General features: G+C 68.4%; 52 protein-coding genes and 2 pseudogenes (1 of these 54 cut by a window edge). 20 read left to right on the forward strand and 34 right to left on the reverse strand.

Translation table 11 applies throughout. The features are described 5' to 3' along the window. Nucleotides 1-32 precede the first annotated feature (32 nt). From ACFVAV_RS07760 to ACFVAV_RS07795, 8 genes are all read right to left on the reverse strand, one after another. Nucleotides 33-1,253 (reverse strand): cytochrome P450, encoded by a 1,221-nt coding sequence (locus tag ACFVAV_RS07760; protein WP_379031615.1) that lies wholly within the window; start codon nt 1,251-1,253, stop codon nt 33-35. A 65-nt stretch (nt 1,254-1,318) separates the two neighbouring features. Next, nucleotides 1,319-2,569 (reverse strand): cytochrome P450, encoded by a 1,251-nt coding sequence (locus ACFVAV_RS07765; RefSeq protein ID WP_379031617.1) that lies wholly within the window; start codon nt 2,567-2,569, stop codon nt 1,319-1,321. Continuing rightward, on the reverse strand, nt 2,566-3,180 hold the full coding sequence (locus ACFVAV_RS07770) for an ATP/GTP-binding protein (RefSeq protein WP_379031620.1): 615 nt from the start codon (nt 3,178-3,180) through the stop codon (nt 2,566-2,568). Before ACFVAV_RS07770 ends, ACFVAV_RS07765 begins: the two co-directional genes overlap by 4 nt. Next, entirely contained in the window at nt 3,161-3,505 is a 345-nt protein-coding gene (locus tag ACFVAV_RS07775) for a DUF742 domain-containing protein (RefSeq protein WP_379031622.1), read from the reverse strand. Before ACFVAV_RS07775 ends, ACFVAV_RS07770 begins: the two co-directional genes overlap by 20 nt. Then, complete coding sequence (locus ACFVAV_RS07780; protein WP_379031626.1) at nt 3,502-3,912, reverse strand: roadblock/LC7 domain-containing protein; 411 nt, start codon at nt 3,910-3,912, stop codon at nt 3,502-3,504. The genes ACFVAV_RS07775 and ACFVAV_RS07780 overlap by 4 nt, the downstream gene beginning before the upstream one ends. Next, nucleotides 3,909-5,363 (reverse strand): sensor histidine kinase, encoded by a 1,455-nt coding sequence (locus ACFVAV_RS07785; RefSeq protein WP_379031629.1) that lies wholly within the window; start codon nt 5,361-5,363, stop codon nt 3,909-3,911. Before ACFVAV_RS07785 ends, ACFVAV_RS07780 begins: the two co-directional genes overlap by 4 nt. Nucleotides 5,364-5,573: 210 nt before the next feature. Further along, nucleotides 5,574-6,818, reverse strand: a complete 1,245-nt coding sequence (locus ACFVAV_RS07790; RefSeq protein ID WP_379031632.1) for an SGNH/GDSL hydrolase family protein — start codon at nt 6,816-6,818, stop codon at nt 5,574-5,576. Continuing rightward, complete coding sequence (locus tag ACFVAV_RS07795; protein ID WP_379031635.1) at nt 6,815-7,813, reverse strand: saccharopine dehydrogenase NADP-binding domain-containing protein; 999 nt, start codon at nt 7,811-7,813, stop codon at nt 6,815-6,817. The genes ACFVAV_RS07790 and ACFVAV_RS07795 overlap by 4 nt, the downstream gene beginning before the upstream one ends. Before the next feature lie 117 nt (nt 7,814-7,930). Here ACFVAV_RS07795 and ACFVAV_RS07800 point away from each other — a divergent pair, with 117 nt between their 5' ends. After that, nucleotides 7,931-8,845, forward strand: coding sequence for an AraC family transcriptional regulator (locus ACFVAV_RS07800; RefSeq protein WP_379031638.1), 915 nt, complete (start codon nt 7,931-7,933; stop codon nt 8,843-8,845). Nucleotides 8,846-8,850: 5 nt separating this feature from the next. Here ACFVAV_RS07800 and ACFVAV_RS07805 read toward each other — a convergent pair whose 3' ends face one another. After that, entirely contained in the window at nt 8,851-9,258 is a 408-nt protein-coding gene (locus tag ACFVAV_RS07805) for a RidA family protein (protein WP_379031640.1), read from the reverse strand. A gap of 61 nt (nt 9,259-9,319) precedes the next feature. Between ACFVAV_RS07805 and ACFVAV_RS07810 the strand changes: the two genes are divergently transcribed. Further along, entirely contained in the window at nt 9,320-9,928 is a 609-nt protein-coding gene (locus ACFVAV_RS07810; protein ID WP_379031644.1) for a TetR/AcrR family transcriptional regulator, read from the forward strand. Here ACFVAV_RS07810 and bla read toward each other — a convergent pair. Beyond that, nucleotides 9,921-10,813: pseudogene (bla, locus tag ACFVAV_RS07815) on the reverse strand (class A beta-lactamase). The gene ACFVAV_RS07810 and the pseudogene bla overlap by 8 nt on opposite strands. Nucleotides 10,814-10,984: 171 nt before the next feature. Between bla and ACFVAV_RS07820 the strand changes: the two are divergent. From ACFVAV_RS07820 to ACFVAV_RS07835, 4 genes and pseudogenes are all read left to right on the forward strand, one after another. Beyond that, nucleotides 10,985-11,860 carry a LysR family transcriptional regulator gene (locus ACFVAV_RS07820; RefSeq protein ID WP_379031647.1) on the forward strand — a complete coding sequence of 292 codons (876 nt, stop codon included), beginning with the start codon at nt 10,985-10,987 and terminating at the stop codon, nt 11,858-11,860. Continuing rightward, complete coding sequence (locus ACFVAV_RS07825; RefSeq protein WP_379031650.1) at nt 11,857-12,747, forward strand: serine hydrolase; 891 nt, start codon at nt 11,857-11,859, stop codon at nt 12,745-12,747. Before ACFVAV_RS07820 ends, ACFVAV_RS07825 begins: the two co-directional genes overlap by 4 nt. A 75-nt stretch (nt 12,748-12,822) precedes the next feature. Beyond that, a pseudogene (locus ACFVAV_RS07830) lies at nt 12,823-13,167 on the forward strand (arabinosyltransferase); the annotation flags it as partial. A 348-nt stretch (nt 13,168-13,515) separates the two neighbouring features. Beyond that, nucleotides 13,516-16,923, forward strand: a complete 3,408-nt coding sequence (locus ACFVAV_RS07835; RefSeq protein WP_379031843.1) for an arabinosyltransferase domain-containing protein — start codon at nt 13,516-13,518, stop codon at nt 16,921-16,923. Between the two features lie 65 nt (nt 16,924-16,988). On the opposite strand, the gene ACFVAV_RS07840 is transcribed toward ACFVAV_RS07835, so the two are convergent. The 3 genes from ACFVAV_RS07840 to ACFVAV_RS07850 form a co-directional block, all read right to left on the reverse strand. Continuing rightward, nucleotides 16,989-18,098 (reverse strand): alpha/beta hydrolase, encoded by a 1,110-nt coding sequence (locus tag ACFVAV_RS07840; protein WP_379031651.1) that lies wholly within the window; start codon nt 18,096-18,098, stop codon nt 16,989-16,991. A 234-nt stretch (nt 18,099-18,332) separates the two neighbouring features. Beyond that, a complete protein-coding gene (locus ACFVAV_RS07845; protein WP_379031654.1) occupies nt 18,333-20,003 on the reverse strand; it encodes a protein kinase in 1,671 nt (556 codons plus the stop codon). 94 nt (nt 20,004-20,097) lie between these two features. After that, nucleotides 20,098-21,006 (reverse strand): alpha/beta hydrolase family esterase, encoded by a 909-nt coding sequence (locus tag ACFVAV_RS07850; protein ID WP_379031846.1) that lies wholly within the window; start codon nt 21,004-21,006, stop codon nt 20,098-20,100. A 194-nt stretch (nt 21,007-21,200) separates the two neighbouring features. Here ACFVAV_RS07850 and ACFVAV_RS07855 point away from each other — a divergent pair, with 194 nt between their 5' ends. Continuing rightward, nucleotides 21,201-22,334, forward strand: coding sequence for a metallophosphoesterase (locus tag ACFVAV_RS07855; protein WP_379031657.1), 1,134 nt, complete (start codon nt 21,201-21,203; stop codon nt 22,332-22,334). Here ACFVAV_RS07855 and ACFVAV_RS07860 read toward each other — a convergent pair. Both ACFVAV_RS07860 and ACFVAV_RS07865 read right to left on the reverse strand, forming a co-directional pair. Beyond that, nucleotides 22,303-22,953, reverse strand: coding sequence for a TetR/AcrR family transcriptional regulator (locus ACFVAV_RS07860; RefSeq protein ID WP_379031660.1), 651 nt, complete (start codon nt 22,951-22,953; stop codon nt 22,303-22,305). The two genes, ACFVAV_RS07855 and ACFVAV_RS07860, sit on opposite strands and share 32 nt — an antisense overlap. Before the next feature lie 49 nt (nt 22,954-23,002). Next, nucleotides 23,003-23,707 (reverse strand): LppP/LprE family lipoprotein, encoded by a 705-nt coding sequence (locus ACFVAV_RS07865; RefSeq protein ID WP_379031663.1) that lies wholly within the window; start codon nt 23,705-23,707, stop codon nt 23,003-23,005. Nucleotides 23,708-23,945: 238 nt separating this feature from the next. Here ACFVAV_RS07865 and ACFVAV_RS07870 point away from each other — a divergent pair, with 238 nt between their 5' ends. Both ACFVAV_RS07870 and ACFVAV_RS07875 read left to right on the forward strand, forming a co-directional pair. Continuing rightward, entirely contained in the window at nt 23,946-24,308 is a 363-nt protein-coding gene (locus tag ACFVAV_RS07870; protein WP_379031665.1) for a PadR family transcriptional regulator, read from the forward strand. Next, the gene (locus tag ACFVAV_RS07875; RefSeq protein ID WP_379031849.1) at nt 24,308-25,654 is read left to right on the forward strand and encodes a permease prefix domain 1-containing protein; all 1,347 of its coding nucleotides are present in this window, start codon (nt 24,308-24,310) and stop codon (nt 25,652-25,654) included. Before ACFVAV_RS07870 ends, ACFVAV_RS07875 begins: the two co-directional genes overlap by 1 nt. 35 nt (nt 25,655-25,689) lie before the next feature. On the opposite strand, the gene ACFVAV_RS07880 is transcribed toward ACFVAV_RS07875, so the two are convergent. Next, the gene (locus ACFVAV_RS07880) at nt 25,690-26,073 is read right to left on the reverse strand and encodes a DUF1304 domain-containing protein (RefSeq protein ID WP_379031668.1); all 384 of its coding nucleotides are present in this window, start codon (nt 26,071-26,073) and stop codon (nt 25,690-25,692) included. 126 nt (nt 26,074-26,199) lie between these two features. Between ACFVAV_RS07880 and ACFVAV_RS07885 the strand changes: the two genes are divergently transcribed. Together ACFVAV_RS07885 and ACFVAV_RS07890 are read left to right on the forward strand one after the other, a co-directional pair. Further along, entirely contained in the window at nt 26,200-27,600 is a 1,401-nt protein-coding gene (locus ACFVAV_RS07885; protein ID WP_379031671.1) for a 3' terminal RNA ribose 2'-O-methyltransferase Hen1, read from the forward strand. Between the two features lie 3 nt (nt 27,601-27,603). Beyond that, nucleotides 27,604-30,129: a polynucleotide kinase-phosphatase gene (locus tag ACFVAV_RS07890; protein ID WP_379031673.1), complete on the forward strand. Its 2,526-nt coding sequence runs from the start codon at nt 27,604-27,606 to the stop codon at nt 30,127-30,129. Nucleotides 30,130-30,172: 43 nt separating this feature from the next. Here ACFVAV_RS07890 and ACFVAV_RS07895 read toward each other — a convergent pair whose 3' ends face one another. From ACFVAV_RS07895 to ACFVAV_RS07925, 7 genes are all read right to left on the reverse strand, one after another. After that, nucleotides 30,173-31,255, reverse strand: a complete 1,083-nt coding sequence (locus ACFVAV_RS07895) for a fatty acid desaturase family protein (RefSeq protein ID WP_379031676.1) — start codon at nt 31,253-31,255, stop codon at nt 30,173-30,175. A 17-nt stretch (nt 31,256-31,272) separates the two neighbouring features. Then, nucleotides 31,273-32,817, reverse strand: coding sequence for an MFS transporter (locus ACFVAV_RS07900; protein ID WP_379031852.1), 1,545 nt, complete (start codon nt 32,815-32,817; stop codon nt 31,273-31,275). A gap of 76 nt (nt 32,818-32,893) precedes the next feature. Beyond that, nucleotides 32,894-33,601: a class I SAM-dependent methyltransferase gene (locus ACFVAV_RS07905; RefSeq protein WP_379031680.1), complete on the reverse strand. Its 708-nt coding sequence runs from the start codon at nt 33,599-33,601 to the stop codon at nt 32,894-32,896. A gap of 184 nt (nt 33,602-33,785) precedes the next feature. After that, nucleotides 33,786-34,478, reverse strand: a complete 693-nt coding sequence (locus tag ACFVAV_RS07910) for a TIGR02206 family membrane protein (protein ID WP_379031683.1) — start codon at nt 34,476-34,478, stop codon at nt 33,786-33,788. A 76-nt stretch (nt 34,479-34,554) separates the two neighbouring features. Then, nucleotides 34,555-35,154, reverse strand: coding sequence for a Uma2 family endonuclease (locus ACFVAV_RS07915; protein ID WP_379031686.1), 600 nt, complete (start codon nt 35,152-35,154; stop codon nt 34,555-34,557). A gap of 110 nt (nt 35,155-35,264) precedes the next feature. Then, nucleotides 35,265-37,571 carry an ATP-binding protein gene (locus ACFVAV_RS07920; protein ID WP_379031689.1) on the reverse strand — a complete coding sequence of 769 codons (2,307 nt, stop codon included), beginning with the start codon at nt 37,569-37,571 and terminating at the stop codon, nt 35,265-35,267. Between the two features lie 124 nt (nt 37,572-37,695). Beyond that, nucleotides 37,696-37,974, reverse strand: coding sequence for a hypothetical protein (locus ACFVAV_RS07925; RefSeq protein ID WP_379031866.1), 279 nt, complete (start codon nt 37,972-37,974; stop codon nt 37,696-37,698). Here ACFVAV_RS07925 and ACFVAV_RS07930 point away from each other — a divergent pair. Then, a complete protein-coding gene (locus ACFVAV_RS07930) occupies nt 37,922-38,179 on the forward strand; it encodes an OB-fold domain-containing protein (RefSeq protein ID WP_379031855.1) in 258 nt (85 codons plus the stop codon). The two genes, ACFVAV_RS07925 and ACFVAV_RS07930, sit on opposite strands and share 53 nt — an antisense overlap. A 37-nt stretch (nt 38,180-38,216) precedes the next feature. Here ACFVAV_RS07930 and ACFVAV_RS07935 read toward each other — a convergent pair whose 3' ends face one another. Next, nucleotides 38,217-39,818, reverse strand: coding sequence for a 4-coumarate--CoA ligase family protein (locus ACFVAV_RS07935; protein WP_379031692.1), 1,602 nt, complete (start codon nt 39,816-39,818; stop codon nt 38,217-38,219). Between the two features lie 378 nt (nt 39,819-40,196). On the opposite strand from ACFVAV_RS07935, the gene ACFVAV_RS07940 reads away from it, so the two are divergent. The 3 genes from ACFVAV_RS07940 (at nt 40,197) to ACFVAV_RS07950 (ending at nt 42,003) form a co-directional block, all read left to right on the forward strand. Next, entirely contained in the window at nt 40,197-40,769 is a 573-nt protein-coding gene (locus ACFVAV_RS07940; RefSeq protein WP_379031858.1) for a TetR/AcrR family transcriptional regulator, read from the forward strand. 198 nt (nt 40,770-40,967) lie between these two features. Beyond that, nucleotides 40,968-41,462, forward strand: coding sequence for a hypothetical protein (locus tag ACFVAV_RS07945; protein WP_379031695.1), 495 nt, complete (start codon nt 40,968-40,970; stop codon nt 41,460-41,462). Nucleotides 41,463-41,466: 4 nt separating this feature from the next. Continuing rightward, nucleotides 41,467-42,003 carry a hypothetical protein gene (locus ACFVAV_RS07950; RefSeq protein WP_379031698.1) on the forward strand — a complete coding sequence of 179 codons (537 nt, stop codon included), beginning with the start codon at nt 41,467-41,469 and terminating at the stop codon, nt 42,001-42,003. A 166-nt stretch (nt 42,004-42,169) separates the two neighbouring features. Here the strand turns inward: ACFVAV_RS07950 and ACFVAV_RS07955 are convergent, their stop codons facing one another. From ACFVAV_RS07955 to ACFVAV_RS07965, 3 genes are all read right to left on the reverse strand, one after another. Then, the gene (locus tag ACFVAV_RS07955) at nt 42,170-42,814 is read right to left on the reverse strand and encodes an SDR family NAD(P)-dependent oxidoreductase (protein WP_379031861.1); all 645 of its coding nucleotides are present in this window, start codon (nt 42,812-42,814) and stop codon (nt 42,170-42,172) included. A gap of 28 nt (nt 42,815-42,842) precedes the next feature. Further along, a complete protein-coding gene (locus ACFVAV_RS07960; protein ID WP_379031701.1) occupies nt 42,843-44,057 on the reverse strand; it encodes an acyl-CoA dehydrogenase family protein in 1,215 nt (404 codons plus the stop codon). Nucleotides 44,058-44,167: 110 nt separating this feature from the next. Next, entirely contained in the window at nt 44,168-44,755 is a 588-nt protein-coding gene (locus ACFVAV_RS07965; RefSeq protein WP_379031704.1) for a TetR/AcrR family transcriptional regulator, read from the reverse strand. 160 nt (nt 44,756-44,915) lie between these two features. Between ACFVAV_RS07965 and ACFVAV_RS07970 the strand changes: the two genes are divergently transcribed. Then, a complete protein-coding gene (locus ACFVAV_RS07970; protein WP_379031707.1) occupies nt 44,916-45,854 on the forward strand; it encodes an acetoacetate decarboxylase family protein in 939 nt (312 codons plus the stop codon). Between the two features lie 124 nt (nt 45,855-45,978). Here the strand turns inward: ACFVAV_RS07970 and ACFVAV_RS07975 are convergent, their stop codons facing one another. The 4 genes from ACFVAV_RS07975 to ACFVAV_RS07990 all read right to left on the reverse strand — a co-directional run bounded on the left by ACFVAV_RS07975 (nt 45,979) and on the right by ACFVAV_RS07990 (nt 50,074). Beyond that, complete coding sequence (locus tag ACFVAV_RS07975; RefSeq protein WP_379031710.1) at nt 45,979-47,448, reverse strand: hypothetical protein; 1,470 nt, start codon at nt 47,446-47,448, stop codon at nt 45,979-45,981. A gap of 87 nt (nt 47,449-47,535) precedes the next feature. Further along, nucleotides 47,536-48,375, reverse strand: coding sequence for an alpha/beta fold hydrolase (locus ACFVAV_RS07980; protein ID WP_379031713.1), 840 nt, complete (start codon nt 48,373-48,375; stop codon nt 47,536-47,538). A 140-nt stretch (nt 48,376-48,515) separates the two neighbouring features. After that, entirely contained in the window at nt 48,516-49,562 is a 1,047-nt protein-coding gene (locus ACFVAV_RS07985; protein WP_379031716.1) for an LLM class flavin-dependent oxidoreductase, read from the reverse strand. Next, entirely contained in the window at nt 49,562-50,074 is a 513-nt protein-coding gene (locus ACFVAV_RS07990; RefSeq protein ID WP_379031719.1) for an SRPBCC family protein, read from the reverse strand. Before ACFVAV_RS07990 ends, ACFVAV_RS07985 begins: the two co-directional genes overlap by 1 nt. Nucleotides 50,075-50,193: 119 nt before the next feature. Here ACFVAV_RS07990 and ACFVAV_RS07995 point away from each other — a divergent pair, with 119 nt between their 5' ends. Next, nucleotides 50,194-50,724, forward strand: coding sequence for a winged helix-turn-helix transcriptional regulator (locus ACFVAV_RS07995; RefSeq protein WP_379031721.1), 531 nt, complete (start codon nt 50,194-50,196; stop codon nt 50,722-50,724). 227 nt (nt 50,725-50,951) lie between these two features. Here the strand turns inward: ACFVAV_RS07995 and ACFVAV_RS08000 are convergent, their stop codons facing one another. Continuing rightward, on the reverse strand, nt 50,952-51,905 hold the full coding sequence (locus ACFVAV_RS08000; RefSeq protein WP_379031724.1) for a zinc-binding alcohol dehydrogenase family protein: 954 nt from the start codon (nt 51,903-51,905) through the stop codon (nt 50,952-50,954). A 66-nt stretch (nt 51,906-51,971) separates the two neighbouring features. Between ACFVAV_RS08000 and ACFVAV_RS08005 the strand changes: the two genes are divergently transcribed. After that, nucleotides 51,972-52,604, forward strand: coding sequence for a TetR/AcrR family transcriptional regulator C-terminal domain-containing protein (locus tag ACFVAV_RS08005; protein WP_379031727.1), 633 nt, complete (start codon nt 51,972-51,974; stop codon nt 52,602-52,604). Nucleotides 52,605-52,614: 10 nt separating this feature from the next. Here ACFVAV_RS08005 and ACFVAV_RS08010 read toward each other — a convergent pair whose 3' ends face one another. Next, nucleotides 52,615-53,061, reverse strand: a complete 447-nt coding sequence (locus ACFVAV_RS08010; RefSeq protein WP_379031730.1) for a nuclear transport factor 2 family protein — start codon at nt 53,059-53,061, stop codon at nt 52,615-52,617. A gap of 176 nt (nt 53,062-53,237) precedes the next feature. Between ACFVAV_RS08010 and ACFVAV_RS08015 the strand changes: the two genes are divergently transcribed. Then, complete coding sequence (locus tag ACFVAV_RS08015; RefSeq protein ID WP_379031733.1) at nt 53,238-54,167, forward strand: helix-turn-helix transcriptional regulator; 930 nt, start codon at nt 53,238-53,240, stop codon at nt 54,165-54,167. 79 nt (nt 54,168-54,246) lie between these two features. Here the strand turns inward: ACFVAV_RS08015 and ACFVAV_RS08020 are convergent, their stop codons facing one another. Beyond that, nucleotides 54,247-54,459: a hypothetical protein gene (locus tag ACFVAV_RS08020; protein WP_379031735.1), complete on the reverse strand. Its 213-nt coding sequence runs from the start codon at nt 54,457-54,459 to the stop codon at nt 54,247-54,249. 1,150 nt (nt 54,460-55,609) lie between these two features. On the opposite strand from ACFVAV_RS08020, the gene ACFVAV_RS08025 reads away from it, so the two are divergent. Further along, a protein-coding gene (locus ACFVAV_RS08025) for a hypothetical protein (RefSeq protein ID WP_379031737.1) crosses the window boundary here: on the forward strand, nt 55,610-56,344 show its 5' portion. 1,218 nt of this gene lie beyond the right edge of the window; 735 of the gene's 1,953 nt are visible here — the first part of the coding sequence; it begins with the start codon at nt 55,610-55,612; its stop codon lies off the right edge, out of view.

Consider the following 56,344-nt stretch of genomic DNA (forward strand, 5'->3'; position numbering starts at 1 on the left):
GCGCAAGACCACCGGGCGCGACGCGACGCCGGTCAGTTCAGGATGATCGGCAACGCGGCCAGATCGTTCTGCGTGAGCACCGGCAGGTTGCCGAGCTCGCTGTCGGGCACGGCCAGGCGCAGGTCCGGGAAGCGGGCGAACAGCGCGGGCAGCGCGATCGCGGCCTCCAGCCGGGACAGGGCGGCGCCGGGGCAGATGTGCGGGCCGTAGCCGAAGGCCAGGTGGCGGTTGGCGGTCGGGCGGGTCACGTCGAACTCGTCGGCGGTCTCGCCGTGCACGGCGGTGTCGCGGCCGATGGCGCGGTAGGACATCACCACGCCCTCGCCCTTGGCGATCACGGTGTCGCCGACGGTGATGTCCTCGGTGGCGAAGCGCATCAGCAGGTGCGAGACCGGGCCGTCCCAGCGCAGCGACTCCTCGATGACCTGCTTCCAGTCCACATCGCCCGCAAGGACTTTCGCCAGCTGCTCGGGTTCACCCAGCAGCGCGCGCACGGTGTTGACGATCAGGCTCACGGTGGTCTCGTGCCCGGCGGCGACGAGGGCCTTGATGTTGCCGATCGCCTCTTCCTCGGTGAGCGGCTCGCCGCCCTCGTCGGCCACGACGAACGCCGAGGTGAGGTCGTCGCCCGGGTTGGCGATCTTCTGCTTGACCTGGTCGGTGAAGTACACGTCGAGCTCGCCGATCACGCGCAGCCGCTCGTCCTGCGGGGTCATCACCGAGAAGAACTTCTTGTACCACTCGAGCAGCTGCGGGTGGTCGGCGCGCTCGACACCCATCAGCTCGCCGACGACGCGCATCGGCAGCGGGTAGGCGAAGACCGACTTGAGGTCGACCGGCGCGCCCTCGGCGCCCGCGGCCGCGAGATCGTCGAGCAGCTCGGCGGTGAGCCGCTCGATCACCGGGCGCAGTTCCTCGAGCCGGCGCGGCGCCAGCGCCTGCGCGGTCTTGAGCCGCAACCTGCGGTGCTCGGCGCCGTCGACGGTGAACATCGACCGGCCCGCGTCGACCATGCCGATCAGCGGCCACTGGTCGGTCACCACGCCGTCGGCGTACAGCGACCACGCGTTGATGTCCTTGACCAGGCGGGCATCGGTCGTCAGCTGACGCGCGATCGCATGGTCGGTGACGGTCCAGGCGGGCACACCGAGCAGCTCGATGCGGGTGATCTGGCCTTGGGCGCGTAGTCGGGCGGTCTCTCCGTTGAGGTCGCCGACCATGGGGTCGATGGCGAAAGGGCACTGGGAACTCACGACGAACCTCCGACGGGTCTGACTGGTGTGAAATGTCACTGCCGGGCAGTGCGGTCTCTCGACACTTAGCCGAGAGGTCTAACTGGTGTGAAACGTACGGGCAGTGCGGTCATGCCCCGAAGGAAAGCCGAAGGTCGCCGGGTGAGTTCGTCGGCGGGGACGGCCAGGTCGACATCGGGGAGCCGGTCGAGCAGCACCTCGATCCCGGTCCTGGCGATGATCTCGGCGATCTGCTGCGCCGGGAAGGGGCAGCGGTATTCGCCGTAGCTGAACGCGAAGTGCGCGTTGTTGCCGGTCGGCACCGTGTCACCGTCGGTGAACGACTGGCGGATGTGCGGGTCGAGATTGGCCGCAGCCAGGCCGAGCAGCAGCATGTCGCCCGCCCGGATGGTCTGATCGGCCAGGCGGGTGTCGCGCGCGGCCCACCGCCCGGACAGGATCGAGGTCGGGCCCTCTTCCCAGAGCACCTCGTTCATGGCCTGACCGACGCTGCGCCTGCCGCCGCCGAGCGCCGCCGCGAACCGGTCGTCGACGAGCATCAGCCGCATGGCGCTGCCGATCCAGTCCGCGGTCGGCAGCTGGCCCGCGGCCATGATAGCCATCAGGTCCATCATGTATTCCTCGTCGGTGAACGGCTCGGGGTCGGCCAGCATCAACGACACCAGATCACCTGCGGGGCGGGCCTTCTTGGTCGCGACCAGGCGCGCCATATGTTCGGCGAACCGCGCGTACCCGGTCTGCGCGTCCGCGCCGCCGTCGGCGAGCGCCTTCATGACGTGGACGAGGTCGGCGGCATCGGTGTCGACCAGGCCGAGGACCCGGCTGAGCGCGAGGACCGGCAACGCTTCGGCGAACTCGGCGACCAGGTCGGCGGTCCCGCGGCCGCAGAACCGGTCGATCAGCCCGTCCGCGAGTTCCTCACACGCACGGCGCAATTCGTAATGGTCCACCGCGTCCAGCGCGGGCTCCACCATCGCGAGGTGCCTGCGATGCTCGGCGCCGGCGGTGAAGTAGATCGACGGCATCGGCCGCCCGACCATCGGCAGCAGCGGCCAGTCCTCGGGCACCCGGCCCCACTGGTTCCACAGCGACACATCGCGCGGGAACAGCAGCGGATCGCTGGTCACCTGATGCAGTTCGCGGTAGCCGATGATCAGCCAGGCGGGGAAACCGCCGGGCAGTTCGACCGCGACCACCGGGCCGTGGTCACGCCGCATCCGGCGGTAGACCTCGTGCGGTTCGATGTGGAACTCGGGACCGCTCAGCGGCACCGCGCCGGTGATCGGGCAGGCGCCGGTGCCGGTGGGTGTGCTCATGAGACCGTCTCCCCGTGCGGAACAGCGGAATACAGGTGCTCGACCAGGGCGATCAGCACCTGCTTGCTCGATTCGCGCGAGCGCGCGTCACACATCAGCAGCGGCACCGCGGGATCGAGGTCGAGCGCGTCGCGCACCTCCTGCGGTGCGTGCGAGTCACCGAAGTCGTTGCAGGCCACCATGAACGGGGTGCCCTGGTGTTCGAGCCGGTCGATCGCGTACCAGGAGTCACTGATCCGGCGCTGGTCGACCAGCACGATCGCGCCGAGCGCACCGGTGAACAGCCGGTCCCACAGGAACCAGAACCGTTGCTGCCCCGGCGCGCCGAACAGATACAGCACATGTTCGTCGTCGAGGGTGATCCGGCCGAAGTCGAAGGCGACGGTGGTGGTGGACTTGCCCGGCACGCCGGTGGCGTCGTCGATCCCGGCACCGACGTCGGTCATCGTCGCCTCGGTGTCCAGCGGCCGGATCTCGCTGACCGACTGCACCAATGTCGTTTTGCCGACACCGAATCCACCGATGACGACGATCTTCAACCCGTGCTTGGCCGTGCTGTGCAGCGGCGCCCGGGATCGCTCGGGCGCGATATCAGAGCTTGCGAAGTCCAACGAGCACCTTCTCGAGAGTGGAGGCATCCAGCGACATCGCCGCCGACAGCGGTGGACGAACGGTGATCTTGCCCGCGTGCAGCAGATCGGCCAGCAGAACCGTGGCGACCCCGACCGGCAGGCGCAGTTCCGCCGCGATCTCCACGACCGCGGTCGGCGCCCGGCACATGTCCAGGATCGCGACCTGCTCCGATGTCATGCCCGCCGACGGCGCCGATTCGCTGACCACCAGGGTCACCAGGTCGAAATCCTCGGTGGCCGGGGCGCGCCCGCCGGTCAGCGTGTAGAACCGGTCGGGATCATCGTCGCGGCCGACCCTGGTCAATTCGGCGCTCCGCGTCTCGGCTGGGCAGCCATATGCTCGCCGAGCTGTTCGACCAGCTCGTGCATGGTGTGCCCGACCAGCCCCGCGTCGGCGTCCTCGGCGGCGACGACCGCTAAGTGCGCGCCGCTGCCCGCCTCGACCACGAACAGGATGCCGCCGTAGAACTCGGTCATCGACTGGCGGACACCGCCACGCCCGTCACCGAACTCGACGGATGCCCCGTGCGACAGGCTCTGGAAGCCGGCGGCGATCGCGGCCAGCTGATCGGCGCGGTCCACATCGAGTTCCGAGGTGTGGCAGATCTTCAGGCCGTCGCCGGACAGCAGCAGTGCGTGCCGGGTTCGTGGGGTGCGGGCGAGCAGCTTCTCGAGCAGCCAGCCGAGGTTCGCTGCGGCGGTGGTGGTCATCGGTCCTCCATGGGGTCGGGAGCAGTGGCGGCGCTGCCTGGTTGGTGGCCTGACTGGTGCGGCCCGCGGCCCGGCGCGGATCGCTGGAACGCGCCGAGAGCGGCCGGTTTTGCCGGTGCGGCGTCGGCGACCGGGGCGGTGGCCAGGCCCTCGGGGTGGACTTTGGCCAGGGTGTCGCCCCTGCGCCGTTTGGGCAGCGCGGGCGAGGTCGACACCGCGGGCGCCGGAGCGTCGGCGCCGGCCTGGCGGGCGTGCTGACCGATGGTTTCGGGCCGGCCGAGCTCGGTGGACTCGGTGGTCCGCGCGTGCTGCGGACGTGGCGTCGGGGTGTCGAACTGCCCCAGGGTGCCGAGCTGGCTGTCGGCGCGACGCGGGGTCGGCGCGGACAGCGGGGTGGCACCACGGCTGCGGCGTTCGGCGCGGGCGGTGAGTTCGCGCGGGACAACCACGACGACCGCGGTGCCGCCGATCGCCGACGGCCGGTACGACACGGTGAGTTCGTGTTTGCGCGCCAGGTGACCGACCACCGCGAGGCCGAGCCGGGTGCCCGACAGCGAGGCCAGGTCGGCGCCCTTGCCCTGGTGCGAGCGGCCGCTGACGGCGGCTTCGGCGCGACGCAGTGCGGAGTCGCTCATCACGAGTCCGCTGTCCTCGATCGTGATCACCACGCCCGCGGGCACTTCCGCGGCGTAGACGTGCACCTCGGTGGTGGGCGGGGAGAAGTTACAGGCGTTGTCGAGCAGTTCGGCGAGGCTGTGCATGACGCCTTCGGCGGCGTGACCGGCGATGCCGACCTCGGCGACGGCCCGCAGCCGCACGCGCTGGTAGCCGGCCACCCGGCCCATCGCGCCGCGCAGGATCGATTCCATCGCAATCGGTTTCGCCCACCGGCGGCCGGTGCGGGCGCCGCTGAGCACCGCGATGCTGTCGGCGAGTCTGCCCGTCTGCGCGGTGCGGTGGTCGATGTGGAGCAGGTCGGTGAGCACCCGCGGGTCGGCGTGGCGGTGTTCCATCTCGCGCAGTTCGGCCAGCATGCTGGTGGTCATGGCCTGGATGCGGCCCGCGGCGCCGGCGAAGGCGGACAGCGCGGCCGCGCCACGGCGCCCGTTCTCCTGGGCTTCCCAGGCGTAGTGCGTGGCGTGTTCCTCGGCCTGCGCGATCCGCTGACTCGCCTCCGCGACGGTCGCGGCGAGCTGCTGTTCAGACCGCTGAGCGAGGTCCTTCGCCGCCTGCGCTCTGGCCCGCTCCCGCAGCGCCACGAACACTGCGGGACAGGCGATCAGCGCCACTGCGAGCGCGGCGGCGAGTACCGGGAAACCGACGGCGGGTGGCGCGAAAATCGCGGTCACGACGCTGCCGGCCGCCACCACCACTCCGGCGCCGAGTACCACGTAACCGGCAGGCCCCGCGGTCGCCCCGCGCCCGGTATTCTCCCCCGGCGACGCAGCCATCGGCTGCACCATCGGCCTGACTTCCGCAGTACTCACCGGCCCCCAACCATCAATCGTCAAACCAAACACGCAGCACAGCAGCCCGTTTCGATATCGGAGGCGAGCATATCGAGCCCTCGCGCCGACTGCCACTCGTGCGACGAGGGTTCATCACCTGTTCGATTTCGATTCGTTACCGAATTGCAAAGTCCACCATCCCGCGACCTGCGGTTATGTCAGGATCACCGCACCGATCGCCGCCGCCATCGCCGCGTAGCCGGAGTCGTTGGGGTGCAGATGATCACCACTGTCGTAGGTGTCGGCGAGCCGGGTGGGGTCGGTGGGAGCGGCCATCGCGCGGTCGAGATCTACCACCGCGTCGAAGGCGCCCGCCGACCTGATCCAGCCGTTGACCTCCATCCGGACGCGATCCTTGTCGGCCGAGTAGTAGGGCGACCCCGCGAACGGCAGCAGCGTCGCGCCGATGACCCGCACCCCCGCCGCCCGCGCCTCGGCGATCAGCTCGCGGTACCCGGCGACGACCTGTTCGGCCGAAACCTTCGGGGAGAGCAGACCGTCCGGGCCGGTCATGCCGGCGAGACCGATGTCGTTGATGCCGATCAGGACGACCGCCGTGCCCACCCCCGGCTGGCCGAGGACATCGCGGCGAAAGCGGGTGAGCGCGCTGTCGCCGAGGACGGTCGAATCGGTGAGCAGCCGGTTGCCGCTGATCCCCGCGTTCACGACCGCCCCGGGACGCCCCCCGGCGGTGAGCTGACGGGTGAGGTGGTCGGGGTAGCGCTGGTCGGCGTCGATCCCGGAGCGGTAGCCGTCGGTGATCGAATCACCGAATGCGACAGTGACATTGCGGACCCGGCCGGGGCCGACCGTATCGATGCCCGCAAGGTAGTACCAGGACTGAGAGGACTCGGTGAAGGCCGCGGCGTCCGATGCGGCGGTGTGGTCACCGGTCGCGCGGTAGCTCGTCGCGGCGGCCTGGGCGTGCTGGGTGGCGGGGCCGGTGGGCCTGGCGAAGTACAGCGTCACCGTGATCGACTCCCCCGCCGCGAGCGGTGTGGTCGCGCGATCGCTGGAAATCTCGGTGCCCGGCGCGATCTCGAACGCCTCGGCCCCGCCGACGGTCAACCGGCGCACCGTCTCCGGGATCACGGCGGCGCCGCCCGCGCTGCGGGCGACCGTCGCGCCGGCGACCGCGAGCGGTGCCGTGCCATATCTGTTCGACAACCGGACCCTGACCTGCGGTCCGCCGTCGGCCAGCCGAACCACTTGGCGGACAGACTGATCGGCGAATCCTCCGGCCGACCAGTTCGGCGTCACCGCGGTGGCCGGGTGCTGGACCGCGGCCGCCCACGCGCCCGACCATTCCGGTGCTGCGGCTTCGGCACCGCACGCCACCAGGGCAAGCGTGCTGAGGCCCGCGACAGCCAGCGACGCGCGCCTGGCGAGCGCGATCATGCGAGGGTCCACGTCATGCCGAATTCGCGCAGCGCATCGAGGAATTCGACCGGCTCGAACAGCTCGGCCGGTGACTGCGCACCCGGCTTGCCCGCGCCCGCGGCGATCCGGGTGGCGACCTCGACCGCGAGCTGGGCGCTGTTGCGGTAGGCGTCGGGCCCGCTGCCGATGCCGCGCAGCGTCTGCCCGTCGTGGCGGATATCGACGACCATCGAGTACGCGGCGGGTGCCGACGGCGTTTCCGGCGCGGCGGCCAGATGCGCCTCGGTGACGGTGCCGACGACCTCGAAGATCGACTTCGCCAGCACACCTTCCACCGATCCCGCCGTCGTGTGCCGCGGGATCGTCACCACCGACGGCTGCGGAAACTTCAGCACGGCAATGGGTTCGGTGCTGCCGGGCAGCAGGAAGGTATCGCGGCGCGGTTGCGTGCCGGTGTGGAATCCGCCGTCGGACCAGGACAGTCCGCCGCTGGTGAAGACGTCGAGGTTCCGCAGGACCGTGCGCATGCTGCCGCGCGATCCCTCCCCGCCCGGTGCCGCGACATGACTGAGGACGATCTCGTCGGCGCCGCCGAGGCGTTGCGCGCCGAGGTGGGCGAGCAGGTCGCCGAAGATGCCCGCTTCGGTGGTGGCGGTGGCGAGGGTGACGCCCGCGGCGGCGGCGAGCGGCCCGTACTCGGTGAACACCTTCTGGACGAAGAGCTGCTCGCCCGCGACGTCGACGTAGTGGGCGCCCGCGGCGATCGCGGCGCGCAGCACGCCCTCGCCGGTGCCGGTGAAGTCGGGCAGTGTGCTGATCACGATGTCGATGCCGGTGAACGCGGTGACGAGGGCGTCGTGGTCGTCCGCGGCGGCGACCCGGACCTCGGCGCCGGTGTCGGCGAGCCGTGCGGCGTTCCGGCCGACGACCACCGTGTCGATGCCGCGGCCACGCAGTTCCGCCGTGGCGAACCGGCCGACGTGTCCACTGGCTCCGTAGACGGCGATCTTCATGTCGTTCTCCTTGTTCATCGGGATGATGAACTCAGCCTATGAGCCAGACATGAGACAGGAAATCATCCATAATCTCTCTCAGATATCCAATCGTCTCTCATGAGTATTGTTTCTGATATGGATCTCCTCAGCGACGTTCTAGCCACCGCGCGTACCGGTCGTCCCGCCTCCGGCATGTTCGTGCGGCACGCGCCGTGGGGCCGGGCGTATCCGCGCATAGCCGGTGCCGGATTCCATGTGGTTCTCCAGGGCTCGTGCTGGTTGACGCGGCCCGATGCGGACCCGATCGCGCTGGGCGCGGGCGATGCGGTGTTCATGCCGCGCGGTGTCGCCCACGATCTGCTCGACCAGCTCGACAGCCGGATCACCGAGACGGCCGGACCCGGCGACATCCGGTTCGTCGACGGTCCCGGCGCTCCCGCGACGCTGCTGTGCGGCTCCTACCAGCTGGCTGCCGACCGCACCCACCCGCTGCTGGCGGAACTGCCCGAGGTGGTGCACATTCCGGCCCGGCTCGGCACCCATCCGTCGCTGCGCGCCGCCGTCGACCTGCTCGCCGACGAACTCACCGACACCCATCCCGGCGCCGACGCCGCGATTCCCCCGCTGCTGGATCTGCTGCTGCTCTATCTGCTGCGCGCCCGGCTCGCGGAGACCCGGGAGTCGTCGGGATGGGCCGCCGCTGTCGCCGACGCCGACATCTCCCGATCCTTGCGCGCCATCCACGACGACCCCGCGCACGGCTGGACCGTCGAATCCCTGGGCGCCCGAGCCGGTCTCAGCCGCGCCGCCTTCGCCCGGCGGTTCACCGGTCTCGTCGGCGAACCGCCGCTGACCTACCTCACCCGCTGGCGCATGCTCACCGCCGCTCGCCTGCTCCGCGACACCGACCAGCCGCTGGCCACGGTGGCCCGGCACAGCGGTTACGGCTCCGAGTACGCCTTCGGCAAAGCGTTCAAGCGTGAATTCGGCACGGCCCCAGGCCGTTATCGCACGACCGGCGCGGAGGTTCTGGTCGCCGGCGCGAGATGAGCGCCTCAGGCGAGGACCGCGGTGGCCTCGACTTCGACCATGAGGTCGGGTTCGCCGAGCGCGGCGACACCGAGGAGGGTGATCGGCTTGACCGGGTCGACGCCGAGCTTGGCGGCGGCGCGGGCGACGCCTTCGCCCAGGAGCGGGAACTTGTCGGGGCCCCAGTCCACGACGTAGATGGTCAGCTTCGCGACATCGTCGAAACTGCCGCCGATCTCGGCCAGCGCGGTGCCGATATTGAGGTAGGCCTGCTCGACCTGGGCGGCGAAATCACCGGCGCCGACCGGGTTTCCGTCGGCGTCACGAGCGACCTGGCCTGCCAGGAACACGAGCCGCGAGCCGGTCGCGATCGACAGCTGCCGATATACCTCGGACTTGGGCAGCCCCTCCGGATTCACCAGTTCCACAGCCATGATTTCTCCCGCTCGCAGGGTTGACGCTTCATAACATAGCATTGATATGTAATCTGGCGCCATGGCCAGGACGAAGAATCCCGCGGTGCGGTCGATGCTGATCGAGCGGGCGGCGCAGCTGCTGCGCGAACGACAGCCGGTCACGCTGCGCGGACTCGTCGCGGGAACGGCGGTCTCGACGATGGCCGTCTATACGTATTTCGACGGGATGGACGGACTGTGGCGCGCGGTCCGGCAGGAGGGGTTCACCCGGCTGGCCGCGCGACTGTCCGAGGTGCCCGACACCGACGACCCGGTGCACGATCTGGCCGCACTCGGCAGCGCCTACCTGGCCAACGCGCTCGCCAATCCCGATCTCTACCGGGTGATGTTCGACGCCGGGTTCGCGCTCGAGGACGCCCCGGCCGCCGACGCCACCTTGGAACGTCTCGTGGTCGCGGTCGAATCAGCCAGGGCGACACATCGTTTCCGGCACGATGTCGACCCGCTGGATCTGGCCACGCAGAGCTGGACCATCGGACACGGGCTGGCCGGCCTGGTCGCGACCGGCCCGCTGCCACCGGCCGCCCTCGGCTACGGCATCCCCCTGCTCACCGCGTTGTTCGTGGCGGCCGGTGATGATCCCGAGCGGTGTGCGCGATCGGTGGCGTCGGGATGGAGTGTCAGTTGAGCTCGCCCACAGCCGCTTTCGTCGCTTCCGCCACGAGTTCGTTCGACGGTTCGGCGTTCTGCTCCGGCTTGGTGGACAGGACCGCGAGCACGAGCGGCGCGCGGCCCGGGGGCCAGGCCACGGCGACATCGAGCGCCGAACCGTAGGCCGGGGTACCGGTCTTGTCGCCGACGACCCAGTCCGCGGGCAAGCCCGCCTTGATCCGCTTGGCGCCGGTGACACTGGCTTTCAGCCACGCGGCGAGCTGGGCGCGTTCGGGTTCGTGCAGTGCGGTATCGACGACGAGGGCGCGATAGTCGGCGACCAATGCGGCGGCGGTGGTGGTGTCGCGTTCGTCGCCCGGAATCGCGGTGTTGAGTTCGGGCTCCCAGCGATCCAGGCGGGACACGGTGTCGCCGAGGGTACGCAGGAAAGCGGTGAATCCAGCGGGGCCGCCGAGCAATCGGAGCAGCATATTGCCCGCGGTGTGTCGGACTGGGTGATCGCGGCATCGCAGAGCGCGGCGACGGTCATGCCCATGTCGACATGCTTGGCCGTCTCCGGTGAGTTCACGACGATATCGGCGGCGGTGTAGTGGATCACCTGGTCGAAGTAGCCGGTCGACAGCGGATGGGCTTGCAGGAGACCGCCGCAGGCCAGGCCTTTGAAGGTCGAGGCCATCGGAAAGCGTTCGTCCGCCCGGTAGGTGACGGTGCGGCCGGAACCGGTGTCGACCACCGACAGGCCGAGGCGGGCGCCGTAGGTCATTTCCAGGGCGGCGAACGTGGGCGTCGCCGGCGACGTCTCGGGGGTGGTGGCACCGGTGCTGTTCGAACAGGCGGTGAGGGCGACGGCGGACAGTGCCACCGCGACGGCGGTGAGGCGCCTGCGGAGGGTGGTGGTCACGGAGGGAGTCACCGCTGCACCCCATCACCGCAGGCACCGCCGGGGCCAATACCGCAGGCCCGTGAGCCCTAGTCGCCTTCGATATCGGCGCAGGTCGCCGACGGGACAAGGGCGAGAACGGTTGTCCGCCCGTGGCCGATCGGGGGTGGTCGCCGGGTCCGCGCTGGTTCAATGGCCGACATGGATCTGCTGCGTCATCTCCGGTTCTTCGTCGCGATCGCCGACGAGGGCCACTTCGGGCGGGCCGCCGCCGCATTGGAGATGACGCAACCGCCGCTGTCCCAGGGACTGCGGCGGCTGGAACAGCATCTCGACCTCGAGCTGATCCACCGCACCAGTCAGGGCGCGATGCTCACCGCCGCGGGCAGGCAGCTGCTGCCGCGGGCCCGGCTGCTCGTCGGCGACGCCGACCGGCTGCTCGCCGAATCGCAGCGGATCGCCCAGCGCAGCGGGACAGTGCGATTCGCGGCCACGGCGGCGCTGCCCGACCGGCTGGTCGCCGCGTGCGTCACCGCGCTGCGCACCTGCGGCGGCACGGTCTCCACCGCGCTCGGCCCGACCGTCGACCTCGTGACGGAGGTACGGGCCGGGGTGTGCGATGTCGCGGTGATCGAGCATCCGGCGCTGGTCGACGGCATCGACGCGGGGCCGGTCGTGAAGCTGCCGCGCTGGCTGGTCGTGCCCGCCGAACACCGCACCACCACCGCCGAGCGCCCCATCTTCCCGATGCTCGCCGGTCTGCATTTCGCGCACCCGGCCCGCGCCGCCAACCCGCCCGCCTTCGACACCGTGCTCGACCTGCTGCGCGAACGCGGACTGGACGCGACCACCCTGACCGCCCCCGACGACCGGGCGGTACTGGCCGCGGTCGCCGCGGGCACGAGTTTCGGCCTCACCGCCACCCCGCCGACGCCGACACCCGGTGTCGCCTGGCTGACGCTCGCCCCACAGTCGGTTGCCTTGCGGGTCAGGATCATTCGCCGGGCCGATGCCGCCGCGCATGCCGACGTACTGGATCGGGTGCTCTACCGGGAACGACTGCGATGAGCTCGGCGGCCGAGCGGATCCGAGCCGTCTTCGCCGACGCGGGCTGCACCGGGTGGCTCCACGCCCGCCGCTGTGACAGCTCCCCCGCCGAGGTGTCGGTCGGCGGTAGCGAGCGGGTGGTCACCGCGTCGGTGTACAAGCTGCTGCTGTTCGTGGCGTTCTGCCGGCAGGTCGACGAGGGCCGGATCGACCCGGTCGCCCGGATCACCGTCGACCCCGCCGACTGCACGCCCGGCCCCACCGGACTGGCGACCCTGCACGATCCGGTCACCCTGAGCCGGCGCGACCTGGCGACCTCGATGATGACGGTGTCCGACAACGCCGCCGCCGATGTGCTGCTCGGCGACATCGGCCTCGCCGCGGTGACGGACCTCGTCGACGAACTCGGCCTCACCGAGACCCGCGTCATCGGCGGCACCGCCGACCAGCACCGCAGCCTGGTCCGCGACACCGACACCCACACCACCGCGGAAGCCTTCGCCGCGCTCGCCGACAACGACGACGCCTGGACCGTGTCGGCCTACGACCCCGCCTACGCCAGCGCGACCACACCGGAGGAGATGACCCGTTTCCTGCGGCTGCTGTGGGGCGGTGCCGTGTTGTCCACGGCGAGCACCGGATTCGTGCGCACCGTGATGGGCAGCCAGATCTGGCCGCATCGGATCGCGGCGGCCTTCCCGCATCGCGGCGTCCTCGTCGCGGGGAAGACCGGCACCATCGGCGTGATCCGCAACGAGGTGGCGGTGATCGAATTCCCGGACGAAACCCCGGTCGCCGTCGCGGTTTTCACCCGCGCCGCCCGCGCCGACCCGACCCTGCCCGTCGTCGACGCGGCCATCGGTGAAGCCGCCCGCATCGCCGTCACCGAACTGCGCCGCCCCCGCTGAGCCACCACGCCCAGGCGGTGATGGCTAGCATCAGCGTTCGTGGGTGGAGATTCTTCCGGCTTCGGCCGGGTTCAGATGGCTGGGATCGTGGCGGGGGTCGTCGGGGTGGCGCTGGCGGTGTCGGCTCCGTTACTGCCCGTTCGGCAGGAGCGCGCGAGCCTGGATTGGCCGCAGCCGCAGTCGATGCAACTCAGCGCGCCGCTGGTGGACTACGTGCCGCTGTCGCTCGATGTGAGCATTCCGTGCACGGCCTTGCGGGACATGACCGGCGCGACGGTGTTGTCGACGGTTCCGCCGCAGGCGCCGCGGGCGGGGTCGAAGGGTCTGGTCGCGCGGATCGAGGATCGCCCGGAGACGGGGCGGACACTCGCCGTCGTGTTGCGGGATCGGTTGCTGCTCAGCGCGTCGCTGGCCGATATCGCCGGTGCGCCGGGGGATGCGCCAGCTAGTGGTGTGCCGGGTTCGGCGCCGGGTGGGGGTCAACCGTCCGGCACCGAGCCAGGAGCGCCGTCCACGGACAATGCCGCGCCTGACGGCAGTCGGCAGATAGCTGGACCGCCGCCGGGCGCGCCGCCCTCCGGCGCGACACCCCCGCCTGGGGCCGCAGCGCAGGGGCCCGGAACATCCCCTTCAGCGACGAATCCGCCGCCCGGGGCCGCGCCGACAGCACCTGGAGCGCCACCTCAGGGAACCAACCCGCCCACCGGAACCGCGTCGGCAGCACCCGGAGCACCGCCCCCGGTAACCAGCCCGCCGACCGGTTCCGCTCTGTCGGCGCCGGGAGGTCCACCGTCAGCGGCCAATCCGCCGACGGGCGCGCCAACGGGCAACCGACCCCCGGGTGCCGATGCACCGCCGGGCGGTGGAACACCTGGTGCCGCAACGGAGAACGGGCAGGCTGCCCGATGCACGGCATTGACTATCACGTCGACAGCGACGAGTACGACTGCCGAACTCACCGGCATGACCAAGGCCGACGGCTCGCCGATGCGGACGACCGTGGATTCCGATGTGCGTCCGCAGATAGTCGGCGTCTACACCGAGCTGGATCGGGGGCGGATGGGTGATGCCCGTCTGCATGCCGAGATCGATGCGCGGTTCTCGTCGAGTCCGAGCGGGTGGAAGCTGGCGGCGATCGTCGGCGCCGTGCTCTGCGCGTTGCTCGCGCTGATCTGCTTGCATCGCACCGATATTCGCGATGGGCGCAGGTCCCGGCGCATCCTGCCCGCCCGCTGGTGGCGGTTCACCGGTCTCGACGCGACGGTCGCGGGCACACTGCTCCTCTGGCACGTGATCGGCGCGAACAGTTCCGACGACGGCTACATCCTGACGATGGCGCGGGCGTCGCGGGAAGCCGGATACACGGCCAACTACTACCGCTGGTTCCAGGTCGCCGAGGCGCCGTTCGGCTGGCCGTACGAAGTGCTCGCGCAGATGACCCGGATCAGCGATGCCGGCTTGTGGATGCGGCTGCCCGCGCTGCTCGCCGGGCTGGTGTGCTGGCTGGTGCTCAGCCGGGAAGTGTTGCCGCGCCTGGGTTCCCGGGCCGCCGCGAGCACACCGGCGCGCTGGACCGCGGCCCTGGTGTTCCTGTCGATGTGGTTGCCCTACAACAACGGCCTGCGCCCGGAACCGCTGATCGCAGTCGGCGCGCTCCTCACCTGGTGCTCGATGGAACGGGCGATCGCGACCCGCCGCCTGCTGCCCGCCGCCGTCGCGGTCCTGATCGCCGCGTTCTCCCTGGCCGCAGGTCCGACGGGGCTGATCTGCCTGGCGGCGCTGCTGGCCGGTTCACGACCGGTCCTCCGGACGCTCATCACCCGTGCCACAACAGGTTCGGGGCCCGCGTTGCTGCGCTATGCGGCCTTGCTGGCGCCGATCGCCGCCGCGGGCACCCTGGTCCTGGTCGTCGTCTTCGCCGACCAGACCTTCTCGACCGTGCTGGAGGCAACCAGGGTCCGCCAGCTCGTCGGCCCCGACATGTCCTGGTTCGAGGAACGCACCCGCTGGGATTCGCTGCTGTCGGTGAACCCCGACGGTTCCCTGGCCCGGCGATTCGGCGTCTTCGCCATGCTCCTGTGCCTGGCCGTCGGCATCCTGGTGACCCTCCGCCGCGGCGGCCGCATCCCCGCGACCGCCCGCGGCCCCGTCACCCGCATCCTCGCCGTCACCTTCATGGCGCTGCTGCTGATGATGTTCACCCCCACCAAGTGGACCCACCACTTCGGCGTCTACGCGGGCCTGGCCGGCGCCCTCGCCGCCGTCACCGCGGTAGCACTGAGCCGCGCCTTCCTGCGTCCCCACCTCCGCACCCTGTTCGCCGCAGCGGTGCTGTTCCTGCTGGCCGTCTGCTTCACCGGCTCCAACGGCTACTGGTACGTCTCCGGCTACGGCGTCCCCTGGCCCGACCGCGCCCCGAGCCTCGGCGGAATCGAGGTCTCGACCATCCTCCTCGCCGCCACCACGCTGACCCTGCTCATCGCCCTCTGGCAGTACTACCGAACCCCCGACGAGAACTCCCGGCCACTCGAAACATCGACTCGCAGCGAGGCATCCGGCCGCCGCGCCGTCGGCACGATCGATCGAAAAGCCGTCGCCGATGACACCTCGAACGCTGCAAGCGCTGCGACTGCGGACGCCACCAGCACGGCGGATGCTCGCGGGGCCGAGAGTTCCGCTGGGGCGATCGGTGCTGTCGGATCCAGCGGCACGGTCAACCGCACAGCTACACGGCATTTCAGGTTCCCGGTAGTTGCGCCGCTCACGGTGGCCACCGCCGCGATGGTGCTGTTCGACGTGGGATCGCTGGCCACAGCTGCTGTCTCGCAGTACCCCGCGTATTCGGTCGGGTTGTCGAACCTGCGCACGCTGACCGGCGATCAATGCGCCATGGCCGGTGATGTGCTGGTCGAGACCAATACCGCAGACTCGCTCCTCACGCCGTACACGGGCACCGTCGCCGACGGGCTCGCTGCCGAGAACACCGGCTTCACCCCGAACGGAATCGGCAGCCTCGCGCCCGACCCCGGCCCGGGCCAATCCTCCGCGCCCCCATCAGGTTCGGGGCCCGCACCCGGCGGACCAGGAGGCGCAGGCCCAGGAGGCAGCGGCCCTGGTGGCCCCGGCCCGAGCGGTCCGGGCGGCGGTGGACCGGGCGGGCCCGGCGGATCGGCTCCCGGTGGCGCCGGAGGCTCGAGCCCCGGTGGATCGGCTCCGAGTGGCCCGGGCGGTTCGGCTCCCGGCGGCACCGGAGGATCAGCCCCGGCCGCCCCCGGCGGTCCGGGTGGTTCGGCCGCAGGCAACGGCGCCCCCAACGGCACAGCACCGGGTGGACCGGGCGCTGCACAGGGAGTCAACGGCAGCACAGTGGCACTCCCCTTCGGCCTCGTCCCGGAGCGCACCCCCGTACTCGGCAGCTACTCCACCGGCGCACCTCAGCGCACCCAGCTGACCACCCAGTGGTACCGACTGGATCTGACTGCCGCACAGCAGGATCCCGCGTATCGAGTGCTGATCCTGACGGTCGCCGGGCGCATCGAGTCCGTCGCACCGGACGGCTCACGCCTGCCCGGTCAGCGATTGCGGCTGGAGTTCGCCCAGCGTGCGGACGACGGAACCGTCACGCCCCTGGGCGAATCGACGCCGCCGACGGTCGGCGGTGCGCCGGGATGGCGCAACCTGCCGATCGACCTGGACCAGGTGCCCGCGGGAACCACGGCGGTCCGTCTCGTCGCCGAGGCCGGTGAACCCGATCCGATGCAGTGGCTGGCGGTCACCCCGCCGCGTCTGCCGAAACTGTCGTCGCTGAACACGGTGGTCGGCAGCACCGATCCGGTGCTCGCGGATTGGCATGTGGGGCTGGCGTTCCCGTGTCAGCGGCCGTTCGATCACCGCACGGGTGTCGCCGAGATGCCGCTGTGGCGGATCCAGCCGGACAAGCTCAACGCGCAGGTCTCCGAGACCTGGCAGGGCGACACCGGCGGCGGCCCGCTCGGCTGGACCGGCATGCTCATGCAGTCGCGCACCATCCCGGCCTACCTCGCCGACGACTGGACCAGGGACTGGGGCGAACTCCAGCGCCTCACCCGCCTGGTCGCCGCACCACCGGCCGAGATCACCGTCCGCGACGACACCGCGTGGGGCTGGACGAACGAAAGCCCCATCAGGACAGGCTGATCCGCGACAAACAGAAACCGCCGTCGCCTCCATGGAAGCAACGGCGGTTTCTCGTACGGGACCGACTACTTCCCTGGCTCACCCGCAGGCGGCTGACCACCGGCGGGCGGCTGACCACCCGGCGCACCGGCAGGCGGCTCACCACCGGCGGGCGGCGCACCGGCGGGCAGCGGCTTACCGATATTGCGCGCCATATCGGGCATCAGCCGAATGGCGACCTGCTCCCAGGTACCCCAGTTGTGGATACCGATATCGGGGAAGTCGTAGCTGACGTTCGTGTAGCCCAGTGCGGTGATGCGCTTTTCGAACGATCGCGTGTTGGCCAGCGCGATCGCCTCGAGCGGCATGCCCTGGGTGATCGCGTCGACCGAGGACAGGTCCTGGTCGGCAGGCTTGGCGCTACCCGCCGAGATGTAGAGGCGGGTGTTGTTGGCGATCAGCTTCTCGGCGAACCCGTACGGGTCCATCCGCCGCCACTTCTCGCTGCCCGCGGGCGCCATCGCCTCGATGTTGTAGCCACCGCTGGCGATCATCGCCGCGCCGAGCGCCTCCCGCATGCCCGGCGTCGACATGTGCAGGTAGCCCGACAGCGAACCGGCATAGGTGAACTGCTCCGGGTGGTAGGCCGCCATCAACAGCGCCGCGCTGCCACCGCTGGACAGGCCGACCACACCGTTGCGGGTCGAGCTGAAGCCCAGCTTGCTCTTCAGCGCGTCGGGCAGGGTCTTGGTGATGAAGGTTTCCCACTGATAGGCGTTGACCTTGCCGTTGGTGTCCTCCCAGCCGCCGATGGCCGACCCGGAGTCCGCGCTCGGCAGCGCCGAACCGTCGGGGTTGACGCCGAAGAAGTTGCTCGGCTGGTCCCAGTCGGCGTAGAAGCTGGACTGGCCGCCGACCGGCATCACCACATTGATGTTGAACTTCGCCATCTGCGCCGGGATGGAGGTGTGCTTCTCCCACCCGTTCAGGTCGTCCTCGGCGCGCTCACCGTCGAGCAGGTAGACCACCCGGTCGGTGTTGCCGTCGGCGGCCCGGATGATGCGGGTGTTGATGGTGCCCATCGAGGAATCGACCCGGAAGTCGATCGCCGACGGGTCGGCATCCGCTGCCGCGGGACCCACCGCGGCCACCGATGCCCCGAGCGGCAGCAGCGCGGTCGCGACAGCACCGGCCATGGTGCGCCGGAGCCTGCTGGTTCTGGGTCGGCGCTCCTGCGCCCCTCCCACAGTTACGCCAAGCATGATCGGAGTACAGACCTTTCCGTTGTGCGGCACCGCCGCTCCCCACTCCACCCGGCCGCGACACGACACGACAGTCTGCGGGCGGATCCTGCCGGGCAGCATAGCGCGCCCCCGATCCGGGGGGCACATCGAAAACCGATGTGACGCAGTTCTCTTCGCTGCGGAAGCTCAACCTGCCGGGTCGATGCGGGAGATGCAGAATCCGTTCGCGGCTTGGTCGAGGGTGAGGTCGACCGCGGTCGTCACACCGTCGGTGCTGGTCACCGGCGCGCTGACCGTCACGGCCGAACCTGCCGTGCCACGGACCGTGAGCGCCTTGTCGTCGAAGCGCCGGATCCCGGACAGCGCACTGCCCGGCTGAGCGCCGGTGCACAGCAGCGGGTAGTCCGGTTCCACGTCGGCCGGGTTCACCGGATAACCGACGACCCGGCTCAGATAGCGCTCGGCGGTGTAGCGGGCCTGCTCGTCGGTGAGCCGTGTCGCCGCCCTGTCGCTGACGATCGGGCAACCGTAGGTGGACCGTAACTCGCTGGGGCGCAAGCTCACCTGGAGCACATCGTTCTGCCAATAAGGGCCGAATCGGCCGAGGATCCCCGGGCGGCGCACCGCGTCGGTGATCTGCTGGACGTCGCCGTACATCCGGGGGATCTCGGCGGGCGACTGGGTCCAGCACTTGCGGATCAGCGCGCTCATGTCACCGGCGAGGACGTCGTCGAGCCAGGGACGCAGGGCCGTCGCCGCGGTCGGGCTGTCCGGCACCGCCCCGATCTGCGCGACCGCTGAGGTAGTCGGCCCGCCGGAGTTACCGGTCATCGCACGGTCTTTGGCGGTCAGCACGGCGAACGCGGTCACCCCGGCTACCACCGCCGCGGCGCCGACTCCGACCAGGACTCTCCGCATCCGCGACCTGCCTTGCGGCGATGCGGGATCACGGGAGAACCGTGGCTGCGACGCCTGTGTTTCTCGCGGCAGCACAGCGGTATCCCCCGTCACCGGACTGCCGGTGAGCGCCGCGACCGCCGCGTCGGCGAGCGCACCGCAGCTGGCGAACCGATCGGCCGGGTTCTTCGCCATGCCGCGCGCGATCACCGCGTCCAGGGCGAGCGGCAACGTCGGATTGCCTGCCGACGGACGCGGTGGCGGTTCGATCAGGTGCGCGCTGATCAACGCGGCCGGGCTCTCCCGCTGGAACGGGACGAAACCGGTGAGCAGCTCGTAGAGGGTGCCGCCGAGGGCGTACACATCGGTGCGCACGTCGAGCGGATCGCCCTCGAGCTGTTCGGGCGCCGCGTACGCGAGGGTGCCGAGCACCGAGCCCGCCGAGGTGAGGCTGGTCGTCTCCCCCATGCTGCGGGCGATCCCGAAGTCGGTGACCAGCACCTCGTCGGTGCCGTCCTCGGCGCGCGCGATCAGCAGGTTGGCCGGTTTGATGTCGCGATGCAGCAGGCCCTGCCGGTGCGCGTAGTCCAGGCCCTTGGCCGCCTCGGCGACGATGCGTACCGCCCGCTCGGGCGTGAGCACCGACAGACCCTGGCGCAGCAGCTGCGCCGCGTCGAGGCCGTCGACGAACTGCATCGCGATCCACAGCCGGTCACCGTCGACGCCACGGTCGAAGATCTGCACGACGTTCGGGTGCCGCAACCGGGCGGCCAGGTCGGCCTCGCGCTCGAATCGCGCCCGGAACGTCGGTTCCACCGCGAGCCGCGCGTCGAGCACCTTCACCGCGTCCCGGCGCGGCAGCCGTGGATGTTGGGCCAGATAGACCGCGCCCATTCCCCCGCCGCCGAGCCTGCGTTCGATGCGGTATCCCGCAAGGATCGCCCCTGGCCCGAACTCCATCACTGCTCCTTCGCATCACGACCACCCACGTGACTGCGATCAGGCTATCCGCCGCGACGCACCGCCGCGGGAGGCCGGATTCGCCTGTGCCGGTTCAGCGGTGGTGCACGGCGAAGAAATCCCAGATCAGCCTGGTCGCGTCTATCGCATCGGACGGGCGGTCCGCACCGAGCCGCTCGAGCGGGGACAGCTCGGCGCCCGGCCACCGGTGTCCGGCACCCGCCACCGTGACGAGGTCGACCGCACGCCCGTCACGGCAGCTCGCCCGCATGGTCGTGACGCGATCATCGGTCGACGACACCGGCGGCGCGCAGTCGTCGACCGCCCGCCAGAAACCGTTCAGCTCCGGCACCGACGGTCCGTCAATCCGGGCGACACCGCTGCCGGGCGCACCGTCGTAGCGGACGTTCTCGTCGTCGGTGCCGTGCACGTGGATCACCGAGGTCGGCGACGGGTGCGGGCAGTCGCCGAGCTGGGTGCCCGCGACGGCACCGACGGCGGCGGCGATCGAGGTCCGGCAGGCCATCGTGTACGCCATCATCGCGCCGTTGCTCATGCCGGTGAGGTAGATCCGGTCGCGGTCGATCGGCATGCTGCGGGCGAGCTCGTCGATCATCGCGGTCAGGAACCCCACGTCGTCGACGCCGGTGCGGCCCGGATTGCCGCAGCAGCCGCCGCCTGCGTTCCAGGCACGGTCGACGCCGTCGGGATAGGCGACGACGAACCCGCCCGCATCGGCCCGCGCATCCCACCCATACGCGCGCTGCGCCTGCTCACCGGTGCCGAGGCCGCCGTGCAACACCACCACCAGCGGCGCCCGCGTCAGCAGCGTGGCAGGCCGGTAGACGCGGTAGCTGCGGGTACGGCCGTCGTGCTCGAGTACCTGCTCGGTCGTCCCCGCGACAACGGGATCAGCGGCCCCGGGGTCATGACGGACGACGACGATGCCGACGACGACAAGCACGACCGTGACGGCCGCGGCAGCGAGCAGGGCGATCCGCATGCGATCAGTCACCCGGCCCGCACACAGCCGGGCGACGAGCCGGTCGATCCGGCGGCGAGCAGGGCGATCCGCATGCCACCAGTCAACCGGCCCGCACGCTGCCGGGCAATGGGCCGGGCGATCCGGCAGCGCTAGGCTGGATGATCTAGTCGTGGCCGCGACCCTCCGGGCGGCCCTGCGCAGGACGGGACCCCGTGAGACTCGCTGTACGCCTGATGTTGATGTTGCTGATTCCGGCGGTGCTGTTCGCCCTGCCCTGGTGGACCCTGGTGGCGGCGCCTTCCGGCGGCACCGGACCGCTGTTCTGGATCGGGACCGTGGTCTGCGTGCTGGGTTACCTGTGCCTGCCCGCCGCGATGTTCTTCGGTCACGGACCCGCCCAATCCGATCCGGCGGTCATTGTCGGCGACAGCATGCTCGGCGTGCTGTGGGTCGTGTTCTCGTGGTCGGTGATCGGTGTGTTCGCCCGGGGCGCGCTGGCGGTCGCCGGGGTCGACGGCGCGCAGGCGGCGCGGATCGTGGCGCTCGGCGTGCTGGCGGTCTCGGTGACGCTGGTCGCCTACGGCGTGTACGAGGCGCGCCGGGTGCCGCGGGTCCGCACCGTCGACGTCGCGATCCGGGGCCTCGCCGAGGGGCTGGACGGACTGCGCGTCGTGGTCGTCACCGACACCCACTTCGCCGCGCTCGACCGGCAGCAGTGGTCGGAGCGGGTGGTCGACGTGGTCAACGCCCAGCGGCCCGACATCGCCTGCCACGCCGGCGATCTCGCCGACGGCTCGGTGGTGAAGCGGAGCGCCCAGGTCGACCCGCTCGCCCGCGTCGAAGCCCCGCTCGGCCGGTTCTACATCACCGGCAACCACGAGTACTTCGGCGACGCGCAGGGCTGGATCGACCACATGGCCTCGATCGGCTGGCAGCCGCTGCACAACGCGCACCGGACCGTCGACCGCGACGGTGACCGGCTGATCGTCGCCGGTATCGACGACCCCACCGGCGCGGGCCTGCCCGGCCACGGTCCCGATCTGCCCGCCGCGCTCGCGGGCACCGACCCGGACCTGCCGGTCGTCCTGCTGGCCCATCAGCCCAAGCAGATCGCCGACAGCTCCGCGGCCGGTGTCGCCCTGCAGATCTCGGGGCACACCCACGGCGGCCAGATCTGGCCGTTCCACTACCTGGTCCGGCTCGACCAGCCGGTCGTCGCCGGCCTGAGCAGGCACGCGAACAACACCCAGCTCTACACCAGCCGCGGCACCGGCTACTGGGGCCCGCCACTGCGGGTCTTCGCACCCAGCGAGATCACCGTCCTGGTACTGCATCCGGAGCGGTGACGGGCGTCGACCAGGTCTCGGTCGGCAGCAGGTTCGCGGTGAGCGCGTTGGTGGCCACGGTGGCGACGAGGTGGGCGAGTTCCGTTGCGCGCGCAGAGTCTTCGTCGAGCACGATCAGCCAGGCGAACAGCGGACCCAGCAGCAATGCCTGGACGAGCGCCGCGTCCGGCCGGTGGGTCAGTTCGCCGCGGGTGATCGCGCGGTCGAGCAAGGTCGTGATGATGCCGCGTTCCACGGCCAGGAAGGTCTCCGCGAAGCGGGTGCGCAGCTCGGGGTCGGCGCGGATATCGGCGAGCAGGCCGGTCAGGGTGCCGGCGCCGGGGCCGCGCAGCTGCTCGGCGATCTGCTCGGTCAGCGCGCTCAGATCGCCGTGCAGTGTCCCGGTGTCGGCGGGCGATTCCTCGCGCAGGTCGTGCAGCAGGACCGCGAAGGTCATCTCCTGTTTGGTGGCATAGCGGCGGTAGATCGAGGCCTTGCCGACTCCGGCGGTCGCCGCCACCGCGTCGACGGTCAGCCCCGCGTAACCGCTCTCCCCGATCACGGCGCGCACCGCCGCCGCGATCGCGGTGTCCACCCGTTGCTCGCGGGGGCGTCCCCCCGCGTGTTTCGACGTCGCCATGGCGGGATCATACGAAACCATCAGTTTCGATACCGCCCCGTCCCGGCGTCTAGCGGTGCGGCTGGGTCACTTCCGTCGGCAGCGGCGCACTCATCGTGAGCTTGGAGCCGGTCCAGGTGTAGGTGATCGTCGCCGGGCCGCCCTGCGGCGCGGCGAACGGCTCGTCGGCGACCAGCCACTTGTAGTCGACGGTGACCGCGTTGCCGCTCGCACCGGTGACGTAGGTGAAGGCGTAGGCCTCGGAAGTGGCTGTGCCCAACCACTTTCCGCCGCTGAAGAACAGGATGTGGATCGGCGCGCCCGCCGAGTTGCCACCCACCGCTCGCACCCATAGCAGCTCTCCACAGTTGCCCGGCCGGTCGGCCGAGGCCTGCGAGGCGACCCAGCTGCCGCCCAGGCGGGACAGAGCGTTCTGCACGCCGGTGGAGGCGGGATCGATGCAGCGGCCGGGTCCGCTGATGTCGTCGGCGGGCGCCGGATTCGGGGCGGTGGTGCCCGGCGCCGAGGTCCCCGCGGGCGCCTCGGTCACCGGGGCAGGCGCTTCGGTGGCCGGGGCAGGCGCCTCGGTCGCCTGCGTCGCGCCGGGAGCCTGGGTGGCCGGCGGCTGCTGACCGGCCGACGGCTGAGCGGCGGTAGCCGAGGCCTTGCCGGTGGTGGTCGACGTGGTTGTCCCCGAACCGTTTTCCGCACTGCAGCCTGCCACCGTCGCCGCGGCAATGGCGATCAGCGCACCCATCCGAACTGCGTTCTTCATGATTCCTCGATTCGTGTCCCCGCCGCGCCGATCGCGCGTACTGCTGACTCCATCGGGACCCTGAACAGCCCTGTTAGGCGATATCCGGCGATCCTCACCCTAGGGTGCGAAATCATCACCCCCGGCACCGAATTCGGCCGAGGGCACGCACCCTCGGCCGATTCGTTCGCGGGCACGCAGCGCCTGGATACCTAGATCTGCTAGGTTATGACCTAGCGGTTCTACGTATAGGAGTCCGATGCGGATCGACAAAGACCTGGTGGCGGCGTCGGCGACGCCGTTGGTGCTCGGAATTCTCGCCGAGGGCGAGTCCTACGGGTACGCGATTCTCGAGCAGGTGAACGAGCTGTCCCGAGGGCGGATGCAGTGGACCGACGGGATGCTCTATCCCCTGCTGCACCGGCTCGAGCGGCTGGGGCACGTGACCTCGGCATGGCGCATCTCCGACAGTGGGCGGCGGCGCAAGCACTACCTGATCACCGACTCGGGCCGGGCGGCGCTCGCGGAGCGGCGCGCACAGTGGACCGTTGTCGCCGAGGCGCTGGACCAGGTGTGGCGCAGCACCACGCTGCCGCCGAGCGTGGCGAAGGGATGGGCATGATGGATACCGAGGCGCAGCTACAGGCCCATATCGCGCAGTGGCGCGGCTACGTGCAGCGCCACCGCGCGATCTCCGTCGCCGATGTCGACGAGATGGAAGACCATCTGCGCGAACAGGTCTCGACCTTGCAGGACGCGGGCCTCGCGGGCGACGAAGCGTTCCTGGTCGCGGTCAAGCGGATGGGCAGTCTCGACGCGATATCCCGCGAGTTCGCCCGCGAGCATTCCGAAAGACTGTGGAAGCAGCTCGTTCTGCTGCCCAGCGAGTCCGAAGATGCCGAGCGGCAGGGCAATCGGGAGCTGGTGGTAGTGCTAGCGCTCGCCGTCGGCGCGGCGCTGTCGCTGAAGGCCGGGTTCGCCCGGCTCCAGGACTCGGCCATCGCCGTGAATGTCAGTTTGCTCGTGTTGCCTTTCCTCGCAGGCTATTTCGCGTGGAAGCGGCAGGTCACGGCGAAGGTCGCCGCGGCGCTGGTCCTGCCGTTCGGGCTCGCCGCGCTGGTGCTCAACCTCTATCCCTTCGAGCGTGGCGGGACCACGGAGATCATCGCCGCGATCCACGCACCGATCGCGCTGTGGTTCGTCGTCGGCCTCGCCTATGTCGGCGGCGATTGGCGTTGCGACCGCCGCCGGATGGACTTCATCCGGTTCACCGGCGAATGGTTCGTCTACCTCACGCTGCTCGCGCTGGGCGGCGGCGTCCTCATCGGCCTCACGGTCGGCGCGTTCGCGACGCTGGATCTGGATATCGAGCCGGTCATCGAGGACTGGGTGCTGCCGTTCGGCGCCGCGGGCGCGGTGATCGTCGCCGCCTGGCTGGTCGAGGCGAAACAGAACGTCGTGGAGAACATCGCACCGGTGCTCACCCGGGTGTTCACGCCGCTCACCATCGCGATGCTGCTGGCCCTGCTCGCGGCGTTCGCGACGACCCGCAGCGTGATCGACGTCGACCGCACCCTGCTGATCCTGATGGACCTGATCCTGGTCCTGGTCCTGGGTCTGCTGCTGTACTCGATCTCCGCCCGCGACCCACTGGCCCCGCCCGGCCTCTTCGACCGCCTCCAGCTGGTCCTGGTGATCAGCGCCCTCGCCGTCGACGTGGTCATGCTGGCCGCCATGCTCACCCGCATCGCCGAATTCGGCTCCACCCCGAACAAGGTCGTCGCGCTCGGCATGAATGTGGTGCTCCTGGTCAACCTGGCATGGTCGGTCCGCCTCGGCATCGGATTCTCACGCGGCAGAAAGGGATTCGCCGATCTCGAACGCTGGCAAACCCACTACCTCCCCGTGTACGGCATCTGGGCCGCCGCCGTGATCGTCGCCGTTCCGCCCACCTTCGACTTCGCCTGAGGGGATGCGACCGGGTACGCCTGTCGCGCCGGTGATCAGAGCCGGGCGAGCACCAGCGCGACACAACCGATCAACGGCGGAACCAACTGGATCAGCGCGGCGCGCGCCTTGTCCGGCGACGAAACCAGCAGCACCACACCGGCGGCGACCATCGACCCTGCCCCGGCCAGCACCAGCGCCACCCCGATCCCGGCGTCGCCGAACGCGGTGAACCCCATGCCCGTCGCGGCGACGATCGCGAGAAACAGGTTGTAGAACCCCTGGTTGAACGCCATCTCCCGGGTGGCTTCGGCCTGCTCCGCCGTGATCCCGAACGTCGCCCGGGTCCGCGGCCGCGTCCACTGCAACGACTCCATGACGAAGATGTACCCGTGCAACAGCACGGCGATCCCGACGAAGACCAACGAGACCGCCACCATCACGCCACCTTCCGAAAGGCCCGGCGATTACCGGGCGTGCGCCGCGATTATCTCCCGCCGCCCCCACAGTCGAGACCGCGACGCGCACGCCGGAAATTCACTGGCACGCCATGACAGGATCGGTCTGTGCTGTTGACGATCTCCACCACCCATACCCCGGCGACCGATCTCGGGTATCTGCTGGTCAAACACCCCGACCGGGTGCAGTCCTTCGCGACGACAGGTGGAGCGGCACACGTCTTCTACCCCCAGGCCGATACCGACCGCTGCACGGTAGCGCTGCTGCTCGAGGTGGATCCGGTGGAGCTGGCCCGGCCCGCGAAGGGGCACAACGGCGCCGCGCTGGGCCGCTACGTCAACGACCGGCCGTATGTGGCGTCGAGCCTGCTGTCGGTGGCGCTGGGGAAGGTGTTCCGGTCCGCGCTCAACGGGGCGAGCCGGGATCGCGCCGAGCTGGCTGCCACCGCGATTCCGTTGGAGATCGAACTGCCTGCCGTGCCGTGCCGGGGCGGGACCGAGCTCGTCGCGCGCTTGTTCGCGCCGCTGGGCTGGACCGTGTCCGCCACGACGGAACCGCTGGACCCCGAGTTCCCGAACTGGGGCGATTCCCCGTACACCCACCTGCGGCTGACCGGCACGCTGCGCCTGTCCGAAGCCTTGAACCACCTGTACGTGCTGCTGCCGGTGCTCGATGACACCAAACACTATTGGGTCTCCGAGGACGAGGTCGACAAGCTGCTGCGCGCCGGCGACGGCTGGCTCGGCAGCCACCCCGACCGCGAACTCATCGCCCGCCGCTACCTGGCCGGGCGACGAACGCTGACCCAGTCCGCCCTCGAACGCCTGCGCTCCGCGGACGACCAGGTCGACGACGCGGAGCCCGAAAACCCCGGCGCCGCCGTCGAACGCATCGAAGCGGCCGAGCGCCGCACGCCCCTCGTGCAACTGCGCAGGGAGGCGGTGCTGGCCGCCCTGGCGGAGACCGGAGCAACTCGCGTGCTCGATCTCGGTTGCGGCCCCGGCACATTGCTGCTCGCGCTGGAGGCCGACCACCGTTTCACCGAGATCGTCGGTGCCGACGTGTCGAGCGCCGCGCTGGCGATCGCGGAGCGGCGGTTGCGGTTCGACCGGATGTCGGACCGGCAGCGTGCCCGGATCACGGTGATCCAGTCCGCACTGACCTACCACGACAACCGCCTGCGCGGTTTCGACGCGGCGGTCCTGATGGAGGTGATCGAGCACGTCGACGAGGCCCGGCTGCCCGCGCTCGAACGCGCCGTCTTCGGCCACGCCGCACCCGGCGCGGTGATCGTGACGACACCGAACGTCGAGTACAACGTGCACTACGAGACCCTCGACGGGCACCGCCACGACGATCACCGATTCGAATGGAGCCGTGCGGAATTCGCCGCCTGGGCCGCCCGCGTCGGCACATCCTTCGGCTACACCGTCGACATCCGCCCCGTCGGCGACAACGACCCCGACGTCGGCTCCCCCACTCAGCTCGCGCTCTTCCGGAAGGCCTGATCCATGAACCTCGACCTTCCCGAACTGTCCCTCGTCGCGCTGATCGGTATCTCCGGATCCGGCAAGTCCACCTTCGCGCGCGAGCACTTCAAGCACACCGAGGTGCTGTCGTCGGACTTCTTCCGCGGCTTGGTCGCCGACGACGAGAACGACCAGTCCGCGACCACGGACGCCTTCGACGCCCTCCGCCACATCGCCGGACTCCGGCTGCGCGCCGGGAGGCGGGTCGTCGTCGACGCCACCAATGTGCAGAAGCACGCGCGAGCCGAACTCGTCGCGCTCGCACGGTCTTTCGATGTGCTGCCGGTCGCGATCGTCCTCGATACGCCCGAAGCCGTCGCCTGGGAGCGGACCAAGGATCGCGACGACCGCGAGTTCGGCCGCCAGGTGCTGCGGCGGCAGAGCCAGGATCTGCGCCGTTCGCTGCGCGACCTCGGCCGCGAGGGGTTCCGCAAGGTGCACGTCGTCACCGATCCCGCCGACGTCACCATCACCTACGAACGCGCGTGGAACGACCGGCGCGAACTCACCGGGCCGTTCGACATCATCGGCGACGTGCACGGCTGCCGGTCCGAATTGGAAAGCCTGCTGGGCGAACTCGGCTGGCAGCTGATCAGGGACGCGGCAGGGCGGGCGGTCGACGCCACACATCCGGCGGGACGCCAGGCGGTGTTCGTCGGTGACCTCGTCGACCGTGGTCCCGATTCACCGGGCGTGCTGCGGCTGGTGATGGGGATGACCGCCAGCGGTGCCGCGCTGTGCGTGCCGGGCAACCACGAGCAGAAGCTGCTACGGAAACTGCGCGGGCGCAAGGTAACCGTGTCGCACGGGCTGGCGGAGACGCTGGAACAGCTGACGGACGAGCCACCGGAGTTCGTCGAGTCCGCGGCGCGATGGATCGACAAGCTGGTCAGCCACCTGCGCCTGGACGACGGACGCTTGGTGGTGGCGCACGCCGGGCTGAAGGAGGCGTACCACGGGCGAGCCTCCGGCAGGGTCCGTGACTTCTGCCTGTACGGCGAATCTACCGGGGAGACGGACGAATACGGCTTGCCAGTGCGGTACCCATGGGCACGTGACTATCGCGGTTCGGCGATGGTCGTATACGGGCACGTGCCGACGCCGAAGGTGGAGTGGGTCAACAACACCGTCTGCCTGGACACCGGTGTGGTCTTCGGCGGTGAGCTGACCGCGCTGCGTTATCCGGAGAAGACGTTCGTGTCGGTGCCCGCCGAACGGATGCACTACGCGCCGGTCAAGCCGCTCGGCGACGCCGAATCCGCCCGCGACGCCGAAACACTCGACCTCGCCGACGTCACCGGTCGCAGGCATCTGCGCACCGACTACGGCACCGTGCTGGTCGAAGCCGAGAACGCCGCTGCCGCACTGGAAGTGATGAGCCGGTTCGCGATCGATCCGCGGCTGCTGCTGTGGCTGCCACCGACCATGTCGCCGCCGTCGACGTCGACGGTCGAGGGCTATCTCGAGTATCCCACCGAGGCGTTCGCCGACTATCGCGCGGCGGGCGTGGAGCGGGTCGTGTGCGAGGAGAAGCACATGGGCTCGCGGGCCGTTGTCCTCGTCTGCCGCGACGAGGCCACCGCCGCGGACCGATTCGGGATGCCCGATGGCCGCTCCGGTGCGATCTATACCCGCACCGGACGATCGTTCTTCACCGATGCGGCGCTGACAGAGACCCTGCTGGGTCGTGTCCGTGCCGCTGCCGCACCGCTGTTCGACGAACTGGACACCGGCTGGCTGCTCCTGGACTGCGAACTGCTGCCGTGGTCGGCCAAGGCGGGCGGATTGATCCGCACGCAGTACGCGGCCATGGGTGCGGCCGCGCGGTCGGCCCTGCCGCCCGCTGTCGCCGCCCTGGACGCCGGACTCGCACGCGGTCTCGACCTCGGTGACCTCCGCGCTCGCACCGCGTCCCGCGCCGACAACGCGACGGGCTTCACCACCGCCTACCGGCGATACTGCTGGCCGACAACGGATCTAGACGGTATCCAGATCGCTCCGTTCGCGGTCCTGGCGGCCGAGGGCGCGAGTTATGCGGGGCGCGACCATGGTTGGCACCTCGACCTCTGTGACCGTCTCGTCGCAGCTGATCCGCAGATGTTCCGGCGCACGGAGCGTCGTGTCGTCGAGCTGGCCGATCCGGTCGCCGAGGCCGAGGCGACCGCCTGGTGGCTCGAGCTCACGGAGGCAGGCGGCGAGGGCATGGTCATCAAACCCTATGCCGGATTGACACACCGCGCGAAGGGCAAACTCGTCCAGCCGGGCATCAAATGCCGTGGGCGCGAATACCTGCGGATCATCTACGGGCCTGACTACACCGCACCGGAACACCTTGCACGCCTGCGTGATCGGACTCTGAGCCGCAAACGTGGTCTCGCGATGCGGGAACACGGCCTCGGCTTGGCGGCGCTCGACGCCGTCGCCGCCGGGGAGCCACTGTGGCGGGTGCACGAGCTCGTGTTCGCCATCCTGGCAATGGAATCGGTGCCGACGGACCCGCGGCTCTGACCGAGGCCCGCCCGCACCGAACAGTGCGGGCGGGTCGTGGTGGTTAGTCGACCAGTTGCGGTGACGTCCGAGTCTGGCGGCCGACCTCGTCGAGGTGACTCAGCGCTTGAACGTAGGACTCCACGAGACCGGTCTCGCAGTACGGCACACCGATTTCGGCACAGTACCCGGCGACGATCGGCTGGGCCCGGCCCAGATTGGCGCGCGGCATCGATGGGAACAGATGGTGTTCGATCTGATAGTTCAGCCCGCCCAGGGCGGTATCGACGAGGAAGCCGCCGCGGACATTGCGGGAGGTGAGCACCTGCCGGCGCAGGAAGTCGGTGTTGTCACCTTCCGGCAGCACCTCCATCCCCTTGTGGTTGGGCGCGAACGTGCAGCCCATGTAGAGCCCGAACAGACCCTGCTGAACAGCGATGAACACCAGCGCTTTTCCGGGCGGGAGCACCAGGAAGACCGCGGACAGGTAACCGACGCCGTGCGCGGCGAGCAGCGCGCCCTCCCACAGCCGATTCGGGATGGGCCAGCGGAACACCGCCCGCACACTCGCGTAATGCAGGCTGCCGCCTTCGAGCAACAGCATCGGGAAGAACAGCCACGCCTGGTAACGGAAGATCAGCCGGCGGATCCCTGTGCCCGCCCGGGCGCGATCACCGGAGAAAGCGAGAATTCCCATCACATCGGGATCCGCGCCCTCGGTGTTGGGGTGGGCGTGGTGCCGGTTGTGATTGCTGGTCCACCAGCCGATACTCAGCCCGATGGCGAGGTTGCCCGCGATCAGGCCGTACAGGTAGTTGGCCCGCCGGGACGCGAAGATCTGCTTGTGCCCGGCGTCGTGCCCCAGGAACGCGATCTGCGAGAACACCGCGGCCAGGAACACCCCGACGCCCAGCTGCCACCACGAGTCACCGAGGACGAAGAACGCCGCCCACCCGGCGACGAACGCCGTCGCGGTGATCGCGCTCTTCCACCCGTAGTACCGCAGATTCCGGTCCAACAGGCCCGCCGCCCGGATCCGGCGCAACAAGATCGAATATTCACTGCCGCGCACCGGGACGACATCAGAGACAACTACCACCGCACCAGCATGACGGATGGAGACCACCACCAGGTGAACTCGGCCCATCTACGCGACAATCGCGGCTACTTCGAGTCTGTCCTGCTGCGTTCGGTATCGAGCGCCGTGAACACCGCCGCGGCGAGGATCATCACCGCCGAGACCAGCAGGGCCACATCCAGCCCGTGATGGAAGGCGACCTTTCCGGTGTTGAGCACCTCGTTCACCTTCGACAGGTATTGCAGATACGGGCCGATGTCGACGCCTTCGGGGATGCGGCCGCGTTCCACGGCTTGGATGGCGTCGGGCTGCAACGTGGTCGGCAGACCCAATTCGGTCATCCGCGCCCGCAGGTCCGCGGAGAGGAACGAGCTCACCAGGACACCGAGCACCGCGACACCGAACGCCGAACCGACCTGGCGCATCGTATTGGTCACCGCGGCGGCCATCCCCGAGTGCTCCGCCGGGACACCCGACATCACCGCCGACGTCAACGGCACCACCGCGATCCCGAAACCGAACCCGGCCACCGCCATCGCCGCCGCCAGCCACGGATCGTGCAGGGTCCCGGACAGCTCGTGGCGGGTCAGCAAAATCCCGCCCGCACCGAGTACACAACCGACGATCATGGGAATACGCGCGCCACGACGCGCCACCCAATAGCCCGCGGCCAACGACCCGATCACGATGGCGACGGCCATCGGCACGAAGACCGCGGCGGTGCGCGCAGCCGAATACGACTGCATCACTTGCAGATACAACGCGGTGAAGAAGAAGATCGAGAAGATGCCGAAATAGACGGCGAAGGCGACCACCAGCGCCCCGCGCACGGCCCGCAGGCGCAGGTAGCGGAAATCGAGCATCGGTGCGCGCGCCCGCTTTTCCACGACCACGAACCCCGCGAACGCGATGCCGCCGAGCGTGAACAGCCCCAGCACCGACGGCGCCGTGTAACCCCGATCCTGACCGACGGTCGCGGCGTAGATCACGGACCCGAAAGCCGTTGCGCCAAGAACCGCTCCGGCCCAGTCGACCGGCTCCTGACGAGGATCCGAGCTCTCCGGGATCGACCACAGCGCGGCGACGAGCGCCACCGCCCCGATCACCAGGTTGAACCAGAAGATCGAGCGCCACCCGTAGGCGTGAACCAGCACGCCACCCAAGACCGGACCCGCCGCCAGCGCCAGTCCGGACACCGCCGCCCACACCCCGACCGCCTTGGCCCGCGCCTGCTCACCCGGGAAGATGTGGCGCAGCACCGACAGGGTCCCCGGCTCCGAGGCCGCGGCACCCAGTCCCATGATCGCGCGACCGGCGATGAGCATCGCGACGCTGCTCGCGAGCGCGGAAACCACCGATCCGGCGCAGAAGATCACCAGACCGATGATCATCACCCGCTTGCGCCCCCACCGGTCACCGAGCGACCCACCCGCCAGCATCAGCCCGGCGAAGACCACGGTGTAGGAGTTGACCACCCACTGCAGCAACGTCACATCGGTACTCAACTCACGCCGGATATCGCCGAGCGCAACACTGACCACGGTGGTGTCCAAGAAGGTCACGAACACCACGGCGACAACTGCTGCCAGAGCGACTCCCGGCCGCGCCGGGGTACCCGGCGCCGTGCCCATCGGTCTCACGGGCTCAGGCTACCGGCGAGTTCGACCGCCCGCTGACCGAAAGGTCATCGCACCCCGACGCACGACGTCACCAGGCGTAATACGACCTGACCGACGGCTGTCCGGTGTAGCCGGGGCCGGCGGTGTCATCGGCACCCAGATAGGTCGCGGGGAATCGGGGCGATCGTGGGCCCTGTCCCCGCAAGTGCCGCTTTCGCCGGTCATAGGTCATGCCGCTCGCGCGCAACGCATCGATGACGACAGTGCCTGCCGGTGCACCATCGGCGGTCAGGATCTCATCGGGGTCGAAGTCGGCGGCGAACAGCCCGCCCGGCGCGATCCAGCCCGCCATGGCCGAGACCGCGGCCAGTTTGTCGCCGATGTAGTGCAGGCCATGAACACAGGTGACCAGGTCGGCGGGCCGGTCCGGTGTCCAGGTGGTAGCTGATGCGGTGATCAACCACAGGCGAGGGGTGCGTGGCCGGGCGAGAAAGAAGTCGACGAGGTCGATGCCGATCAGGGTGACCTCGGCCTTCGGAAACTCCTGCGCGAAACGGGCTTCCGCTTCGAGCAGGGCGCGGCCGGACCCGCAGCACACGTCGATCCAGGTGACCGCGGCGCGGGAATCGCCCCGCACCCGATCGACCAGTCGCTCATACGGATCGAAACCGAGTTCCCGCGCGTAGCTGTTGACACCCGCGAGCCCGCGTCCGCGATTCATCGCATTGTTCGCGACCACCGACGACAGTTCCAGGGTGACGTCGTCGAGCAGGCGAGGCACGGAATCCGATGGCACCACACCATTCTCGTCGCTGCCGACCTGCTGAGGCGAGCCGGCCTCTGTCACGTCACCCGTTCTCGACGCGGCAGAGGCGAACAGCCCAGTGGCTGAGGGTCACTCGTCGGTCACCTTTTATCCCTTCGAGCTCGCGGAAACGGCGAACGAGCACTGTGCCCAGACCGCCCGGGAGCGTACGGAGTCACTGGTCACGGACCCACGGCCAGGTCATCAATGCCCAGACGGTGATCAGTAGAAGGGCCACTGTGCCCAGGTACCAGGGCCAAGGGCCGAGTACGTCGAGCAGCGACGCCGTCGCGGGTTTCGCGTTGACGAATCCGTAGTTGGTACCGGCCACCGTATTGAACGCGAATGTCAGCGCGGCCCACACCGCGGTGACTCCCACGGCGATTCGATAGCTCCGCCAATCCGGATGCATGCCGATACCCCAGGTGAGATAGATCGCGGCCCACACCACGGCCAGGTGGATCGCCCAGAAGGCGAGGAACTCCTTGCTCGGGAAGTCCTGGCTCTGCAGAGCCGGTGATATCAGCGCCTGCGTGCTCAAGGTGAGGCACCAGTAGTAGGTCAGCGCGTACGCCCAGCGTCGGTGTGACCACAATGCGTATCCGGCGACCACGGTGGCAAGATCGGTCAGCCGCAAGGGGACGGAGCGCTCGATGGTCGGAGGGATCATGGTGTAGAGATAGATCGCCGCATAGATCGCCAGCGTCAAGACACCGAATGCTCGGCTGAATCGTCGTGCGGCGGCGGCACTTCGGTGCGTGCGCCCGATCCAGACCATGAGGATCGCCCCCACCACGAATATCGCCAGGACAATCCAGTGCGACAGTCCGTAGCCGGTGAATTCCCGCTGCGCCGAGAGCGCGTCCACACTGTCCCAGTGTAGTGATCACGAGCGTCGAACTCGCCTCATGCCACGGGCGAGCCACCATTCGGCTCGGCCGCGGTCAGGCTTGCTCGAGGATGTCGAACGGGATGGTCACCTCGACCGGTTCGTCGAGAAGGAGAACCCTGCGGTGCACGGTGTGCGCCCGGTACCGGCGACCGGACCAATCGAGGCGGTACTCCTCGATCTCCTCGATCCGTTCCTCCTTCTGATCCAGCCTGACGATGAGGTAGCGCGGAATCCCCGCGGCCGCATACTGGATCCGTTTGTCGGTGATGTCGGCGTCGATCGTCGATTCCGAGGTCACCTCGACGACCAGCAACAGGTGGTCCCGCACCGAGTTGACGTCGTACGGTTCGCAATCGCGAATCCACACATCGGGGTAGCGGATGTTCAACCGCCGATCGGCCGCCGTCGATTCGGCATCGGAGAATCGAGCCGCGACGTCGGAATCCACGACCATGCAAGGGCCGCCGTCGCGCCGTCCCGCCTCGAGCAACCCCGCAAGTCGCCGAACCACCCGGCTGTGCAGCGGGCTCTGCGCCATCACCTGCACGACCCGGCCGTCGACGATCTCGATGTCACCCAGCTCGTCCGCCGCGCCATCCATGAACTCTTCAGCGGTCAGTCGCTGTTCACGATGCTGGTCGGGGGTGCTCATACCGCACATCATTGCAGGTGGGCGACAAAGTGTAGAAACGGAACAGGTTGATGTAGCGCTTGATCTCACGGGGAGTCGTCGCGGCAAGACTCGGTAGCTACCTCGAGTTACTACTTCTGGTTCTGGGCGACCACCCAGGCGGCGACCTGGGCGCGGGTGGTGAAGTGCAGCTTGCTCAGGATGTGCTCGACATGCCCTGCTGCCGTGCGCTGTGAGATGACGAGTTTCTCGGCGATGGCCCGGTTGGTCAGGCCCTGCGCGACGAGTTCGGCGATCTGCTTCTCGCGGCGGGTCAGTGCGGCCATCGCGGCGGGCAGCTCCGCCGCCGCGGCCGGATTCTCCTCGAGTGCGTAGGCGAGCGCCCCCTCGATACCGAGCTCGTGGCCCCGGCGCAGCGCCGCATCGAAAGCGCGCTGCCCGAGCGCACGCGTGGCGGACTGCTGCGCCTGCTGGTGATGGCCGAACATCTCGAGAAGCTTGACCGACTGGCTGCCCACGGATTCGGCGACCGACATGGCGGCGCCGACCAGCACCGCGGCCCGCTGCGCCTGACGCTGCTCGGCCATGACGAAGGCCAGGACCGCCAGACCGCTCGCGACGCCCGACAAGTCGTCGATTGTCCGGGAGTATCGCAGACTCTCCTGCACGAGCACTGCCCCGCGTTCGAGATCGCCGCGCTCGACCGTCGTAGAGGCGAGCTGGGACAGTGCGTAGGACCGATAGACCGAGTCGCCACGCGCTGTAGTGATTGCCAGCGCCTGCTCCTGGTAACCCATGGCGCGGTCCGTGTCCTGCAGCAGACCGCAGGCGGCGCCGAGTGCCAGCAGGATCGACACCTGATGCAAGACGTCACCGGCGGCTTCGAACACCGGCAGCGCCTGTTCGCAGTGCGTCACCGCACCGGCGAAGTCGCCGGAAAACAGGGACAGCAGTCCACGCGCACCGCTGACATAGGCGCCGAACACCTCGTTGCCGCGGGCCAGCACCCGCGCCTGCTCGATGCGCGCGGACCCGGACTGGATATCGCTCTGCATCGCGGCCAAGATCGTGTCCGCGCTCAGTGCCGCGATGTGTTCCAGCGTGGCACCGCCCGTTCGCTCCAGCGCGCGCCCGAGCCAATAGCGGGCCTCGCTGACCCGCTGCCGCGCGACCCAGAACTCGTACAGGCCGACCGCAATCCGTTCGGCCGATCCCACCTCGCCGGGCTCGGTCAGGGAGAACTCCAAAGCCTCACGCAGATTGGGCTGTTCCCGGTTCAGCCGATCGATCCAGTCCAGCTGTTGCGGTCCCATCCACTCGGCGTACGCCCGCAGCGCCAGCCGTTCGAACCAGTCGCGGTGGCGGCGCTGCAACGCCTGCTCGTCACCGCTGCCGCGCAGCCGTTCCCGGCCGTATTCGCGCAGCGTTTCGAGCATCCGGTACCGGATGCCGTCGCCGCACGCCTCCCGGATCAAGATCGACTTGTCCACCAGTGAGCCCACCAGGTCGAGAACGTCGCCGGGATCGAGTCCGTCACCGCAGATCGCTTCCGCGGCGTCCAACTCGAAGCCGCCCGCAAACACCGTCACACGCGCCCACAGCTCGCGCTCGCGGTCGGTGAGCAGGTCGTAGCTCCAGTCGACGCACTGGCGCAGCGTCTGTTGCCGGGTCGGCGCCGCGCGACCGCCGCCGATCAGCAGCCGATATCGGTCGCCGAGCCGTTGCAGGATCTGCTCCGCCGACATCGCCCGCAGCCGGGCCGCCGTCAACTCGATGGGCAGCGGCAGGCCCTCGAGCCGTCGGCAGATGCGTGCGACGGCGATCTTGCTGTCCTCGGTCAGTTCGAAGCCGGGGACGGCAGCACGCGCGCGGTCGACGAACAGGGCGACCGCGTCGCACCGCAACAGCATGCGCAGGCTCGGCGACCGCTCCGCCCCGGGAACCGACAGCGGCGGCACCGGGACCACCGACTCCCCGCCGATACCGATCGGTTCCCGGCTGGTCGCGAGGATGTGCAACCGGGGCGCGGCGCGCAGCAGCGATTCGGCCAGCGCGGCGATCGCGTCCACCAGGTGCTCGCAATTGTCGAGCACCAGGAGCAGATGGCGGGAGGCGATGTGGTCGACGATCAGTTCCAGCGGGGGCTGGGCCGTCGGCCCGGTCAGTTTCAAGGCGGACGCGACGGCCCCGGCCACCAGTTCCGGCTCGGCAACCTTGCCGAACTCGACCAGCCAGACCCCGTCGTCGAACGCCCGGCGGACCTCCTCGGCCACCCTGATCGCCAATCGGGTCTTGCCTACCCCGCCGATCCCGGTCAAGGTCACCAGCCGCGACTCGGACAACAATTGCCGGACCTTGCCGATCTCACGTCCTCGGCCGACGAAGTGAGTCAGTTCCGCGGGGAGATTCCCCAGCGTGCCCTGGGTGTCCGGCTGCATCGGGCATGCCTCACATTCGGTGGCGATAGGGTCCCAAGCGCCAGGTTACGCCGTGTTTCCCTCGCAAAAACAGGTATATCGACCGTCCCCGTGACGCCCCGGACAGAGGACGCTGAAGCAAGCGTCAGCACCACCTCACGGAGGCCATCATGTACCCACCCGATCCAGCGAACTGCGGCAGAACCGGCGAAGTCACCGCCCAGCCCGGGCGAGACAGGTTGATGATTCGCCGGTGTACAGGCTGCGACAAGCTGCTCGCGCCGTTGGCTGCCGACTGCTCGTCGTGCGCATCCGACAGCCTCGAGTGGCTGCCGTCCGCCGGCACCGGTTCGATCGTGTCCTGGCGGGTGGTGGATCGCGGGGCGACCGGAATGGGCAGCGAGGCGCCGTTGACGATCGCCATTGTCGAACTCGACGAGGGGCCGTGGGTCTACACGTCCATCGAAGGGGAAGTCCCGGTGCTGCGGGGCGGCCCGGTGCGGGTGCACTTTCAGCCGTGTCCGCCGGAGGACAGGTTCCCCGTCTTCGCCGTGAGCACCGATCTCCGCACGCCGGGCGAGCAGCGCACATCCGCCGACCGGATCAGTACGACACTCGCCGCGACATAGCGGAGCCGAGTTGCCCGGTTGCCACGGACGGTCATGCCTAGACGCTGTCGCTTCGGGCGGTGTCCCTTGCTCGGAGGTCTTTGCGAAGGATCTTGCCCGCAGCCGATTTGGGCACAGCGTCGATGAACTCGACCTGCCGAACCTTCTTGTAGGGCGAAACCTGTTCAGCGACAAAGGAGATCACGGATCGTTCGTCGAGCTGGGAGCCCGGGCGGCGCACGACGAAGGCCTTCGGGATCTCCTCGCCTTCGGCGTCCAGCGCACCGATCACTGCGGCATCGACAATCTCGGGGTGGGTCAGCAACAGCGCTTCCAGTTCAGCAGGGGGAACCTGATAGCCCTTGTATTTGATCAGCTCCTTCAGCCGGTCGATGATGTAGACCGCGCCGCGTCCATCGACGACGGCGATGTCACCGGTGTGCAGATAGCCCTCCTCATCGAGGGCCTCGGCGGTGGCGGCCGGGTTGCCGAGGTAGCCGACCATCACGTTGGGGCCTTTGCACCACAGCTCACCAGGTGCGCTGAGTCCGTGGCGGGGGTAGTCCACTTCTCGTCCGGTCGTCGGGTCGACCAGCTTGCATTCCATGTTGGGCGAGGTCACCCCGACCGAACCGATCGGGAAATCATCGCCATCGTCGGGTATGGCGTGGCTGACCGGGCTCATTTCGGTCATCCCGTAGCCCTGACGAACGCGGCAGGCCAGACGACGCGCGACGGCATTGCCCAGATCGGTGTCGAGAGGCGCCGCGCCACACATGACTGTGTGGACGCTGGAGAGGTCGTAGTCCTCGACGATCGGATGCTTGGCCAGCGCCACCGCGATCGGCGGTGCCACGAAGACATACGTGCAGCGGTGGCGCGAGATGGCGTGCAGGAATTCGGGGAAGTCGAACCTGGGCATGGTCACCAGTGCGGCGCGTCGGTACAAGGCGGCGTGCAGCATGGCGGTGATGCCGTAGATGTGGAAAAACGGCAGGACCGCCAGCACGCGGTCCTGGTCCCGGATTCCCATTCGGGCATGGATCTGGCAGACGTTGGCGACGAGGTTGCGATGGGTCAGCATCACACCCTTGGGGTGACCGGTGGTTCCCGACGAGTACGGCAGGATCGCCAGCTGGGTTGCCGGGTCGAAGTCGATGTCCGGTGCGGAAGCTTCCTGCTGGAGAAGGTCTCGCAGTGACAGGTAGCCGTCGGCTCCGTCCAGTACCACGATTCCCTCCGTCGCGATCCCGGCGATCCGTGCGCCCGCGGCGGCTTGGGCAAGCAGTGGTGCGACGGTGAACAGCAGGCGCGCCCCGGAGTCGATGAGCTGGGCGGCGATGTCTTCGGCGGTGCTCAGTGCGCTGACCGTCGTCACGGTGCCGCCTGCCCGCAAGATGCCGTGCAGGACCGCGGCGAAGGCCGGGGTGTTCGGGGAATGCAGTGCGACCACATCACCCACACCGAGGCCCCTGATCGCCAGCGCACCCGCGATCCGATCGATCTGACCGATGAGGGTGCGGTAGGTGGTCTGATCGCCGGTCGCGCTGTCGATCAGGGCTGGGCGGTCCAGATCTGAGCCGGAGATGCCGGCGAACAGGAAGTCGTAGACGTTGGTGTCGGGAATCTCGACGTCGGGATAGGGGCTTCTGAAGCTCACGGGCCTCTCCTGGCGGTGTCGTGTGTCGGGTGGAGCAGTCGTGATCGGGTCCGTAGGCACAACTGCCAGAGTTGGCCTGGCCCGCTCATCGCCAGGCCCGCCCAGCGCCGGTCTCGGCGGCACGATCGCTAGTCAACACTGGACTTACGTATTATGCAATACCTCATAATCTTGGCAGCTGAGCTCTGAGTCGCCAAAGGGCCGCCATGGCGATAACCGCGTTCTCGCGCGACTGCCACCGGCAGGCACGCTTCTCGATCGGCGGCGATCCCCGGGCCCAACGCCGGTCTATGATCAGTTACATAGCAGCAGGCGGCGCCGCTTGCGGTGTCACTCGAAGGAGGCGTGGTGTCGGAACCGAAGGACACCCGGACAGCCATGATCCACAGTGCGGTGGAGGTCCTCCGCGAACGGGGAGTCGCGGGTGTCACGATCGACGCGGTGCTCACCCGCAGCGGGGCACCCCGAGGCTCGGTCTACCACCACTTTCCTGGGGGCAGAACGCAACTGGTAGCGGAGGCGCTGAATTTCGCCGGCGACGCGATCGGCGCGATCGTCGACCGCGCCGCCGCCGACGGATCAACGGAGATCCTGCAGCGTTTCGTCGAGCTGTGGCAGAAGATCTTGCGCGACAGCGATTTCGCGGCGGGATGTCCCGTGGTCGCCGTCGCGGTCGGCCCGACCGGCGATGAGGAATTGTTCGGCAGCACCGCCGCGATCTTCGCGCGATGGTCCGAGCCGCTGCGCCGAGCATTCGAGAACGAGGGACTGCACGCCGACGACGCCGAGCAGCTGGCGACGATGTCGATCGCATCGGTCGAGGGTGCCGTGGTCTTGTGCCGCTCTCAGCGCAGCCGTAAACCCCTCGATGATGTCGCTCGGCAGCTCGAGCTCCTGATCGAGAGCCAGAAGTTCCTCACTCGCGGCCGGAGCGCTCGCACGGACAAATAGCGCACAGAGCCCTTCGGGGCGCCCGAGTACCACCCGACCTGCGGTCGGACCGACCATCGCCAAACCGTCTCCCATGAATTATGCTCTCTGACATATTCCATCTCCCGAGTCGACGCGGCGTTCTTCGGCACCTGCGTGCCGACTCGGGTCGTCGATCCCGGGTGATTCCCGGTGTGTCTATTTCTCAGGAGACAAGCGATGGCAACGGTGCCCGGTGCGATAACTGCAGCCCAGCGGGAGATATCAGAGGGTGAGCGCCAGGCCATCCGCACGATCAAGGTGTTCATCTCGCTGGGGTTCCAGGGCGAGTTCTTGTTCCTGGTGCTCGGATTGATCATGTTCCCGCACAATGGACCGCTCGTGTGGCGGCTGGCGTGGACGTTGGGCCTGTGCGGTATCGGGATGGGAGCGGCTGTCGGTGGGATCGCCTACCTCGTCGGCTCCCGTTTCCGGCCCCGGAGCCGCGCGGCGTTCATCGTGACCGCGATCAGTGCCGCGGCCTCCTACAGCGTGTGTCAGACGCTGTGTTGGGGCTTGGACCACAACGTGGGCCTGAACTACTGGGGATCGGTCGACATGCCCGCGCTGTTCTTGATCAAGGGATACACCGCGGCGATCGCCGGTGGCGTGCTCGGCGCCTACCTGCTGCACACGCAGACCGGATCCCGGATGCTCGACCGACTGCGGATGTGACCTGATGCCCCGATCCCGGAACAGGTTCACGGTCTGCGTCGGTCTGGCCTGCGCCGCGGCAGTCGTCAATCTGATGCTCTGGCGAACCGATGTGCTCGCGATGGCCGACAGCCGATGGCTGACCGCCTTGATGGCGGTGTGGTTCGTCTTGGGGTGGGGCATCGGCCCCGGCTGCCTGACTGCCCTGGCGATCCGCAGTACCGATCGGCGGCTGCCGCGTTCGCTGGCGCCGGTGGTCGCCGGTGCGGCCGGCGCCGCGCTCATGTCGGGTATCGGATGGGTGATGCACGCCTACCTCACCGACCCGGCGTTCATGCAGGCCGCGATGGGCGCATCCGAGAACGCGGACGCCCACAGCCACGGCCACGGCCACCATCAGATGTCGATGGATCATCAGATGTCGATGGATCCCACTGCGGGGTCCGAGACCATGTCACACATCGGTCTGCTCACCCTCCTGGTTCCCAGCCTGGCCGCCATCGTCGCCTCAGTGGCCTACGCGTTTCGACCGGATACCCTCGGCCGTCATCGAGTTGGCTGAATTCCTTTGACCTGCACAGGGTCGAGGGCCTGTCGCCGCCGGTGTCGGAACTCAGGCGATCGTGTGCGGCGCACCGAGTGGGGATGATCCCGAGGCGGTCGCGTTCGAGATAGCTACGAACGCGACCGCTTCTCCTACTGCGGGCGCACTCTCTGTTTGTCACCCATCAGCTGACCTCGGCGACCAGGCGCAACGGCAGGGTACGCAGGGCGAAGGCCAACGGCAGTCCCGGCCAGGCGGGGACTTTGGCTTGGACGCGTTCTGCTTCGATGGCCTTGACCATCGCGCGGACGCCTTTGTCGGTCGAGACCATCAACGGTGTGCGGGCAGCGCCGGAAGTCATCTCCGAGTCGATGTATCCGGGGTACAGGGTCGTGACGGCGATGTCGGCGCCGAGCAGTTCGGCGCGGATGCCTTCGGCCAGCACCGCGACGCCGGCCTTGGTGGCCGCGTAGGTGGTGAGATTGCGCGGCAGACCACGCACAGCGCTGATGGACGAGATGACGACCAGGTGGCCGGAATGCCGGCGGCGGAAGATCTCTACCGCCGCCTCGCACTGGGCCAGCGCCGCGACGAAGTTCGTTTGCGCGGTCTGGCGGTTGGCGTGGAAGACCTCGAAGACCTGGTCGTGGTCGTTGACATCGAGTTCGCGTACGCTGACCCGGATTCCGGGATGCGCGACCCGCAGTTCCTCGCGCAGCGTGTGCAGTCGGTCGCTGCGGCGGGCGCAGAGCGCGAGATCGCGTCCAAGGGCCGCGAAGTTTCGGGCCATCCCCTCACCGAGGCCGGAACTGGCGCCGGTGATCAGGATGCTTTGGCGTTGCGGGGTGGTGGTGTACTCAGCCCTGTCTCCGGTACCGGGCGAGTTCGGCTCGGGCGATCACGCCCAGGTGGACCTCGTCAGGGCCGTCGGCCAGCCGCAGCGAGCGGGCCGCGGACAAGAAACCCGCGAGCGGAGTGTCGTCGGAGAGCCCGGCGGCTCCGTGCAGTTGGATCGCCATGTCGATCACGCCATAGGCCATACTCGGCACCGAGGCTTTCACCTGTGCCAGCTCGCTGATCGCACCGGCGGCTCCCGCGGTGTCGAGCAGCCATGCCGCGTGCAGCAGTTGCAGTCGTGCCTGGTTGATGGCGATGCGCGCGTGCGCGATTCGTTCGCGGTTGCCGCCCAGGTTGGCCAGTGGCTTACCGAATGCCTCCCGGTCGCTGCCGCGCCGGCAGGCCAGCTCGAGCGCTCGCTCGGCCATCCCGATCAACCGCATGCAGTGATGGATCCGGCCTGGCCCGAGACGACCCTGAGCGATTTCGAACCCACGGCCCGGGCCCGCGATGATGGCCTCGAGGGGCAACCGGACATCGGTGAACGAGACCTCGCCGTGGCCGTAGGGTTCGTCGTAGTAGCCCAGGACCGGCAGCATCCGCTCGATCCGCACCCCGGGGGTGTCGATCGGTACGAGCACCATCGAATGCCGTTGGTGCCGCGGCGCGGCCGGGTCGGTCACCCCCATGAAGATCACGAAGCGGCAGTCGGGGTGTCCGATTCCGGTGCTCCACCACTTGCGGCCGTTGAGCACGACGTCGCTGCCGTCGATGGTGGCGGTGGCAGACATATTGGTGGCATCCGAGGAGGCCACCGCAGGCTCGGTCATACAGAATGCCGAGCGGATCTCACCGGCCAGCAGCGGGGTCAGCCATTGCTCGCGCTGGGCGTCGCTGCCGTAATGCACCAGCACCTCGGCATTTCCGGTGTCGGGTGCGTTGCAGTTGAACACCTCCGGCGCGATGAGCGAGTGACCCATCAGCTCGGCCAGCGGCGCGTACTCCGTCACCGTCAATCCCGCGCCGTAGCGCGTATCGGGCAGGAACAAGTTCCACAACCCCTGGGCGCGGGCTTTCGACTTCAGCTCCTCGATGGTCGCCGAGACAGCCCACTTGTCGGAACTGGCCTGCAGAGCGGCGTAGTACTCGGCCTCGCGCGGCAGGATCTCGGCGTCGATGAACGTAGCGATCCGGTCGATGTATTCGCGTGCGCGTGCTGAGTGGGTGAAGTCCACGATTGCTCCTTGTCGTCCGTTCCCCCTGGTAGGGGACATTAGAATAGTTCTAAGCATTGCTCAATAAGCGGGGATATGCGACGTGCGTCACCACCGCGCCGGGGTGGACGTCAGTCGGTGCCGGGAATCGCGGCCACTCGCAACAGGTCCTCGACCAGGAACGTGACCAGATCCTCGGTGGACAGCTCCGCGCCGGCTTCCACGGCCATCTCCTCGGCCATCGCCAGCCAGCCGCGGACCGCCAATCGGGTCATCGCGTCGGGGTCCGGGCGTCCGACCGCGTCGAGGAACCGGTCGGTCAAGGTGGTGCGAACCTCCTGATAGACCTCCATCACACGGTCGTCACCGCCGCTGGCCGCGCGCACCAGCGCCAGGTAGTTGGCCTTGCGGCGGCGGATGAAGCTGACGAAACCGTCCGCGATCACCCGGGCGCGCTCCTCGGCCGATCCGTCTTCGGGAAGCTCGGTGTGGCCGAGCAGTCGATCGCCGGCCGAGCGCACGACCGCGACGTAATAGTCGCGCTTGGTCGGGAAGTAGTGGAACAGCAGCCCTCGGGAGATGCCAGCGACCTCGGCCACTTCGTCGATGGCGAGTTCATGGATGGGGCGGGTCACCAGCAGGCGCAGACCGATGCCGATGAGTTGCCGACGTCGCTCGTCGGCGGTCATGCGCACTCGGGACGGTGTGGACGCGCTCATCCGGCGAATATTACGCCTATTGAGCAGCGCTCTACAAAGCTATTGAGCAATGCTTAGAACACCGCTAGCCTGTGTGTGCGGCCATCGTCGGCCGGCCTCGGGCCCGGACCGTCGACGAATCCGCGAGAACAAGACCTGAGACAGAAGGAATTGACGGCCGATGCCCTCAACCGAACACAACACCGTCGCAGCCGACCTGGGTGGCGTCACGGTCATGGTCCCCGAGGGCGGTCTCTACGACCGCTATCGGATGAACACCGATCTCGACGAGGTCGCCCGCGACCCGCGAGTCCACAGCGTGGACTACTTCCGGCAGCTACCCAAGGCCGAGGTGGACTCTCGAATCGGCACCACCCGCACGCCGAACTTCTACTATCGCCTGTCCAGCGCTCGACTGACGATGCTGGCCCCCACACGAGCGATTCGTTCTCGTCTACCCGCGGAACTCGCACCCCTCGAGGTGATCCCGGGCCTGGGACTGGTGTCGGTGATGTTCTTCAGCTACGACATCTGTGACATCGACGCCTACACCGAAGCCGCCGTCGGGATCGCGGTGCGACCAGCACAGCATCGACGTCTCGGATTCGTCGACCTGCTCGCCGCCCTCGGCAACGACGACTTCGATTCCTACGTCGTGTCCCTACCGGTCAACACCGACATCGCCTACGTGCGCGGACACGACGGGTACGGATTCCCCAAGTGGCGCACCGACATCGAGGTCGACATCGACTCCGATCGAGCTACCGGCCACGTGGCGAACAGTGCTGGTGGAACCGATCTTTCGCTGTCGGTCGCTACGCCGGCCCAGACCGCCTATCCCTCCGGCGAGCGCATCTCGACACTCACCTCCTACACCAAGATCGACCACGCGTGGCATGCGATCCTCGGCCAGACCAACGTGCTCTCGACCGGAAGCGCGGCACTCCCGCGCCGAGCCCAGCTGCGGGTCGGTCGCGGACGCATGGCTGATGACCTGCGATCGCTGAAGCCGATCAAGACCATTCGGCTCGACGTCACCACCGAAGCGCAACTCGCCCTGCACATGCCGGTCCCGATCTCCGTCCCCACCCGAGCACGCGACGATCACCGGCGACGGTAGCGCACGACCAGATCGGTCGCTCGATAGCGCTTGTGGACCGATTCCGGTCGCGCACTTCGACATCGCGCGACCGGTGGGCGCGGTCGGGCCAGGGCGGGTACCCCACCCGATCGCGCCACACCGGTCAATGGGACGAACACTGAAATTTCCCTGGTCCGAAGAGATTTCCGAAGGTGCCGAGCAGGGCAGCGAAGCCGAGTGCCGATTTGGGTTCGTAGGCGGCGCGCCAGAGTCCGCCGTGCAGGGCTTGGTCGCTGAAGAGCGCTTCGGGATGCGATCGTGGTGCCCGATGGTGGTGGAGGTCGTGAACGAGCAGGGCGGCCATCAGGATTCGGCAGGTGTCGGGACCGAAGACTTCGACGTCGAAATGGTGAGCACCGCGGTACGCCGCGGCAAGTGCTCGGTTCCGAGTCACCGAGCGAGTCCACGAGGCGGGGGCGACGTTGAACGAGACGGTGTGCCCCGCGTCTTCGGCGAGGACGCCACGCCACCGCTGCAGGCGTTTGGCCATCGCGTAGCTGGGGCCTTGTTGGGGGACGAGAACGTCGGCGAGTCCGGTGCCGTCCTCGTGCATGCGGGTATAGGAGGGACGGAACAGCGTGCCACCGGACACCGTCCGTGCGATCCAGTCCAGGTATTGCCTGCGTCCGCGTTCCTGCCATGCGCTGCTGCCTGCGCGGACGACTTCGGAGGGGACGACGAAGGCGTCGGTCGGGGTGGCGAGGTAGGCGAGCGCGGTCCGCGGATCGGCCTCGCACAGATGCGTGGCGAGCAGGTCGGCGGCCACACTGAGCCGGACGTGTGCGCCCCGGTCGGCGTAGGCGTACATACTCAGCACTTGTGGACTGCCGTTGCTTTCCGACGCCAACCATGCGGCGAGTTCCCGCAGATCCTGCACCAGATCCAGGCCTGCTGGACCATCGGCTCGCAGCGGCCATCGCACCGAACCCGCCCCCGACTGTGCGGTGCGAACGATGCGCTCCCACAGGTCGGGGCTCGGCACGTCGACGGCCAGAACGTCGGCGCCCCATGCGGTGAGTGGTTCGAGCGGGCTGAGTTCGGCTCCGGCGCCGAGCAAGACGATCTGTCTGTCCCGGACCGCCAACCAGTCAGGGTTGGCCACGACACGGGCGATCGCCGCACCGAACGAGGGTTCGGCGATGCCGTCGCTGACCCAGCTATCGACCTGATCGAGCAGTTCACTTCCCCGCAGGACGCGACCGCGGTAGGGAACACGAAGCTCGACGATCGGTGAAGCTGTTCCATAGACGGCCGCGGTACCTGGTTGCCGTGCGCGGTCGGCATCGAGGTCGAGCTCGGTCAGCACCCGTTCGTTCGAGCCATCCGACCAGGTCATCGTGTAACGCGCCGAGTCGATTCCGGCGGAGGCCACGGCGAGGGCGACCGCGCTGGTATCGGCCGAGGCGCTGGTCAAGTTCGCCAGGAGGGTGGCGTAGTCGGTGCGCCAGGCGCGAGTGTCGAGCACGCGCCGGCGCAGATCGGCGGATGCGGGTTCGGCCGCGTCGGACAGGATCCGTGTCAGCGCCGGCGTTGTCGGCCGAGCGCCGGAAATCAAGGGAAAGTCGACAGTCATATCCAGAGTTCCTCAGAGTGATGGTGCGGCCATGGCACCGGTGGGCTTGTCGCCTTCGGGCAGGTTCGATCTGCGCGAAAGGTCTGATCAAGCCAAGGGGCGCTCGTCGATCTCGGACGCGGTGAGGAACTGCTGGATCAGCGCGGCGATGACTTCGGGCTGCTCGAGTGTGCTGGTGTGCCCGCAGTCGAGCACCACTTCGAGTTGCGCACCCCTGATGGAACGCGTGATCTTCCTGGATTGCTCGGGTGGGGTGTCCTCATCGTCGGCGCCGACGATGACGAGCGTGGGAACAGTGATCCGGGAGAGCTCGGCCAGCACGCTGGAACGCTCGGCGACAGCGAGGATGGCGCGATAGATGCCCGCGCGTTCGTACCGGCCTACCCGGCGAGCCCATTCCTCGATCACCGGCTTGCTCGCCGTGGAGGCGCGGAATGTGGGGCCGAACAACAAGGACACGGCCTGATTGCGGACCGGGGCCATGCCGATGAGGCGGTAGATCAGGGCGAGGAGCTTGTATCTGCCGACTCGGTCGGGGTCCTCGACGTCACCGCTGGTATCCAGCAGCGTCAACGATCGCAGGAGGTGCCCGTGGCGTGCCGCGATGCGCTGTCCGACGAACCCGCCCATCGATAGGCCGACATAGTGCACCGGGCCGACATCGAGGTGCTCGATCAACTCCGTGACGTCGGCGGTCAGGGTGTCCATGTCGTAGTCGGAGCGTGTGGCCGGAGTGTCGCCGTGTCCACGGAAGTCCACTGCGACACAACGGTATTGCTCCCGCAGGACTGCGATCTGAGGCCGGAACATCCAGCCACTGAACAGCAAGCCGTGTCCGAACACGACGGTGGCAGCGTCCGGTCGACCGGGCGGGACTCCGGTGTCGGTGTAGGCGAGTTCGATCCCGTTGATTCGGGTGGTCGGCATGGAAGTCTCCTGCGCTGGCTCTCGATGGTGCGGCGTTCGGTCGCGACCCCGAGACTAACGGATTACTAAGCATTGCTCAACAGAATTGTCGAGCAATGCTTAGGAGTGTGGGCAGTCGCGGGCCAGGCCGGGGAGGGCGATCAGGGAACCAGGTTGTGAACCAGGTCCAGACCTTCAGCGAGATTGTCCAGGCGGGCAGCGAGGGTGTTCCCCGCTGGATACAGGCGGACGGTGTCGACTCCGGCGGCTTGCCAGGTAGCGAGCCGGCTACGCACCATCTCGCGAGTACCGATGAGCGTGGTCGCCAGGACCATCTCGTCGGGGATCGCTCCTGCGGCGCCGGCGCGGTCACCGCTCTGCCAACGCTGTTGCACCTCCGCGGCGATGTCGGACCACCCTTGCCGGCTGTAGGCGTCGTTGTAGAAGTTGGTGGTGCTCGTGCCCATGCCCGCGAGCGAGAACGCCAGTTCAGCTTTGCGACCGCCGATCACGCGAGGCAGATCCTCCTCGTCGGCAACGATGTTGACCTCGGCACCTTGGCAGATGTCGAGTTGCGTGCGGCTGCGACCGGACCGCTCCAATCCCTTGTCCAGGTGCGAGAAGTAGGCGGCATCGGCACCCTCGGGCACGAAGCTCGTGCCCAGCCAGCCGTCGGCGATCTCCCCGGTCAGCTCCAGCATCTTCGGCGACAGCGTCGCCAGGTAGATCGGCACCGAGACCGGAGCCAATCCCACCCGCATAGGTCGGCCCTCCCCATCGGGCAGCGGGATGGCGAATTCCTTACCCGTGAAAGACACTTTCTCCCCGGCGAAGACCTGTCGAACGATCGCGACGGTCTCCCGCATCCGGGCCAGCGGGTGCGCGAACGAGACGCCGTGCAAACCCTCGATGACCTGCGGACCCGACGCGCCCAGACCCAGCAGGAACCGGCCTTCCGACAGCTGCGCCAGGGTCATCGCGGTCTGGGCGATCAGGACCGGGGACCGAGTACCCAGCTGGATGATCCCGGAGCCGAGCAAGATCCGGTTCGTGTGTGCGGCGAGATAGCCCAGCGGTGACGGGGCATCACTCCCCCACGCCTCGGCCACCCAGCACATGTCCAGACCCAGCTTCTCGGCCTCGACGATGAAATCGGCGATGTCGCGCCAGCTTCCGGCAGAACCTTCGACGGTCGTCGCGGTACGCATCATTTCCCCTGTTCGGCGAGCTGCTTGATGATCGCGAGATTCCGCTTGATCCCGGCCTCGAATTCGCGCAAGCGCACGAAGACGATCTTCTGCTCCTTGTCCGGCATCGCCTCGATCGCGTAACTCAACCCCGACGGCGCCGGGCCCATCTGCCCCTGCTGCTCGAGCACCGTTCCCTGCCCCACGGACAGCACGGTGAATCGCCACACCGAGGACGGGTAGTCGGGCTCACCGACCGCCCAGGCGAACCGGGCCTGCGGCTCGTATTCGATGACCGTGCACATCGTCTCCCAGCTCCCGAGCGACTCGTGGACGTTGCGACCCACGAAGCGATGCCCTGGCGCCGGCCCCGACGCACCGTCGAGCCACGCGACTTCGCGCACCTCATCGCTCAGCCGTGGCATCAGGTGAATATCGGTCACCAAGTCCCACACCACCGGCGGCGACGCGTCGATATAGACCTTGTCGGCCACGATCGGCACATCCGAATACACCTGCCCGGTCCACTCCATCACACATCCTTCCAGCCATAGCTCGACCTCCATAGTTGCGTAACTAGACTCACTTAGCAATAGTCATCGAACCCATTTGACCTGCTGAGTCTTGTTGATAGATCCGCTACCCTGGATGAATGAGGCGAACATCCTTCGCGAACTGGCCATGCTCCTACGCCCGCACGATCGATCTACTGGGCGACTGGTGGACTCCGCTGGTGCTGCGTGAAGCGTTCTACGGCTTCCGCCGTTTCGACGACTTCCAGCAAGAGCTCGGGATCGCCCGCAACACACTCGCCGAACGGCTACGACGACTGGTCGACGAGGGACTGCTCGACAAACGCGTGTACGACACCCAGCCCGTGCGATACGAGTATGTCCTGACCGAGTCCGGACTCGACTTCTACGGGGTCATGGCCGCCATGACTCGCTGGGGTGACCGCTGGCTGTCCGACCAGACGGGTCCGCCGCTGGTCTTCCGCCACGAACCGTGCGGGCACGACAGCGTCGCCGAAGTCGTGTGCGGACACTGCCGGCAACCACTCGACGCGCGCGATGTCACCCCCAGGCCCGGCCCCGGGTATCCCGAGAAACTGCTCACCCGCCCCGACGTTCGCCAACGATTCCACCTCGACGAACCCGAGAACGCGCCCGGCCCACGGGAATGAACCGACCTACGAAAACAGGTCAGGCCGGTACGATACCGGGCCTGACCTGTATAAACGGTTGGAGCGAAGGGGACTCGAACCCCTGACCCCCACGTGGCCGCCTGGATCTGCCGCTCGCGCGGACCCGAAACCCTCGACGATCTGATCGCTGAACTCGGTCCATCAGCGCGCGCCGCGACCGCCGCCGGGAATGCGGGCACGTCGGCTGCTGCTCGAATCGGCCCCGATCAGTCCGGGATAACGACAGCGCGGGTCCGCCCCTGGTGCGCCCATGCCTCGCCGACGCGGCTGAGCGGGTAGGCGGTGTAGGGCGCGTCGAAGGTCCCGTCGCCGAACCGGGTGACGATCTCGGGGAGCTCGGCGATGATCTGCGCCTTCGAGACCGAGCCGGTGCCACTACCGATGATCCGGATCCGCCGGCTGCGCAGCAGCGCCGCGGGCAGTGCCGCCTCGGTTCCGGCGAGCGAACCGATCTGCACGTAGTCGATGTCGCGGGTCTCGTCACCGACCCCTCCCAGCGCGGCGAAGGCGGCCTCGGCGACGGGGCCCCACACGTAGTCGAGCACGAGTGCGGGTGGCGCCTCGGCGATGGCTGCGCCGAGGGCGTCCACCCAGGCAGCGGGTCCGCCGTGCGCGAGCGGGACGGTCACGACGCCGGGGCCGCGCAGCCGCTCCAGCGCCTCCGGGTCGCGCCCGGCCGCGATGACCCGTTGCGCCCCGAGGAACAGCGCCGCCCGCACGGCAAGGCTGCCCGACAGGCCGGTTGCCCCGAGCACCAGCACGGTGCCGAGCTCGCCCGCCTGCTTGCGCCGGGCAGTCAGCGCCATCCAGCCCGACATGGCGGGGTTCATGCCGGCGGCGACCGCGAGCGGATCGACCCCGGCGGGCAGTTCCACCTCGAACGGGGTAACCAGTCTTTCGGCCATCGTGCCCCACGGCGACCGGGCAAGGCCCGTGTAGACCAGGCGCCCGTCGTCGGTCCTGGCCACGGCGTCGACCCCCGGCACCAGCGGATACGCCTGGCTGCTGTCGTAGTGGCCGCCGGAGGCCAGCGCGCGGACGACATGGTGCAGACCCGCGCCCACGAGGTGTAGCGGTTCGCGGCCCGGCTGCGGCTGCGGGTCGGGGAACTCCGCGCAGACGGGTGTCGCTTCCGGGGTGTTGATGACGGCAGCTCGCATCACAGGCTCCTTAACTAAGTTCAGTTGACGCCATTCACCGTGCCTGAACTTTGTTAAGGTGTCAACGTGGCGAAGGGAATCACGCGGGAACGGATCGTGGCGGCCGCACTCGAACTGCTCAACGAGAAGGGCATGGACGGCATCACCGTCCGTGCGCTCGCTGGGCGGCTCGAAGTGCAGGCCCCCGCGCTGTACTGGCACGTCCGCAACAAGCAGGAGCTGCTCGACGAGATGAGCACCGTGGTCATGCGCCGCGTCACCCACGCCCTGGCGACGATCCCCCAGAGCGCCGGCTGGCGTGACGACCTCGTCGCCTACGCCCGCATCCTGCGCGCGGAGTACCTGCGCCACCGGGACGGAGCACGCATCTTCAGTGGCACGCGCATCGCCGACCCCGACGTGGTGAAGGCGAAGGAGCCCTGGCTCGCACGCTTCACCGCAGCCGGATTCACTCTCGCCGAGGCCGACGACGCAACCGATCTGGTCACCGCGTTCGTCGTCGGCTTCGTCATCGAAGAACAGGAGCGGACCCAGTCAGCCGACCCGGCGCGGTACTCCCTCGCCGGACGCGACGCCTGGCTGGGCGAGGGCGCCGAACTGGTCAAGGCTGCCGGGCACCTCCGCGACGACGGTGATAGACGGTTCGAACGGCACCTCGGCATCGTTCTCGACGGACTCGCGGCCCGGCAGGGCCACTGACGGTCGTGGCCTACTGCGTCCGGGGTTGGGTGCCCGCCTCGGCGCGCGCGTAGAACGCGGCGAGCTCGTGGGGGTTCTTGGTGAAGACGTCGATCTTGCACACCGCGCCGTCCTCGACCTGGTGAATCTCAACCATCGTCAGCGGGAACTCCTCACCGGTGGTGTGGGCAGTGAGCGTTCCGACGAGCGTTCCGATGACACCTGCCGGGCCCTCGAACACCTCGGCATCGGTGACGGCGACATCGGCGTAGCCCATCATCGCGCCGAGGACCGACTCCACAAACACCTCGCGACCTTGGTGCACGCCGCCGTAGGGAAGCTGGTTCGGCTCGTCGACGATCACCTCGGGCGCGAGCTTGGCCAGGACACCCGGCACGTCGCCCTTGCGCAGCGCGTCATACAGCCCTCGCACAACATCCGCAGGGCTCTCCGTCACTGTCTCGATCCGGTCGCTCATCTCGTATGCCTTTCAGTCATGTTCAGGTACTCGAGCCCTCATGTGGAACTCGGTACGGACCCCGGGGAGCGGGACACTCACCATGCAACGGGAGACCGGCGTGACGGGGGAGTCTTTGCTGTGAGGGGTATCGGCAGGGCCCCTCACCCATCGCACGGGCTGCTTACCCTGTTCTCATGGACAACCGGGACACGGTCACCGCATTCCTCCGCTCCCGGCGCGACAAGATCACCCCAGAGCAGGCGGGTCTGCCGGCATACGGTCTGCGGCGGGTGCCGGGACTGCGCAGGGGTGAGGTCGCGACGCTCGCCGGGGTGAGCGTCGAGTACTACACGCGCCTGGAGCGCGGCAACCTCAGAGGTGTCTCCGACAGCGTGCTGGATGCCCTCGCCCACGCCTTGCGGCTCGACGACACCGAGCGCATGTACCTGTACGACCTCGCCCGCGCTGCGGGACCGGCGCCCGAGGCGCGGGTCAGGCAGCCGGCGGTGCGGCCTGCGGTGCGCCCGAGCGTGGCGCGGATCGTCGAGGGGATGCCGGAGCTGCCTGCGTTCGTGATGAACAACCGTCTCGACACGCTGGCTGCCAACTCGTTGGGCCGGGCCCTGTACTCGGAGATGTATGCCGACCCGACCTGCGGGGCAAACGTCGCCCGGTTCGCGTTCTTCAATCCCGCGGCCAAGCGGTTCTACACCAACTGGGAGCGCATGGCCCGCTTCGCCGTTGGCGCGCTGCGCATCGAAGCGGGGAAAAACCCCTACGACCGGGAATTGTCGAACCTGATCGGCGAACTGTCCACCCGCAGCGACGCTTTCCGCGTGATGTGGGGATCCCATGACGTGTACGTCTTCAGCCAGAGCACCAAACGCCTCAACCATCCGCTCGTCGGCGACCTGGAACTCGACCAGGAGACCATGGCCCTGCCAGACGAAAGCGGCCTGAGCGTGGTCGTCTACAGCGCGCCTCCAGCGACCGCCGCCGAGGACGGCCTGAAGCTGCTCGCCAACTGGTCCGCCACGACCGGACCCGAGATCGTAGGGCACATGCCTGGCCCGATGGCTGGTACAGCCCCAGCGGCGCCGACACAGGATGCACCAGGCCACTAGACCCGCGAAAACCGCCGCCGCCCACCGGCACCGGTCGCAGCGCTTCCGCGATCTGTCTGGTGCGCGGGACCCCCTCGGGCTACCCGGCGTCTGCGCGACCGTGGGTTCCGGCCGACTCCTGACCGCTGCGGTGGGGTGACTGCGAGTCGGCGGCATCCTGGACCCGCCTCCGGTCGCCGGTGGCGAGCAGATCGAGCAGCAGTCCGCGCATCGTCGCAATCACCAATGTGGCTGTGCGGGCTGCGGTCTCGGGGTCGGTGTCGGGTGCTCGAGCCTCGCGCAGTGAGGTCATCCAATCGGTGACGACGTGGTCGAGGAAGTCCGCGAACTGCCGGGGGGCACCGGCAAAATCGTCGCCGTCATCTGACGCCGGCTCAGACAAAACAGGTCAGGCCCGGTAAGATACCGGGCCTGACCTGTATAAACGGGTGGAGCTAAGGGGACTCGAACCCCTGACCCCCACACAGAGCGTCATGAACTCATCGGTCTGGCGAGGATCGAAGTTCAGCACCCACACCAACGATCTCCTCCGAGACGAAGCGGATGCGCCCAGATCGGCTGGCGGCCGTTTCGGCAAATCATGTTCGGCAACAGCGGATTACAACGCATCTCAAGGAACCGTAGCCAGGACCGGACTGTACGGCTTGCACCCGAGGAGCCGTCCTGAGAGCCCCACACCGGACACTCAACCCCAATGACCGGTGGTCAGAACGTCGAATTCGACCGACGGCATCGCAACGCCTTCGGCCACTGCATCCGAGATTGGCAGCGATGCCGAAGGAGCTACTAAGCAGGGGATGCGTGGCCGTCACCAATGTCCCTCAGGTCTGCGGGCAGTCGTCCGTCGGTAGCACCAGATAGCATCTCGGCTACGAAAGTGCGGGGTAACCGTGGGGCCAGCTCGAGTCTCCATCGGACCGGGTCACGATCGTTCGTTGAGACTGCCACACTGCACCTCGGCGCCGTCTACTACGACGCCGACTGAAACACGAATACCACCGCCGTGAACACCGCGCGCTGATCCACCGGCGCGATGCCGCCGCCCAGACGAAGTGCCGGGCACCGCGGCGCGAATGACATACCGCGACATCACCTTCACCGCGTCACACTGATGCGATCACAATCTCGCCGCCAGGACCGACGCCACAAGACCAATACAACCGCAAGAGACAACCTCCTTGTGGGAGCCATGCGTCCGTGCGAAGACTTGCGAGAGCAAATCATCGAATGTCGGCGCGGCTATCCAGGAGTGCACGGTTCGGTGCGAGCTACACCACCCAGATCAGCTGCGGGACAGGGCAGACCACGCAGCAACAACACACCACCGGATTGCTACTTCTCCTGTCGGCGGTCAGAGATACGCTCAAGTTGAGGTCCGAACAGTCGGGCTTGAGCGGAAGCTAGTTGCCTAGCCGCCGTTCCTAGCAAGCTAGGAGAAGCTGATGGGAAGTATTGCGTCGGTGTCCCAGGAAGGCACCGCTTATTTGATTCGCCAGGCGTACGAGGCCGGCGAGAAGTGGCAGTGGGCTCGGGAAGCTCTTGTCAACGGAATCCAGGCTCAAGCCACATCGATCGAGTTCGGCGTCGAACCGCAGGGATTCAAGTCGAAGGGCGTGCTTCGCCGGTATATCGCCGACAACGGCATCGGGATGAGTCCCGAGGACATCAAGATCTTCCTCATGTCCTTTGGCGGTGGCGGCCGTCCGATCGGGTTGACCCAGAACTTCGGGCAGGGATTCAAATCGTCCTGCTACGAATGGAATCCGTACGGCATTATCGTCGCGTCGTGGACGAACTACGACCCCGAGGGCTGCATGATCTGGATCCACCGGGTGACGCGGGCGGGCAAGATCTACTGGGAGTTGAAAGACTTCGAGGTCGACGAAGACGGCTCCGTTGAAGATGTTGTGGCTCCGTTCTACCTCGACGAGATCGGTGTGGACGTCGCACAGCTGAAAACCAAGGAGATCGAGGAAGCCGGCCAGGGCACGGTGTTCCTGTTTCTTGGTAAGTCGCCGGACGATGACACCCATCGCGGCGATGTCGATCGCGGCGAGGACAATGTGAAGCGCGGGATCATCATCTACATCAACTCCCGGTTCCTTGAGATCCCGCAGGGCGTGGCGGCCAGGGTCGCCGAGGTCGAGGATCGGACGAAGCGTGAGCCGGGCACTTGG

This window comes from Nocardia sp. NPDC057663, assembly GCF_042799895.1.
In the GTDB taxonomy this organism is placed as follows: Bacteria; Actinomycetota; Actinomycetes; order Mycobacteriales; family Mycobacteriaceae; genus Nocardia.

Excerpts from the sequence above, each read along its gene's own strand:
- ACFVAV_RS08015 (WP_379031733.1), top strand. The coding sequence starts at position 53,238 with ATGGACAACCGGGACACGGTCACCGCATTCCTCCGCTCCCGGCGCGAC.
- ACFVAV_RS07810 (WP_379031644.1), top strand. The coding sequence starts at position 9,320 with ATGGCCAGGACGAAGAATCCCGCGGTGCGGTCGATGCTGATCGAGCGG.
- ACFVAV_RS07765 (WP_379031617.1), bottom strand. The coding sequence starts at position 2,569 with ATGAGCACACCCACCGGCACCGGCGCCTGCCCGATCACCGGCGCGGTG.
- ACFVAV_RS07965 (WP_379031704.1), bottom strand. The coding sequence starts at position 44,755 with ATGAGCGCGTCCACACCGTCCCGAGTGCGCATGACCGCCGACGAGCGA.
- ACFVAV_RS08000 (WP_379031724.1), bottom strand. The coding sequence starts at position 51,905 with ATGCGAGCTGCCGTCATCAACACCCCGGAAGCGACACCCGTCTGCGCG.
- ACFVAV_RS07795 (WP_379031635.1), bottom strand. The coding sequence starts at position 7,813 with ATGAAGATCGCCGTCTACGGAGCCAGTGGACACGTCGGCCGGTTCGCC.
- ACFVAV_RS07915 (WP_379031686.1), bottom strand. The coding sequence starts at position 35,154 with ATGAGCACCCCCGACCAGCATCGTGAACAGCGACTGACCGCTGAAGAG.
- ACFVAV_RS07850 (WP_379031846.1), bottom strand. The coding sequence starts at position 21,006 with ATGCGGATCGCCCTGCTCGCTGCCGCGGCCGTCACGGTCGTGCTTGTC.
- ACFVAV_RS07840 (WP_379031651.1), bottom strand. The coding sequence starts at position 18,098 with ATGGCCGGTGCTGTCGCGACCGCGCTGCTGCCGCTCGGGGCATCGGTG.
- ACFVAV_RS07920 (WP_379031689.1), bottom strand. The coding sequence starts at position 37,571 with ATGCAGCCGGACACCCAGGGCACGCTGGGGAATCTCCCCGCGGAACTG.
- ACFVAV_RS07790 (WP_379031632.1), bottom strand. The coding sequence starts at position 6,818 with ATGATCGCGCTCGCCAGGCGCGCGTCGCTGGCTGTCGCGGGCCTCAGC.
- ACFVAV_RS08020 (WP_379031735.1), bottom strand. The coding sequence starts at position 54,459 with ATGACCTCACTGCGCGAGGCTCGAGCACCCGACACCGACCCCGAGACC.
- ACFVAV_RS07845 (WP_379031654.1), bottom strand. The coding sequence starts at position 20,003 with ATGGAGTTCGGGCCAGGGGCGATCCTTGCGGGATACCGCATCGAACGC.
- ACFVAV_RS07945 (WP_379031695.1), top strand. The coding sequence starts at position 40,968 with ATGGCAACGGTGCCCGGTGCGATAACTGCAGCCCAGCGGGAGATATCA.
- ACFVAV_RS07800 (WP_379031638.1), top strand. The coding sequence starts at position 7,931 with ATGGATCTCCTCAGCGACGTTCTAGCCACCGCGCGTACCGGTCGTCCC.
- ACFVAV_RS07870 (WP_379031665.1), top strand. The coding sequence starts at position 23,946 with ATGCGGATCGACAAAGACCTGGTGGCGGCGTCGGCGACGCCGTTGGTG.
- ACFVAV_RS07865 (WP_379031663.1), bottom strand. The coding sequence starts at position 23,707 with ATGAAGAACGCAGTTCGGATGGGTGCGCTGATCGCCATTGCCGCGGCG.
- ACFVAV_RS07980 (WP_379031713.1), bottom strand. The coding sequence starts at position 48,375 with ATGCCGACCACCCGAATCAACGGGATCGAACTCGCCTACACCGACACC.
- ACFVAV_RS07990 (WP_379031719.1), bottom strand. The coding sequence starts at position 50,074 with ATGGAGTGGACCGGGCAGGTGTATTCGGATGTGCCGATCGTGGCCGAC.
- ACFVAV_RS07890 (WP_379031673.1), top strand. The coding sequence starts at position 27,604 with ATGAACCTCGACCTTCCCGAACTGTCCCTCGTCGCGCTGATCGGTATC.
- ACFVAV_RS07780 (WP_379031626.1), bottom strand. The coding sequence starts at position 3,912 with ATGACCACCACCGCCGCAGCGAACCTCGGCTGGCTGCTCGAGAAGCTG.
- ACFVAV_RS07900 (WP_379031852.1), bottom strand. The coding sequence starts at position 32,817 with ATGGGCACGGCGCCGGGTACCCCGGCGCGGCCGGGAGTCGCTCTGGCA.
- ACFVAV_RS07785 (WP_379031629.1), bottom strand. The coding sequence starts at position 5,363 with ATGGCTGCGTCGCCGGGGGAGAATACCGGGCGCGGGGCGACCGCGGGG.
- ACFVAV_RS07880 (WP_379031668.1), bottom strand. The coding sequence starts at position 26,073 with ATGGTGGCGGTCTCGTTGGTCTTCGTCGGGATCGCCGTGCTGTTGCAC.
- ACFVAV_RS07825 (WP_379031650.1), top strand. The coding sequence starts at position 11,857 with ATGAGCTCGGCGGCCGAGCGGATCCGAGCCGTCTTCGCCGACGCGGGC.
- ACFVAV_RS07895 (WP_379031676.1), bottom strand. The coding sequence starts at position 31,255 with ATGGGCCGAGTTCACCTGGTGGTGGTCTCCATCCGTCATGCTGGTGCG.
- ACFVAV_RS07975 (WP_379031710.1), bottom strand. The coding sequence starts at position 47,448 with ATGACTGTCGACTTTCCCTTGATTTCCGGCGCTCGGCCGACAACGCCG.
- ACFVAV_RS07950 (WP_379031698.1), top strand. The coding sequence starts at position 41,467 with ATGCCCCGATCCCGGAACAGGTTCACGGTCTGCGTCGGTCTGGCCTGC.
- ACFVAV_RS07925 (WP_379031866.1), bottom strand. The coding sequence starts at position 37,974 with ATGGCGATCGTCAACGGCGCCTCGCTGCCCATTCCGGTCGCCCCGCGA.
- ACFVAV_RS08010 (WP_379031730.1), bottom strand. The coding sequence starts at position 53,061 with ATGAGCGACCGGATCGAGACAGTGACGGAGAGCCCTGCGGATGTTGTG.
- ACFVAV_RS07875 (WP_379031849.1), top strand. The coding sequence starts at position 24,308 with ATGGATACCGAGGCGCAGCTACAGGCCCATATCGCGCAGTGGCGCGGC.
- ACFVAV_RS07820 (WP_379031647.1), top strand. The coding sequence starts at position 10,985 with ATGGCCGACATGGATCTGCTGCGTCATCTCCGGTTCTTCGTCGCGATC.
- ACFVAV_RS07995 (WP_379031721.1), top strand. The coding sequence starts at position 50,194 with ATGAGGCGAACATCCTTCGCGAACTGGCCATGCTCCTACGCCCGCACG.
- ACFVAV_RS07860 (WP_379031660.1), bottom strand. The coding sequence starts at position 22,953 with ATGGCGACGTCGAAACACGCGGGGGGACGCCCCCGCGAGCAACGGGTG.
- ACFVAV_RS07970 (WP_379031707.1), top strand. The coding sequence starts at position 44,916 with ATGCCCTCAACCGAACACAACACCGTCGCAGCCGACCTGGGTGGCGTC.
- ACFVAV_RS07985 (WP_379031716.1), bottom strand. The coding sequence starts at position 49,562 with ATGCGTACCGCGACGACCGTCGAAGGTTCTGCCGGAAGCTGGCGCGAC.
- ACFVAV_RS07940 (WP_379031858.1), top strand. The coding sequence starts at position 40,197 with ATGATCCACAGTGCGGTGGAGGTCCTCCGCGAACGGGGAGTCGCGGGT.
- ACFVAV_RS07805 (WP_379031640.1), bottom strand. The coding sequence starts at position 9,258 with ATGGCTGTGGAACTGGTGAATCCGGAGGGGCTGCCCAAGTCCGAGGTA.